Source organism: Escherichia sp. WS1368 (genome assembly GCF_046487485.1).
In the GTDB taxonomy this organism is placed as follows: domain Bacteria; phylum Pseudomonadota; class Gammaproteobacteria; order Enterobacterales; family Enterobacteriaceae; genus Escherichia; species Escherichia coli.
Genome location: NZ_JBJQJI010000020.1, coordinates 1 through 55,520 on the forward strand (window position 1 = coordinate 1; position 55,520 = coordinate 55,520).

General features: G+C 50.4%; 44 protein-coding genes, 1 pseudogene and 1 riboswitch. Of the genes and pseudogenes, 15 read left to right on the forward strand and 30 right to left on the reverse strand.

The window, feature by feature from the left end:
* Positions 1-124: 124 nt before the first annotated feature.
* Together murI and btuB are read right to left on the reverse strand one after the other, a co-directional pair.
* Positions 125-982 (reverse strand): glutamate racemase, encoded by an 858-nt coding sequence (gene murI / locus ACJHYD_RS21690; protein WP_001445912.1) that lies wholly within the window; start codon positions 980-982, stop codon positions 125-127.
* A complete protein-coding gene (gene btuB / locus ACJHYD_RS21695) occupies positions 927-2,771 on the reverse strand; it encodes a TonB-dependent vitamin B12 receptor BtuB (protein ID WP_001366808.1) in 1,845 nt (614 codons plus the stop codon). Before btuB ends, murI begins: the two co-directional genes overlap by 56 nt.
* Before the next feature lie 64 nt (positions 2,772-2,835).
* A riboswitch (cobalamin riboswitch) is annotated at positions 2,836-3,026 on the reverse strand.
* 113 nt (positions 3,027-3,139) lie between these two features.
* Between btuB and trmA the strand changes: the two genes are divergently transcribed.
* Positions 3,140-4,240, forward strand: a complete 1,101-nt coding sequence (gene trmA, locus ACJHYD_RS21700) for a tRNA (uridine(54)-C5)-methyltransferase TrmA (protein WP_001550402.1) — start codon at positions 3,140-3,142, stop codon at positions 4,238-4,240.
* A gap of 39 nt (positions 4,241-4,279) precedes the next feature.
* On the opposite strand, the gene ACJHYD_RS21705 is transcribed toward trmA, so the two are convergent.
* Both ACJHYD_RS21705 and fabR read right to left on the reverse strand, forming a co-directional pair.
* Positions 4,280-4,639: a YijD family membrane protein gene (locus tag ACJHYD_RS21705; RefSeq protein ID WP_000806411.1), complete on the reverse strand. Its 360-nt coding sequence runs from the start codon at positions 4,637-4,639 to the stop codon at positions 4,280-4,282.
* On the reverse strand, positions 4,639-5,289 hold the full coding sequence (gene fabR / locus ACJHYD_RS21710; RefSeq protein WP_001309117.1) for an HTH-type transcriptional repressor FabR: 651 nt from the start codon (positions 5,287-5,289) through the stop codon (positions 4,639-4,641). Before fabR ends, ACJHYD_RS21705 begins: the two co-directional genes overlap by 1 nt.
* 331 nt (positions 5,290-5,620) lie before the next feature.
* Here fabR and sthA point away from each other — a divergent pair, with 331 nt between their 5' ends.
* Positions 5,621-7,021 (forward strand): Si-specific NAD(P)(+) transhydrogenase, encoded by a 1,401-nt coding sequence (gene sthA, locus ACJHYD_RS21715; protein WP_001120810.1) that lies wholly within the window; start codon positions 5,621-5,623, stop codon positions 7,019-7,021.
* Here sthA and oxyR read toward each other — a convergent pair.
* From oxyR to ACJHYD_RS21765, 10 genes are all read right to left on the reverse strand, one after another.
* The gene (gene oxyR, locus ACJHYD_RS21720) at positions 7,004-7,921 is read right to left on the reverse strand and encodes a DNA-binding transcriptional regulator OxyR (RefSeq protein WP_001025942.1); all 918 of its coding nucleotides are present in this window, start codon (positions 7,919-7,921) and stop codon (positions 7,004-7,006) included. The genes sthA and oxyR overlap by 18 nt on opposite strands.
* A 252-nt stretch (positions 7,922-8,173) precedes the next feature.
* Entirely contained in the window at positions 8,174-9,457 is a 1,284-nt protein-coding gene (locus tag ACJHYD_RS21725; RefSeq protein ID WP_001550401.1) for an MFS transporter, read from the reverse strand.
* A 66-nt stretch (positions 9,458-9,523) separates the two neighbouring features.
* A complete protein-coding gene (gene manD, locus ACJHYD_RS21730) occupies positions 9,524-10,738 on the reverse strand; it encodes a D-mannonate dehydratase ManD (RefSeq protein ID WP_001550400.1) in 1,215 nt (404 codons plus the stop codon).
* 488 nt (positions 10,739-11,226) lie between these two features.
* Positions 11,227-12,705, reverse strand: coding sequence for an FGGY-family carbohydrate kinase (locus ACJHYD_RS21735; protein ID WP_001550399.1), 1,479 nt, complete (start codon positions 12,703-12,705; stop codon positions 11,227-11,229).
* 16 nt (positions 12,706-12,721) lie between these two features.
* Positions 12,722-13,585, reverse strand: a complete 864-nt coding sequence (locus ACJHYD_RS21740) for an L-ribulose-5-phosphate 3-epimerase (RefSeq protein WP_001550398.1) — start codon at positions 13,583-13,585, stop codon at positions 12,722-12,724.
* Positions 13,585-14,631, reverse strand: a complete 1,047-nt coding sequence (locus ACJHYD_RS21745) for an ABC transporter permease (RefSeq protein ID WP_001550397.1) — start codon at positions 14,629-14,631, stop codon at positions 13,585-13,587. Before ACJHYD_RS21745 ends, ACJHYD_RS21740 begins: the two co-directional genes overlap by 1 nt.
* A 13-nt stretch (positions 14,632-14,644) precedes the next feature.
* Entirely contained in the window at positions 14,645-15,637 is a 993-nt protein-coding gene (locus ACJHYD_RS21750; RefSeq protein WP_001550396.1) for an ABC transporter permease, read from the reverse strand.
* Positions 15,630-17,147 carry a sugar ABC transporter ATP-binding protein gene (locus ACJHYD_RS21755; protein ID WP_001550395.1) on the reverse strand — a complete coding sequence of 506 codons (1,518 nt, stop codon included), beginning with the start codon at positions 17,145-17,147 and terminating at the stop codon, positions 15,630-15,632. Before ACJHYD_RS21755 ends, ACJHYD_RS21750 begins: the two co-directional genes overlap by 8 nt.
* 63 nt (positions 17,148-17,210) lie before the next feature.
* Positions 17,211-18,215 (reverse strand): substrate-binding domain-containing protein, encoded by a 1,005-nt coding sequence (locus tag ACJHYD_RS21760; protein WP_001550394.1) that lies wholly within the window; start codon positions 18,213-18,215, stop codon positions 17,211-17,213.
* A gap of 122 nt (positions 18,216-18,337) precedes the next feature.
* The gene (locus ACJHYD_RS21765; protein ID WP_001550393.1) at positions 18,338-19,147 is read right to left on the reverse strand and encodes a DeoR/GlpR family DNA-binding transcription regulator; all 810 of its coding nucleotides are present in this window, start codon (positions 19,145-19,147) and stop codon (positions 18,338-18,340) included.
* Positions 19,148-19,600: 453 nt separating this feature from the next.
* Here ACJHYD_RS21765 and araD point away from each other — a divergent pair, with 453 nt between their 5' ends.
* Complete coding sequence (gene araD / locus ACJHYD_RS21770; protein WP_001550392.1) at positions 19,601-20,293, forward strand: L-ribulose-5-phosphate 4-epimerase; 693 nt, start codon at positions 19,601-19,603, stop codon at positions 20,291-20,293.
* A 49-nt stretch (positions 20,294-20,342) separates the two neighbouring features.
* Here araD and argH read toward each other — a convergent pair whose 3' ends face one another.
* The 3 genes from argH to argC are packed head-to-tail and all read right to left on the reverse strand — an operon-like array spanning position 20,343 to position 23,565.
* The gene (argH, locus tag ACJHYD_RS21775; protein ID WP_001550390.1) at positions 20,343-21,716 is read right to left on the reverse strand and encodes an argininosuccinate lyase; all 1,374 of its coding nucleotides are present in this window, start codon (positions 21,714-21,716) and stop codon (positions 20,343-20,345) included.
* 60 nt (positions 21,717-21,776) lie between these two features.
* Entirely contained in the window at positions 21,777-22,553 is a 777-nt protein-coding gene (gene argB / locus ACJHYD_RS21780; protein ID WP_001362445.1) for an acetylglutamate kinase, read from the reverse strand.
* Positions 22,554-22,560: 7 nt separating this feature from the next.
* Positions 22,561-23,565 (reverse strand): N-acetyl-gamma-glutamyl-phosphate reductase, encoded by a 1,005-nt coding sequence (gene argC, locus ACJHYD_RS21785; RefSeq protein WP_000935372.1) that lies wholly within the window; start codon positions 23,563-23,565, stop codon positions 22,561-22,563.
* Between the two features lie 153 nt (positions 23,566-23,718).
* On the opposite strand from argC, the gene argE reads away from it, so the two are divergent.
* The 4 genes from argE (at position 23,719) to ACJHYD_RS21805 (ending at position 30,739) form a co-directional block, all read left to right on the forward strand.
* A complete protein-coding gene (argE, locus tag ACJHYD_RS21790) occupies positions 23,719-24,870 on the forward strand; it encodes an acetylornithine deacetylase (RefSeq protein WP_001550389.1) in 1,152 nt (383 codons plus the stop codon).
* 301 nt (positions 24,871-25,171) lie between these two features.
* The gene (gene ppc, locus ACJHYD_RS21795) at positions 25,172-27,823 is read left to right on the forward strand and encodes a phosphoenolpyruvate carboxylase (RefSeq protein ID WP_001005579.1); all 2,652 of its coding nucleotides are present in this window, start codon (positions 25,172-25,174) and stop codon (positions 27,821-27,823) included.
* Between the two features lie 182 nt (positions 27,824-28,005).
* Positions 28,006-29,739 (forward strand): phosphoethanolamine transferase CptA, encoded by a 1,734-nt coding sequence (locus ACJHYD_RS21800; RefSeq protein WP_000556304.1) that lies wholly within the window; start codon positions 28,006-28,008, stop codon positions 29,737-29,739.
* A 148-nt stretch (positions 29,740-29,887) separates the two neighbouring features.
* The gene (locus tag ACJHYD_RS21805) at positions 29,888-30,739 is read left to right on the forward strand and encodes an AraC family transcriptional regulator (RefSeq protein WP_000274636.1); all 852 of its coding nucleotides are present in this window, start codon (positions 29,888-29,890) and stop codon (positions 30,737-30,739) included.
* On the opposite strand, the gene ACJHYD_RS21810 is transcribed toward ACJHYD_RS21805, so the two are convergent.
* The 5 genes from ACJHYD_RS21810 to ACJHYD_RS21830 are packed head-to-tail and all read right to left on the reverse strand — an operon-like array spanning position 30,726 to position 35,675.
* Positions 30,726-31,067 carry a PTS fructose-like transporter subunit IIB gene (locus tag ACJHYD_RS21810; protein WP_000323849.1) on the reverse strand — a complete coding sequence of 114 codons (342 nt, stop codon included), beginning with the start codon at positions 31,065-31,067 and terminating at the stop codon, positions 30,726-30,728. The genes ACJHYD_RS21805 and ACJHYD_RS21810 overlap by 14 nt on opposite strands.
* A 1-nt stretch (position 31,068) precedes the next feature.
* Positions 31,069-31,947 carry a [formate-C-acetyltransferase]-activating enzyme gene (locus ACJHYD_RS21815; RefSeq protein ID WP_001550386.1) on the reverse strand — a complete coding sequence of 293 codons (879 nt, stop codon included), beginning with the start codon at positions 31,945-31,947 and terminating at the stop codon, positions 31,069-31,071.
* Entirely contained in the window at positions 31,913-34,210 is a 2,298-nt protein-coding gene (locus tag ACJHYD_RS21820; protein WP_001550385.1) for a formate C-acetyltransferase, read from the reverse strand. The genes ACJHYD_RS21815 and ACJHYD_RS21820 overlap by 35 nt, the downstream gene beginning before the upstream one ends.
* A 50-nt stretch (positions 34,211-34,260) precedes the next feature.
* Positions 34,261-34,581 (reverse strand): PTS fructose-like transporter subunit IIB, encoded by a 321-nt coding sequence (locus tag ACJHYD_RS21825; protein ID WP_000161265.1) that lies wholly within the window; start codon positions 34,579-34,581, stop codon positions 34,261-34,263.
* A 14-nt stretch (positions 34,582-34,595) separates the two neighbouring features.
* A complete protein-coding gene (locus ACJHYD_RS21830) occupies positions 34,596-35,675 on the reverse strand; it encodes a PTS fructose transporter subunit EIIC (RefSeq protein WP_001004446.1) in 1,080 nt (359 codons plus the stop codon).
* Positions 35,676-35,983: 308 nt separating this feature from the next.
* Between ACJHYD_RS21830 and ptsP the strand changes: the two genes are divergently transcribed.
* The 4 genes from ptsP to ACJHYD_RS21850 all read left to right on the forward strand — a co-directional run bounded on the left by ptsP (position 35,984) and on the right by ACJHYD_RS21850 (position 41,221).
* Positions 35,984-38,485 (forward strand): phosphoenolpyruvate--protein phosphotransferase, encoded by a 2,502-nt coding sequence (gene ptsP, locus ACJHYD_RS21835; RefSeq protein WP_001185146.1) that lies wholly within the window; start codon positions 35,984-35,986, stop codon positions 38,483-38,485.
* Positions 38,486-38,496: 11 nt separating this feature from the next.
* A complete protein-coding gene (fsa, locus tag ACJHYD_RS21840; protein WP_001550384.1) occupies positions 38,497-39,159 on the forward strand; it encodes a fructose-6-phosphate aldolase in 663 nt (220 codons plus the stop codon).
* Positions 39,160-39,169: 10 nt separating this feature from the next.
* Positions 39,170-40,273 carry a bifunctional L-1,2-propanediol dehydrogenase/glycerol dehydrogenase gene (gene gldA / locus ACJHYD_RS21845; RefSeq protein WP_000373992.1) on the forward strand — a complete coding sequence of 368 codons (1,104 nt, stop codon included), beginning with the start codon at positions 39,170-39,172 and terminating at the stop codon, positions 40,271-40,273.
* 330 nt (positions 40,274-40,603) lie between these two features.
* Positions 40,604-41,221, forward strand: coding sequence for a DUF1287 domain-containing protein (locus tag ACJHYD_RS21850; RefSeq protein WP_000647907.1), 618 nt, complete (start codon positions 40,604-40,606; stop codon positions 41,219-41,221).
* A gap of 26 nt (positions 41,222-41,247) precedes the next feature.
* Here the strand turns inward: ACJHYD_RS21850 and yijE are convergent, their stop codons facing one another.
* The 4 genes from yijE to ACJHYD_RS21870 form a co-directional block, all read right to left on the reverse strand.
* Complete coding sequence (yijE, locus tag ACJHYD_RS21855; protein ID WP_001306638.1) at positions 41,248-42,153, reverse strand: cystine transporter YijE; 906 nt, start codon at positions 42,151-42,153, stop codon at positions 41,248-41,250.
* Between the two features lie 92 nt (positions 42,154-42,245).
* Positions 42,246-44,426: a catalase/peroxidase HPI gene (katG, locus tag ACJHYD_RS21860; RefSeq protein WP_001296626.1), complete on the reverse strand. Its 2,181-nt coding sequence runs from the start codon at positions 44,424-44,426 to the stop codon at positions 42,246-42,248.
* Between the two features lie 328 nt (positions 44,427-44,754).
* Positions 44,755-45,645, reverse strand: coding sequence for a methylenetetrahydrofolate reductase (gene metF / locus ACJHYD_RS21865; protein ID WP_000007523.1), 891 nt, complete (start codon positions 45,643-45,645; stop codon positions 44,755-44,757).
* A gap of 381 nt (positions 45,646-46,026) precedes the next feature.
* On the reverse strand, positions 46,027-47,580 hold the full coding sequence (locus ACJHYD_RS21870) for a bifunctional metallophosphatase/5'-nucleotidase (RefSeq protein WP_000694075.1): 1,554 nt from the start codon (positions 47,578-47,580) through the stop codon (positions 46,027-46,029).
* A 132-nt stretch (positions 47,581-47,712) separates the two neighbouring features.
* On the opposite strand from ACJHYD_RS21870, the gene ACJHYD_RS21875 reads away from it, so the two are divergent.
* Positions 47,713-48,843 (forward strand): hypothetical protein, encoded by a 1,131-nt coding sequence (locus ACJHYD_RS21875; protein WP_001521840.1) that lies wholly within the window; start codon positions 47,713-47,715, stop codon positions 48,841-48,843.
* On the opposite strand, the gene metL is transcribed toward ACJHYD_RS21875, so the two are convergent.
* The gene (metL, locus tag ACJHYD_RS21880) at positions 48,807-51,239 is read right to left on the reverse strand and encodes a bifunctional aspartate kinase/homoserine dehydrogenase II (RefSeq protein WP_001596381.1); all 2,433 of its coding nucleotides are present in this window, start codon (positions 51,237-51,239) and stop codon (positions 48,807-48,809) included. The two genes, ACJHYD_RS21875 and metL, sit on opposite strands and share 37 nt — an antisense overlap.
* Positions 51,240-51,241: 2 nt before the next feature.
* Complete coding sequence (gene metB, locus ACJHYD_RS21885; RefSeq protein ID WP_000197201.1) at positions 51,242-52,402, reverse strand: cystathionine gamma-synthase; 1,161 nt, start codon at positions 52,400-52,402, stop codon at positions 51,242-51,244.
* Between the two features lie 276 nt (positions 52,403-52,678).
* Here metB and metJ point away from each other — a divergent pair, with 276 nt between their 5' ends.
* From metJ to ACJHYD_RS21900, 3 genes and pseudogenes are all read left to right on the forward strand, one after another.
* Positions 52,679-52,996 (forward strand): met regulon transcriptional regulator MetJ, encoded by a 318-nt coding sequence (gene metJ, locus ACJHYD_RS21890; RefSeq protein WP_000852812.1) that lies wholly within the window; start codon positions 52,679-52,681, stop codon positions 52,994-52,996.
* 59 nt (positions 52,997-53,055) lie between these two features.
* Positions 53,056-53,664 carry a YiiX family permuted papain-like enzyme gene (locus ACJHYD_RS21895; RefSeq protein WP_001550378.1) on the forward strand — a complete coding sequence of 203 codons (609 nt, stop codon included), beginning with the start codon at positions 53,056-53,058 and terminating at the stop codon, positions 53,662-53,664.
* 144 nt (positions 53,665-53,808) lie between these two features.
* A pseudogene (locus ACJHYD_RS21900) lies at positions 53,809-54,501 on the forward strand (IS1-like element IS1H family transposase).
* 69 nt (positions 54,502-54,570) lie between these two features.
* Here the strand turns inward: ACJHYD_RS21900 and ACJHYD_RS21905 are convergent.
* Positions 54,571-54,894: an RHS element protein dsORF-f3 gene (locus tag ACJHYD_RS21905; RefSeq protein ID WP_001521836.1), complete on the reverse strand. Its 324-nt coding sequence runs from the start codon at positions 54,892-54,894 to the stop codon at positions 54,571-54,573.
* Position 54,895: 1 nt separating this feature from the next.
* Positions 54,896-55,520, reverse strand: a 625-nt coding sequence (locus ACJHYD_RS21910; RefSeq protein WP_160377218.1) for an RHS repeat-associated core domain-containing protein, incomplete at its 5' end; no start/stop codon positions are given.

The window sequence follows — 55,520 nt, forward strand, 5'->3', positions numbered from 1 at the left end:
CCCCGCTGACCCGGCGGCGTGTTTGCCGTTGTTCCGTGTCAGTGGTGGCGCATTATAGGGAGTTATTCCGGCCTGACAAGAGGAAATTTAAAATAATTTTCTGACCGCGCAACATTCAACCAAATCAGTCTAAAACTGCCAGTTTTTCGAGCGTTTCGAAGCCGTAACGCTGTAAAACGGGCAATAATTGTTCAGCTTCTGGCGTCATTGCCATACAAAAGGCAATATTCGCATCGGCAGATTTTGCATCCGGGGCTTCATGCTCTAGCAACCAGGCCGTTCGGCGAGCAATCGCTGCGCCAGAATCCACCAGCCGGGTTCCCTCTGGCAGCACCTGTAACAGTTCTTCTTGTAGTAGAGGGAAATGGGTACACCCCAGTACAACGGTATCTGGCGGCTCTTTCATTCTTAACCACGGACGCAAGATACGTTTTAGCGCATCCAGAGAAACATCTTCGCCATGCAGCTTCGCTTCAGCCAACTCAACCATCTCTGCCGAGCCCAGCATTTCTATCTGGCATTCATTAGCGAAACGCGCGATCAGCTCATGAGTATAAGAACGTTTAACTGTTCCGCGGGTTGCCAGTAATCCGACAATGCCATTTGCCGTCAGACGTGCAGCAGGTTTAATCGCCGGCACGACACCAACAACCGGGAAGTCGAACTTTTCGCGTAATGCAGGAAGTGAAACGGTACTGGCAGTGTTGCAAGCGACCACAGCCAGCGCAAGGGGATAACGTTTTTGCACTGCGGTGATAATTGCCACCACTCGCTCAACAATAAACGCTTCGCTTTTTTCGCCATACGGGAAAGCGACGTTATCGAAAGCATAAATGTAATGGAGATCCGGTAAGAGATGCCGGATCTCGTCATAGACCGACAACCCACCGACGCCGGAGTCAAACACCAGCACGGTGGGACGTGGTTCAGAAGGTGTAGCTGCCAGACAAGGTGTATTCCCGTCCTGCAGTTTGGTAGCCATAGACTGTCTCATAATCTTTGTCGAACAGGTTGGCTATTTTACCACGAACTGTCAGGTGAGAGGTGACCGGATACGCAACCGCAAGATCCCACAAGCTCACACCACCCATTTTAACGGTTTGATAAGGATAAGATGAGTAATCCTTATCATAGCGAGTGCCTAAATACTGATAAGTAATACCCCAGTCGAAGTCATACAACTGCCAGTCGAGCTGGTATTTCACCTGCTGTTTAGCACGGCGTAACAACGGCGTGTCAGTAATCGCATTGCGCGCATCGACATAATCATAACTCACAGTATGCGTCAGTGGTCCGGTATCAAAATTGGCGGTCGCCTCGACGCCCTTAATCCGCGCTTTCCCTTCGTTGTAATATTTCAGGGTGTGATCATCATAATCGATCAAATCACTGACATCGTTACGATATCCGGAAATACGCCAGTTCACCCCAGCGGTTAAGCCTTCAAACGCGCCTTCCCACTGTTTGCTTTTCTCAGGATTCAGATTCGGATTTCCGTAGAAACCATACAGTTGCCCAAGATTAGGTGCCTTGTACGACGTGCCATAAGAAGCGATAAAACGATAGCCTTCGATGAATTCCCAACCGGCACTCGTTTGCCAGGTTCCATGACGACCAAACTGTGAGTTATCGTCGCTGCGGGCTGCGCCTTCAAACGTAAAATCGCCGACTTGTTGCAATCCGGTCAGATAGATACCAGTGTTACGTTGATCATACCCATCCTCAACATAACCAGTACCCGGCGTCGTAGTCTGTTTCTGCCAGTCAACGCCCGCACCAATATTACCGTGGCCAACGGTAACGTTATTTGCCCACTGGACGGTGTACTGCTTCATCTCATCCAGCGTCGCGGACGAATCATAACGACCATAATGGGGATCGTAGTTGTAATCTTTGCTATGGCTATAGCTGGTAATGAGTTGTGATTTAATCATTTCGCCGTTATAGCGCAGCCCGGCGTCCCAACTTTGGCTATAGAGTTTACGGGTATCGAGCAACGGTGAGCCGGGAGAATAATACGCGTCATAATTGGTACGGTTATCATAGCCATAGCCGCGCACAAAGCCGCTCCAGGCATCAGTAAAGTTATGCTCCAGCGCGCCATAAAGCGTTTTACTTAAAAAACCATCGTTATCTGTCTGCGCTTGCGTTCCGGTATTCCCATAGGCAACAACATCATAACCATGAGTATGGGCATAATCGCCCAACAGCGTTACCCGTGTCTTATCCCCCAGTTGTTGCTGCGTGGAGACATCATAGTTCTGATAACTATTGCTTCCCCACCCTGCTGAAATTTCCGTTCCGGGTTCATCGCGCGTCGTGATGATATTCACCACCCCACCTATCGCATCGGAACCATAAACGGCGGAGCGCGGCCCACGGATATATTCAACACGCTGGACAAGCGCAATAGGGAACTGGCTAAGGTCGGCAGAACCACTCACCCCTGCCAGATTCAGGCGTACGCCATCAATTAACACCAACACATGACTGGCATTTGTACCGCGAATAAAAATAGATGAGAGCTGACCTGAACCGCCGTTTTGGGTGATATCGACGCCCGGAAGACGGCGCAGCACATCATTGACCGAGGTCGACTGCCAGCGGTCGATATCCTGACGGGTCACAACGGTGGTTGGTGCAAGCACAGTGCTGCGCGGCTGTTCAAAACGGTTAGCAGTAACGACGAGAGTATCCGGGCTGGTATCCTGTGCCCAAGCAGAAAAGGCTGTGACGGAACACGCCGTCAGCAGCGAAGCTTTTTTAATCATTGTAAAGCATCCACAATAGAAGAAGGATGCCGCAGGTTTCATCAATATTACGCGATGATGAGAACCAGATGCGACGTTGGCCGGCAGGTCTTCGGGCTTGGAGGGGTATCTAAGATACTAAGAGATGATGACTTCCCACCGGATGGCAGTGTCCGCATAACGCAATCATCGCACCTTTCCTTACCGCTGCGCGTCAGCTCCAGATTCGCACTGGATTCCCTATTAACTCACAGGACCGGCAAGTGGATGCTACAGGTTGTAACAAGTTACTGTCCAGACGTAGCTCACAAATAGGAATACATCAAGATCTGGACATCTGATGAGCAATCCCTACAATCGCCGCGTACTTTAATTTTTCAGGATACATCATGACCCCCGAACACCTTCCAACAGAACAGTATGAAGCGCAGTTAGCCGAAAAAGTGGTACGTTTGCAAAGTATGATGGCACCGTTTTCTGACCTGGTTCCGGAAGTGTTTCGCTCGCCGGTCAGTCATTACCGGATGCGTGCGGAGTTCCGCATCTGGCACGATGGCGATGACCTGTATCACATCATTTTCGATCAACAAACCAAAAGCCGCATCCGCGTGGATAGCTTCCCCGCCGCCAGTGAACTTATCAACCAGTTGATGACGGCGATGATTGCGGGTGTGCGTAATAATCCCGTTCTGCGCCACAAGTTGTTCCAGATTGATTACCTCACCACGCTGAGTAATCAGGCGGTGGTTTCCCTGCTGTACCATAAGAAGCTGGATGATGAGTGGCGTCAGGAAGCGGAAGCCCTGCGCGATGCACTGCGAGCGCAGAATCTGAATGTGCATCTGATTGGTCGGGCAACGAAAACCAAAATCGCGCTGGACCAGGATTACATCGATGAACGTCTGCCAGTCGCAGGGAAAGAGATGATCTACCGTCAGGTAGAAAACAGCTTTACCCAGCCGAACGCGGCGATGAATATTCAGATGCTGGAATGGGCGCTGGACGTCACCAAAGGCTCAAAAGGCGATTTACTGGAGCTGTACTGCGGCAACGGTAACTTTTCATTAGCACTGGCGCGCAATTTTGATCGGGTATTAGCCACCGAAATCGCTAAGCCGTCGGTCGCTGCCGCGCAATACAACATTGCCGCTAACCATATTGATAACGTACAAATTATTCGTATGGCGGCAGAAGAATTTACTCAGGCGATGAATGGCGTACGCGAGTTTAACCGCCTGCAAGGGATCGATTTAAAGAGTTATCAGTGCGAAACCATTTTTGTCGACCCACCACGCAGCGGTCTGGACGGTGAAACCGAGAAAATGGTGCAGGCGTATCCACGTATTCTGTATATCTCCTGCAATCCGGAAACGTTATGCAAGAATCTGGAAACATTAAGCCAGACGCACAAGGTTGAACGTCTGGCTCTGTTTGATCAGTTCCCCTACACGCACCATATGGAGTGCGGCGTATTACTGACCGCGAAGTAAAATCCATGCCGGGTGCGCCAGCATCCGGCATGATACCGATTACTCAGCAACTTCCTGCTTACGGTTACGCATCTTCGCGCCAATCCAGAACACCATAATGACGGACAGTACTGCCGGGAAGAAGTTAGAGCCGATATCCGGATATTCCGCACGAACTACCGTGCTGTACAGCAGTACGCCAAGAATAAAACAGGCAGCAGCCAGACCCGGCAAGCCTACCGGCATGGTGCGATTAAGATAACGTTGATGCAGGCAATAAACCGTCAGCACCAGGGAAATAATCGGGAATACAGAAAATGGCACAATGGAGCTAAACAGCGCTGCGAAAGTACCATTAATCGATAAGCCAGCAACTAACGCCAGCAGCAGCGTACCTCTATCTTGATTTGCTTGTTTCATTACTCGTCCTTCACATTTCCCGGAATAATTGCGGTTTTCTCTTGTTCACGGCGATACCAGTAATAAGCCCCTTTCGAAATCATTCGCAGTTGCAGTACCAGTCGCTCTTCTAATTGCCGACGTTGTTCGACGCCGACGTCCAACGCCTCGGCACCCGCACTGAAGACAATTGTCACCATTGCTTCGGCTTGCGCTTCAGTAAACGCACGCGGCATATGGTTTTCGAGTTCCAGATAGTCCGCAAGTTCCGCAATGAAGTGCTGAATTTCACGCGCAACGGCAGCACGAAACGCAGCGGAGGTGCCGGAGCGTTCCCGCAATAATAACCGGAAGGCGTTAGGATTATTACCGATGAACTCCATAAATGTGGAGACCGAGGTGCGGATCACACTCCCGCCTTTGGCGATACGCTGACGCGCCTGGCGCATGAGTTGGCGTAGCATTAAACCGCTCTCATCAACCATGGTCAGACCCAGTTCGTCTACGTCGCGGAAATGCCGATAAAAAGAGGTGGGAGCAATGCCCGCTTCACGCGCCACTTCACGCAAACTCAGGCTGGCGAAGCTGCGTTCAGCACTTAATTGGCTAAATGCGGCTTCCACCAGCGAACGGCGGGTTTTTTCTTTTTGTTGCGCTCTTACGCCCATCACGATGTCTGAATCCTTGCCAAAAGTACTGCTGGCACTATACCAGAGAATGAACATACTGGATTGCTCCAGTGTTGTGAATGAACGGTAACGCAATAAAACATATTTACTGCAATTCTTTGGCCGGTTCTTTTACGTACATCGGAAACCTGCCGCTTAAACGGAGAGTATCGTCGATAAAAATCCAATAAAACGTTCAGGTCAAAAGTAAGAAACAGACAAAGCAAAGGCCGCTCACGATATAGCCAGATAAATGACGGGGATCAATTGGCTTACCCGCGATAAAATGTTACCATTCTGTTGCTTTTATGTATAAGAACAGGTAAGCCCTACCATGCCACATTCCTACGATTACGATGCCATAGTGATAGGTTCCGGCCCCGGCGGCGAAGGCGCTGCAATGGGCCTGGTTAAGCAAGGTGCGCGCGTCGCAGTTATCGAGCGTTATCAAAATGTTGGCGGCGGTTGCACCCACTGGGGCACCATCCCGTCGAAAGCTCTCCGTCACGCCGTCAGCCGCATTATAGAATTCAATCAAAACCCACTTTACAGCGACCATTCGCGACTGCTCCGCTCTTCTTTTGCCGATATCCTTAACCATGCCGATAACGTGATTAATCAACAAACGCGCATGCGTCAGGGATTTTACGAACGTAATCACTGTGAAATATTGCAGGGAAACGCTCGCTTTGTTGACGAGCACACGCTGGCGCTGGATTGCCCGGACGGCAGCGTCGAGACACTAACCGCTGAAAAATTTGTTATTGCTTGCGGCTCTCGTCCATATCATCCAACAGATGTTGATTTCACCCATCCACGCATTTACGACAGCGACTCAATTCTTAGCATGCACCACGAACCGCGCCATGTACTTATCTATGGTGCTGGAGTGATCGGCTGTGAATATGCGTCGATCTTCCGCGGTATGGATGTAAAAGTGGATCTGATCAACACCCGCGATCGCCTGCTGGCATTTCTCGATCAAGAGATGTCAGATTCTCTCTCCTATCACTTCTGGAACAGTGGCGTAGTGATTCGTCACAACGAAGAGTACGAGAAGATCGAAGGCTGTGACGACGGTGTGATCATGCATCTGAAGTCGGGAAAAAAACTGAAAGCTGACTGTCTGCTCTATGCCAACGGTCGCACGGGTAATACCGATTCGCTGGCGTTACAGAACATTGGGCTGGAAACTGACAGTCGCGGACAGCTGAAGGTCAACAGCATGTATCAGACCGCGCAGCCGCACGTTTACGCGGTGGGCGACGTGATTGGCTATCCGAGCCTGGCGTCGGCGGCCTATGACCAGGGGCGCATTGCCGCGCAGGCGCTGGTGAAAGGTGAAGCCACCGCACATCTGATTGAAGATATCCCTACCGGCATTTACACCATCCCGGAAATCAGCTCTGTGGGCAAAACCGAACAGCAGCTGACCGCGATGAAAGTGCCATATGAAGTGGGCCGCGCCCAGTTTAAACATCTGGCACGTGCACAAATCGTCGGCATGAACGTGGGCACGCTGAAAATTTTGTTCCATCGGGAAACGAAAGAGATTCTGGGCATTCACTGCTTTGGCGAGCGCGCTGCCGAAATTATTCATATCGGTCAGGCGATTATGGAACAGAAAGGTGGCGGCAACACTATTGAGTACTTCGTCAACACCACCTTTAACTACCCGACGATGGCGGAAGCCTATCGGGTAGCTGCGTTAAACGGTTTAAACCGCCTGTTTTAACACTTTATCGAAATGGCCATCCATTCTTGCGCGGATGGCCTCTGCCAGCTGCTCATAGCGGCTGCGCAGCGGTGAGCCAGGACGATAAACCAGGCCAATAGTGCGGCGTGGTTCCGGCTTAATGCACGGCAGATAAACAACCCCATCGCGTTTGCGCTCCGACGGCACAGCCAGCGCAGGCAATAAAGTGATCCCGCTACCTGCCGCTACCATGTTGCGCAGTGTTTCCAGGCTGGTCGCGCGGAAGTGTGTATCTTCATCCGCCCCGGCTTCAAAGCAGAAACCCATTGCCTGATCGCGCAAACAGTGACCGTCTTCCAGCATCAGCAGTTTTTCCCCTGCCAGATCGGCCATCGGTACGCATTCGCGGTTCGCCCACGGGTGATCTTCATAGATAGCCAGCAGCATTGGTTCATCAAACAATGGCACTTCAATGAATGCTTCGCTCTCTTTCACCAGCGCGAGGATCACGCAATCGAGCTTGCCGCTGTCCAGTTGCGCCAGTAACTGGTGGGTCTGTGCTTCATGCAGATACATTTCCAGCTTTGGAAAGGTCTGGTGCAGCATCGGGATAATATGCGGTAGCAGGTACGGTCCAACCGTGGGAATCAAACCAATATGCAGCGGTCCGGACATCGTCTCGCCCTGCTGGCTTGCCATCTCTTTAAGGACTTTCACCTCACGCAGTACGGTACGCGCCTGATCCACCAGCAGCATTCCCGCCTGGGTGAACAACACTTTACGGCTGGTCCGCTCCAGCAACATCACGCCCAACTCATCTTCCAGCTTACGAATTTGCCCGCTAAGCGTCGGCTGGCTAACGTGGCAGGAATCTGCCGCACGCCGAAAATGGCGGTGTTCGGCCAATGCCACCAGGTACTCAAGATCACGAATATTCATTATCCATCCTCCATTGCCACGATAGTTCGCGGCGATAGGTAGCATAGCAACGAACGATTATCCCTATCAAGCATTCTGACTGATAATTACTCACAGAAACGGAGCGGCACCTCTTTTAACCCTTGAAGTCACTGCCCGTTTCGAGAGTTTCTCAACTCGAATAACTAAAGCCAACGTGAACTTTTGCGGATCTCCAGGATCCGCTTTTTTTTTATTCTACAGGCCCACAACAAGAGAGCCTGATAGTAACGGTTACTCAATGCGATCTTTGACAATAAAGAAGTAACACAACGCCCCGGTGAACGTCACACAGGCCGCGATAACCAACGCCAGATTAAACGAGTGTGTGGTATCCACTACCCAACCGGTTACGATCGGAGCAAAGGAAGCAAAAACAAAACTGCCAAAGTTTTGAATCCCGGCGATGGAAGCCACTTTTGTTTCTGACACCATCACCTGCACCAGTCCCCATGCAGACGTTCCCGCGAAATGCACGCAGAATAGCGCCATTGAGATAAACGCTACAGCCTGAGCTGGCGAGGAAGATTGCACGACCAGCAACGTGCCTAATGCCGACATCATCAAACCGCAGACAATAGCCGTTTTACGCGTCTTAGCCAGGTCGTAGCCTTTTTTCGCCAGTCGATCGACAACAATACCGTTTACCCACATCCCGACTGCCGCCGCGAGGAAAGGAATCGCCGCCACCCAACCGGTTTTCGCCAGACTGAAACCTTGCTCGGCCTGCAAATAACCGGGTAACCACGCGATGTAGAGCCAACCGGTATAATTGACGCCAGAGAAACCTAAAATCATCCCCCAGGTTGTCCGATGCTTAAACAGCGCCAGCCACTCGCTAAATTGCAGCTGTGGACGCGGTTTAACCGGCGCGGAGAGATACGTCCGTTCTTCGTCAGTCAGGACAAACTGCGCCCGGTTGCGATACCACGCGTACCAACAGATCCCAACCAGAATCCCCGCCACGCCGATGATGACGAACATTGCCCGCCAGCCCCATGCCAGTTGCATCAACACAAGAGCAGGAGGCGCGATAGCCTGACCGATAACGGTAGATGAGTTAAAAATCCCCAGCGCCGTGCCGCGTTCTTTTTGTGCATACCAGTCGGTGATCGACTTTACTCCCGCAGGCATAAATGGCGCTTCGCCAATACCCAGACCGATACGCATTAAAATAAAGTGGCTAAAAGAATTAACCATTCCTGTTAATGCCTGCATTAATGACCAGAATATTAAGCCTGCGCCTAAAACTATTCGTGGGCCAAAGCGGTCTAGCAAAATACCGGAAGGAAGTTGTGAAAAACCATAAGACAGAGAAAATGCAGAAAGCAAAAAACCAAACTCTGTCGCCGATAATCCTAACTCGCTACGAATCGCTTCGCCTGCCACGCTCAATGACGAACGGTCGAGAAAATTAACGATCCCCGCCATAAATAATAAAACCAGGGTCACTGTCTGAATACGACGAATCCGTTGCGGTTTATTACCCGCAACACTGGTTGACACATCAACGTCCATTTTTAGCTCCTTGAGCGGAATTAATCGATTTGATGACTATTCAGAAAATAATTAAGCGAACCGTTATTACCAGTTCCACAATGTGCCATCTTCCAGTCGTGCGACGGGAAGATACGCCGGGTCATACGGATATTTCGCCGCCAGTTTCTCATCGAAAGAAATACCCAGCCCCGGTTCATCGCCTGGGTGCATATAACCTTCATCGAAGCGCCAGCTATGCGGGAAGACTTCAAGCATTTGTTCGGAATAGCCCATGTACTCCTGAACGCCAAAGTTTGGCACCCAGAGGTCAAAATGCAGCGCCGCCGCATGGCAAACAGGCGATAAATCTGAAGGGCCATGCGAACCGGTACGTACCTGATAAAGCGATGCAAAATCAGCAATCCGTCGCATCCCGGTAATGCCGCCTGCATGGGTAATCGTCGTGCGAATATAGTCAATCAGCTGCTCTTCGATTAACTGCTTGCAGTCCCAGATACTGTTAAACACTTCACCGACCGCAATCGGCGTCACGGTATGCTGACGAATCAGACGAAAACATTCCTGATTCTCGGCAGGCGTCGGATCTTCCATCCAGAACAGGCGGTAATCTTCAATGCTCTTCCCAAAGCGCGCCGCTTCGATGGGGGTCAGGCGATGGTGCATGTCATGCAACAGATGTTCGTTAAAACCGAACTTATTACGCACCGCTTCGAATAACTTCGGCGTAAAATCGAGATACTTTTCTGAAGACCACAACTGCTCTTCTGGCCACAGGCCTTTGGTTGCCGGTTCATACGCCAGTCCTTTGCCCTTCGCCAGGCCATAAGTGGTTTGCATACCCGGTACACCGCACTGCACACGAATCGCCTTAAAGCCCATCTGCTGGTGCTTTGCATAGTCTTCAAGGACTTCATCAATCGTACGCCCGGTGGTGTGGCAATAAACCATCACGCCTTCACGAGAAGCACCACCAAGCAGTTGATACAATGGCATATTTGCCGCTTTAGCTTTGATATCCCATAACGCCATATCAATGGCAGAAATGGCTGACATCGTGACGGGGCCACGTCGCCAGTAAGCACCTTTATAAAAGAATTGCCAGATATCTTCGATACGGTTGGCATCGCGGCCAATTAATTGTGGACAAAGATGATCTTTCAGATAAGAAGCGACCGACAATTCGCGACCATTTAATGTGGCATCTCCCAATCCACAAAGTCCGCTTTCAGTGGTTATTTTAAGCGTAACGAAATTACGCCCTGGGCAAGTAACAAAAACATCTGCAGCAATAATTTTCATTATTGCAATCTCCTGTGTTGTAAATAGACGCTTCAAACTTAATTTTACGCCTACTACCATACAAGAGAGAAAGGGCGATTATTCAACCGTGATCACATTAAAAATAAAAATTTCCGCCGAGGAACAAGAATATCCTCAAATTTCATCCACACTATTAATTACTATTGTTAAAACAACACGTTAAATAATCACATAACAAATTCCTCTAAGGAAGAGAGTCATAACAATAACAAATGATAATCATATTTTACTTAATTCAATACGTATCGATATGTTTATTTTAAAAAGATTTTTCGGAATGAGAGATGAAAAGAAGATACACAAACAGGAAGAAATACGATTAATATTGGTCGCGGTAAGGGTAGCCGTTCCTCCCTTCCGCAACCCATTAACCCTTGAAGTCACAGTCTATTTCAGGCATTTCTCAACTCAAAATAACGAAGGCCAATGTGAACTTTGTGGCTCTCCAGAATCCGCTTTGTTTTCCATCAAACAACGGAACTCAGCGCACTGGCAACCTGTTTAAAGCGAGCAAACCGTCGCCTGAGCATGTGTGCTTTTTCTACATTCGGTTCAAGACGAATCACGTTGAGATGCGTGGCCTTCATGGCCTGTTTGAATCCAGAATAAGCCCCTCCTCCTACTGCCGCACACATTGCAGCCGCTCTACAACCTGACTGTTCAATATCGACAATTTCAAGAGGCATGTTGCTGGCATCACAAAACATCTGCATCCAGATTCTGGAATGCGTTGGCCCGCCAGAGAAACGAATCGTTTGCAATGACTTATCAATCTCAATAAGACGGTCCTGATGCAACAAATGAGAAAAGACAATGCCCTGATAAATCGCGTACACCAAATCTTCTCTTTTATGATGCCCACACAGCCCCAAAAATCCCCCGCTTAATGCCTCATGGTAATTCGAGCCAAACAACCACGGGAAAAAGAGAATATCATTCTGCTTCTCATACCCTCGTTCCACCCACTCATTAATCACCCGATAGCTGTCAGGAAGATCCGGTAAAAATTGCTGCAAGAACCATGTCAAATTACTGGCTGATGTAGGGCTTCCCTCATGGGCGAAAAATGTACCTGGAATGCTAAATTTCCCCCATACATAGGGATAATCAGAAGGAATAATGCGATCAAAGATTCGCGTTGCAATTGACCAGGTGCCAGCAACCGCACTTAACGTTGTACTGTCATAGATGCCAGAAGTGAGCGCCGCACCAACGACATCAAAAACACCACCAAAAACAGGCGTTCCGGCGAGAAGCCCACATTGGCTGGCTGCTTCAGATGTCACAACCCCTGCTAAATCAGCGGAGCCAATAATATCGGGAACCTTACCCGCAACTTCCTTAATCTCAAATAGGCGAAAAAGTTCAGCATCATAAGCACTGGTATATTGATTATAAAAATTACTGCCTGAAATATTGGTTTCTTCACAAGCCAGTTTGCCAGTAAGCCGTGAACGTATGTAATCATGAACCATCAAAATGGTTCCGATGCGGCCATAATTGTCAGTCTCATGTTTTTTCAACCAATGCAATAGTGCTACAGGGTGCGATGGCCAGAGCTGTTGCAGACTACGGTGATAGCTTTCGCGGTCAATTCCTTGTTCTTTCCAGCTTGCAACCAGTTGTTGTGCGCGAGAATCAGAGGAAACAATGCCGTGTCGTAAGGGCTTACCTTGCCGGTCGAGCAGGTACAAACCTTTACCATGAGCAGAAAAACTGATGCCATCAATCTGACTCGCAGTAATATTGTTCTCTGACATCGACAGTGAAATGACCTGGCACGTTACCTTCCATAACGCCTCCATGTCGCGTTCGCAAAAACCAGGACATGGGCTTAACAGAGGTAACACTTGCGAAGAGACACCTATTTCACGTCCTTCTGCCGTATAAATTCCCGCTTTGGTTTCTGTACCACCTAAATCGACACCAATAAAATACCGCTCCATGACCCCTCCTTAGTTTCTAAATATTATCCCAGCCGGCAAGGCGCATTTTCTCTTCAATCCATTGACGTGCATGAATAATTTCTAATAGAGGTTCCGTCGCTTTTTCTGTCCACATTTCTATCAGAAACGTTCCGCGATAATTAAGATTACGCAGAATCTTAAATAATTTAATAAAATCTACACACCCTTCACCAAAAGGAACGTCACGAAATTGCCCTGGAGAATCAGGCGTTACTGGGTACGTATCTTTAAGATGGATTGCGGCAATTCGATCAATCCCCTTTACCAGCTCACTTTCCAGTTCATTACCCCATGCGGTCAGATTGCCAACATCCGGATAAACGGTAAACCAAGGGGAATTAATTTTTGTATCCAGGACTTTCCATTTACTAATAGAATTAATAAATGGCGTATCCATGATTTCTACAGCACACATAACTTGTGCCGCTGCGGCCTGTTCAGCTGTCCAGGCCATCGCATCTTCAAACCAGGCGATAGTTTCTTCATTCTGCGGCTCATAATAAACGTCATAGCCTGCCAGTTGGATTGTTCGAATCCCCAAATCCTGCGCCAGGCGTAACGCCTTCAACATAATCGTACGCGCCTGCTGACGAGTATCTCTATCATGGCTACCAAATGGAAAACGCCGGTGAGCAGACAGGCACATTGTCGGAATACGGATCCCCGTTTGCTGAATGGCGCTAATAAGCTCCATACGCTCGGTGAGCGACCAGTCCAGGCGGGCGAGTCGTTCATCATTCTCATCTACCGACATCTCAACAAAATCAAAACCGCAAGATTTAGCCAGGGCTAGTTTCTCTACCCAACTGGTATTCCTGGGTAGCGCTTTTTCATAAATACCTAACGGGTGGCGTCGCATTATTTTCCCTCACGAGTGATCAATTGTTGTTGAAAGATTTTCCGGCTCTTATTCATGTCACGCTGCAACTGCCATTTTTGTTTGATGAATTTAAATGCCAATGCGGCGATCAATGTGATCCCCCATACCGCCAGATTGAAATGCAAACTAAGTCCCAACAGACTAAGGCCGGTAGCAATAACCTGAAGCACAAGTAAGGCACAAAAAACATGACTGACTTTACCCGCCCCACCGAATGGATCTGTGCCTCCCAATACAATTGCAAGAACCGTCAAGAGCAAATAGGAATCGCCATAGCCCATACGCGCCGAATTAAATCGCGCGAGCATAATAAGACCTGCTAATACACACAACATGCTGGATATAGCATATATAGCAATTAATACGCGGTCGGTGCGAATACCGCTAAACCATGTGGCGTTAATATTACTGCCACACATATAAATCGTTTTTCCCGTACGGGTTTTGCCGAGGAACAGAGCTAAAGCAACGGTGGTGACGATAAAAATCATCATCGGTACTGGGATCCCCATGATAACTTCAGACCCAATACTGCGGACTACTGGTGGCATACCACTTAAAGCTGCCCCCTTAGTCAGGTAAATACCGATACCACTAATAATGGTCATGCTACCCAATGTGACCAAAATAGGGTGAGCGCCTATATGAGAAATAATTAACCCAGTAATAGCTCCAATGATGATGGCAATAAGCATCGCCCCGACAATAGCCAGGAAGAGCCAAAACAACTGACTACCTGTAGATGCATCTGCGGGTACATATTGAATCAATACCCAGGCCATAAACAGGCTGGTCAGATTCGCAGTACCGATGATTGCCAGATTAAGCCCCCCGCTCAACATCGGTATAAACATCGCAAACGTGAGCAACCCAAGCTCTGGCAATTGAAATGCAATGCTCAGAAAAGTATTGTCGGTGAAAAAACGCCCCGGCATTGCCAGACTAAATAACACCACCACAATAAAACATATTGATAATAAGCCTGAACGGGTACCATCTAGTGGAAAAAATATCCGCTTGTTCATTTCGATCCTCCCGTTAGACGAAACCAACATCAGTTTCTTTACGCTTTTTGTAATGGGTCACACAAATCGCCGAGACAATAACCACCCCAATAACGATATTGACGAAATAACTCGAGACACCAATCAAATTAAGGCCGTTTTTAAGAATACCGATAAGAAATACGCCCATAAGCGTACCAATGACCGTACCACGTCCGCCTGATAAACTGGCACCGCCCAATACCGCTGCAGCCAGCACATCCAACTCTCCGCCAACCAATGCATTCGGCACAACTTCACTCATACGGTAAGCTTGCAGCATTCCACCAATTGCTGCAGCGGCACCAAGATAACCGTAAGCAAACAGATAAATTAGCGACACCCGAATCCCAATACGTCTTGCTGATTCGGTATTCCCTCCCACGGCATAAAGCTGACGCCCAATATGGGTTTTGTTCATTATCACCCACGTCAGAAATGCCATTCCCAGCATAACCACTAACGGTAATCCGATCTGGTAATCTTCTCCGCCAAATTCAAAACTCAGGAAAGAACGCTGCGTAATCCACCAATCCGGTAAATCGTAAATACTGTGACCATTAGTCAACCACATCAACATACCGAACAGTAACGACTGCATACTAATCGTAATGATGATGGAAACGACATTAAGGTAATAAATAAGAATAGCGTTTATCAAACCAAAAATGATGCCAAAAAAAACAGCAAACACCAGGCAGAAAAATGGATTTGATAGCGTTTCATTAAGCAGTAACGACGCCACAACATATTGTACAACCGAAGCTACTGCTGCAAAAGAGATATCAATTCCGCCAGTAACCAATACGACAAATAATCCGAGGGCGAAAATACCCGTTACGGCATAACTTTCCGAGAGATCGAGCAAGTTCTGTATTGATAAAAACTCATCGCTCATGATGGAAAAAAATACCAGCATGAGAACAATGACCCATCCTAACCAAGCTTCGACTGAACGAGGAAACCGCAGCCGCATAAAGCTAACCATTAATCACCTCCGCCAACTGCTGCTCGGTATAATTCGAAGGCAACAGCTCATGAATAATCTTTCCGCGCTTCATATGAAAAATACGATCGCAGTTATAATAAGCTTCTGGTGCTTCATCAGTAATTAATATCACTGAAATACCCACACCTGAAAGCCGATGAATAAGCTGGTAAATACTATCTTTTGCGCCAATATCTACACCTACCGTTGGCGCATCCAGAATTAAAACCTTAGGTCGTGTTAAAATCCATTTAGCCAGGACAACCTTTTGTTGATTGCCACCAGATAGCGTTGAAAGTGGATTATTTGGATCGGTGACCTTAATATCCAAATCCTGGATCCACTCCTTGACTAAGGTTTCTTTTCGATTTTCATCAATAAACCCCGATGGCGTCTTTAAACGATCCAGAATCGAGAGCACCATATTATCGCTGATAGATTGGGGTAATACGGCCCCCAGTGTCAGGCGATCTTCTGAAACATATGCTATTCCCAGTTTTACCGCATGCGTGTTGTCTTTAATTGTAACGGGCTTACCTTCAAGATAAATATCACCACTATCTGCTCGAGTAATACCGAAAAGACTCAATGCTAATTCGGTTCTCCCCGCACCAAGTAAACCACACAATCCCAGAACCTCGCCCTGGTGTAGTTTTAGAGATACATCTTCAAATTGCCCTTTTCTGCATAATTTTTTTAGTTCAAGAACTACTTTACCTTCAACGCTATTTGGTAGTTTTTTCTGGTGGACTATAGTTTTTCCGGTCATTAACTCAGTAATATCGCCTGGAGAAAGTTGATTGGCAGCCCACGTTCCAATTATCTCTCCATCACGGATGACCGTAATTCGATCTGAGATTTCCTTAACTTCATCAAGGCGGTGGCTAACAAAAACTACGGTAATATTTTTATCGCGTAAGTAATTCACTGTGCGTAGTAATTGATTAACTTCAGTGCGCGTCAATGACGCCGTTGGCTCGTCCATGATGACTAACCGGGCATCGGCAATCAGAGCCCGGCAAATAGCGACCTGTTGGCGTTGTGCAATCGGCAAATGTTGTACTAACGCATCAGGATCGAGATTGAATTCCAGCTCCTGAATTATTTTCTGTGATACATCCCGAAGTTGTTTTTTTCTGTGCAGCCCTAAATATCCCTTCAGGTTGTATTCAAAAGCGATATTTTCAGCCACAGAAAGATTTGGGAATAAAGAAAGATCCTGATATATCACCTGAATACCCAGTTCCCGAGCTTTATCAGGAGAAAGACGAGTCCAGGACTTACCATCTATAATAATTTCACTTCCCGAATCAGGAACATAAACACCACACAGCGTTTTGATCAGAGTACTTTTACCACACCCATTCGCACCAGCAAGACAATGAACCTCACCTTTATTTAAGGTAAGATTGATATTTTTTAGAGCCCTATGGCCACCGAAACTTTTCGTTAGTGACCTTAGCGTCACTAATGGTTGCTCCGCATTCTTCTCTATAATATGAGGCATCATAATATTCCTGAATACGACTAAAGGAATTCCGGGTCAAATTTGACCCGGTGATTTACGGTAAAATTACAAGCCTAACTTCACTAAATGTCGTGTATTTTCAAGATCGAGCTTTTCTGGATTATCACTATAAATAGTGTTGTTATTAACCTTGATCTCGCCCATATCACCGATTTTTACACCGTCTTTAATAGGTTCACCGTTCATCATTGCCGTCGCAACCTGGACAAAAACCTTACCCGCAATCATAGGGTTTGAAATATATCCCCCATCAATAGCGCCTTTTTCGAGTAGCTTAATTCCCTGACCTGGAGTGAAGGTTCCAAAAACGCAAATTGCGTCATTTTTCTTCCGCTTATCAATAGCACGCCCCGCACCAATTGGTCCTTGTGAACCAAATGACATAATGCCTTTAAGATCTTTATATTTAGACATTAAATCGTTCGTCGTGCGCATTGAATCATCCACCGATTCAGCAACACCAAAACGATCTTCAACCAACGTCATATTTGGATAATGTTCTTTTTGATAAGCAATCGCGGCATTGGCCCAGTCATTTACCAAAGGCACGGTCAGACTGCCGACAAACATGGCGTATTTACCTTCTTCGCCCATGCACTTCGCCATATCTTTCATATGATTGGCACCCATTGTCTGGGTATTTAACAACTCAAAATCCCAATCTGCATTTTTTTGATCTGGTGATTCGTGGGTAATAACTTTAATACCGGCTTCTTGTGCACGCTTAAGTACAGGTTCAAGAACCTTTGCATCGTTAGGAACAACCCCAATAACATCCACTTTTCGTGCAATTAAATCTTCAATCGCCCGAACCTGTTCAGCTGGATCTGCCGTTGTAGGGCCGACCTGCCATGCATCAACCCCCAATAGTTTTCCTTCATCTTTAATGCCTTGTTCCATCACATTAAACCAGGGAATGCCACCGACTTTTACTACTACCCCCATCGTAAAAGGTTTATTCGCTTTTTGTGATGTTACAGTCTGATCAGCCCATGCAGCAGTGGAAGATAATACGGTAGCAATAAGGCAGGGTAAGATTAATTTTTTCATCGTAATTTCCTTAAGAAATAGTTCAGGTGTCAGGAAAACTCGATATAATATCGACCTGACTATTTATATAATTTATAATCCCTTAGGCATTGATTAATAATTTAGACAATAAATAATGCCTATTATTTATCAACCTCCACAATGTTTAATTGTGGAAATTGTGTTCGATACCGAGTATCTGTACAAACATTAGTCACCAGAATATCGATTTCATCCAGCGTGCATATTTTACTAAATGCATACTGTTCAAACTTACTGGAGTCGACCAGCAATATTTTTTGTCCTGACACCTGAAGCATCACCTGTTTAAGTCTGGCATTAATTTCACTGCCATCGCGGACACCATTCCCCAGATTCAACCCCTGGCATGAAAAGAAAAAACTGTTGATTTGAAAATTTCGGATCGCCCCCTCTGCAACCGGGCCATGAAAATCATCATGTCGCTCAGAATACTCACCACCGATACCAATAATTCGAACTCGATCACGGCAAGCCAACGCCTGAATTATCCGTAATGAATTTGTAACTACAGTAACATCTATATCGGGAATTTGACGAGCTAAAAACCAACAAGTACTACTGTTATCCATTAAAATACAATCACCAGGGTGAATAAATTGCAATGCGGCCTTCGCAATTCTGGCTTTTATATCAGGATTTTCTTCAGTCCGTTTACGGAATGATTCCGCACGATCGATACTATTATCTTGCCACGCATTATCGGCGAGCATAACCGGAGCGCTATCAGATGAATCCAGAGCGACCGCGCCACCAAAGCTACGGATTAACTTTTTGTTGCGCTCCAGTACCGTTAAATCCCGACGAATTGTCTCAGGAGACGCTTTAAATAATCGTGATAATTCTGTTACCCGTACAGCACCTTGTTTTTGTACATGTGCGCATATCATTTTATGGCGCTCTGCCTGCAACATAGTATCGGTCCGTTATTATCAAATTAGCATGCTTATATAATTAACTGTTCCCTCATAAAATAAAGTGATAGGAATCAAGATTCATTTTATAAATATAATCGCAAACAGAAATGGTGATATTTATCACAAATTAAATTGAGAATATTCTACTATTGGACATTTTTTTGAGATATACGTCACTAAATAAGCTTTATTCTGTCACCTAACGAAAAATTTAAATACAAAAACAAAAATAATCGGGCATAGCAATCTCTTCCATTCATGACCGAATACGCCCGAATAAAACCGTTTACGCCCACTTACCCTCTTTCATTGCCTTCTTACATGCCTTGAATATTTTACATTTCTTATATTCAGCGTAATTTAGGCAACATAACTTACGAGCAAAAATAGCCAAAACCCAAAAGTTAAAGTTTATTTATATAATACATACAGATTATCGTGGAGTTAAAAATGGATACGCTAAAGGAAAAAGTTCTTGCTGCGAATTTATCACTACCCCTTCATCAGTTAGTGACGTTTACCTGGGGAAATGTTAGCGGTATTGAGCGCGAAAAAGGTGTCATGGTTATTAAACCTTCTGGGGTCGAATACAGCCAAATGGGCATTGCAGATATGGTGGTAGTGGATTTACAAAGTGGTGAAGTTATTGATGGACACAGGAAACCCTCTTCAGACACAGATACTCATCTGGCGCTATACCGTGCTTTCCCGGATATTGGAGGTATCGTTCATACCCATTCCCGACACGCCACAATATGGGCTCAGGCCGGAAAAGATCTCACGGCCTTTGGGACAACCCATGCAGATTATTTCTACGGCATTATCCCCTGTACACGCCCCATGAAGGATGACGAAATTAATGGACAATATGAATATGAAACGGGGCGAGTGATTATTGAAACGTTCAGACAACGAGAAATATCTCCCGCTGACATTCCGGCTGTTTTAGTAAACAGTCATGGCCCCTTTGCCTGGGGAACTGATCCCGCGAACGCCGTGCATAACGCCGTTGTACTTGAAGAAATCGCCTATATGAATCTCTTTACACAACAGCTACACCCTCATCTTACGGCTATTCAACAGCCTCTACTGGATAAGCATTTTTTACGCAAGCATGGTGCCAATGCTTATTACGGGCAGTAACCCTCTAAGCATGGCCTGGCGTTTTGCCAGGCCACGAATCGCCCAGGACTTACCCCAACCGCGCCTGCGCAAAAGCAATCGCCTGCGCCACCTGCTGCGGTGAGACACCGCCTTTTGCCGCACGCTTGTCGAGGCACGATTGCAGCGACAGAATCGGATAGACATCTTCGCCAATCACCTGGCTGAATTTCTGCAACTCACTGAGCGGCAGATCTTCCAGCGGTTTGCCCTGACGAATGGCTTCCACCACCGCTTCACCCACAATATGATGCGCCTCGCGGAACGGCACGCCTTTCGCCACCAGGTAATCCGCCAGTTCAGTGGCGTTCGCATACCCCTGCTGCGCCGCTTCCTGGCAACGCGGACGCTTCACCTGAATGCCGTCCAGCACCAGCGCCGCCATATGCAGGCAGTCCAGCCAGGTATCGAGCGCGTCGAACAGACCTTCTTTGTCTTCCTGCATATCTTTGTTGTAAGCCAGCGGCAAACCTTTCAGCGTCATCATCATGCCGGTTAACGCGCCCTGCACACGACCGCATTTACCGCGAATCAGCTCCAGCGCATCCGGGTTTTTCTTCTGCGGCATCAATGATGAACCAGAAGTCACGCGGTCAGAAAGCTCGACAAACCCCGCTTCGCCGGTGTTAAAGAAAATCAGATCTTCAGCAAAACGCGACAGATGCACCATGCCGATAGCGGCAGCAGAAAGCAGTTCCAGCACGTGGTCACGGTCAGAAACGCTGTCGAGACTGTTACGGGTCGCTGAGGCAAATCCCAGCCAGCCTGCTAACTGTTCACGGTCGATTTCATAGGCCGTTCCCGCCAGTGCGCCACAGCCTAACGGGCTGACATCCAGACGCTTAAGCGCATCCTGCAAGCGGCTTTCATCACGCGCCAACATCTCAACATAGGCCAGGCACCAGTGCGCGAACGTCACCGGCTGGGCGCGTTGCAGGTGAGTGTAACCTGGCATCACCGCGTCCTGATTGTTTTGTGCGTTTTCCACCAGCGCCGATTGCAGCTGCCGGTTAGCCGTCAGCAACTCGCTAACGGTATCTTTGCACCACAGTTTCAGGTCAGTCGCTACCTGATCATTACGGCTACGCCCGGTGTGCAGTTTTTTGCCTAACTGACCCACTTTGTCGATCAGTTTGCCTTCCACCCAGCTATGGATATCTTCGGCGTCGCTTTCAAGGATTTGTTGTGGCCTGGCGCGAACATCTTCCAGCAGCACGTTCAGCGCCTCTTCCAGTTGCGCCTGTTCTTCTGCGGTCAGCACACCGACCGTTACCAGGGCTTTGGACCAGGCCACAGAGCCAACAATATCCTGCTCCGCCAGACGGTAATCAAAACGCAGTGAGTCGTTGAATTGTTTGAACCGTTGATCTGCTGCCTGGGTAAAACGCCCGCCCCAAAGTGCCATAACTCTGTTTCCTTATTTTGAAATTTAATGCCGGAAAGCTGCGCCTCCGGCTAACAAAACTTAAGCTAAAATCCGCGTACCCATCGGCATACCGTTAAACAGTGCCGGAAGCTGTTCCGCATGACGCCAGGAGGCGATATCCACCGGGCGGCCCAGCGTGCGCGCAGCATCCAGCGCCGCGTTCACTTTCACTATCATGCCGTCAGTAATAATGCCCTGCTCAATCAGTTGTTCTGCTTTCGCGGCAGTCATTTCGGCAATGCGTTGCCCTTTGCCGTCGAGAATGCCACTGACGTCGGAGAGCAAAATCAGATCCGCGCCCAGCGTTGCCGCCAGCGCCGTCGCTGCCTGGTCAGCATTGACGTTCATCAGTTGCCCTTCGTCTGTTACGCCAATGGAGCTGACCACCGGCAGATAACCGTTCTCCAGCAATGTGTTGATAAGCTTAGGCGAACCTGGCTGCGCCAGTCCAACATGGCCTAACTCTTCATCAAGCTGGGTCACTTTGACGCTGTCGCCGTCACCGAGAAACAAACCTACGGCCGCAATCTGATGTTTCTTCGCCCATGCCAGCAGGGTTTTATTTGCCGTTCCCGCCAGTGCTCCGGTGATAATGTCAATCTGATCAGCAGGCGTCACCCGCAGGCCGTTTTTCTTTTTCACCGGCAGATTCAGCCCTTTCATCAGCTCATCCACCACGCAACCGCCGCCGTGCACAATCACCAGCGGACGCTGATGCGACTCACGATAATTCACCAGTGCGCTAAACAGACGTTCCAGCGCCTCTTCACTATCCAGCAGTACGCCGCCCAGTTTGATAATTAATGGATTCATCATTGCACCCTTAAATAAGAGACTGCGTTTCCGCATAGCCGAAACGAATATTGGCGCACTGTACCGCTTGTGCCGCCGCGCCTTTCAGTAAGTTGTCTTCGGTCGCCACAATAATCAAATGCTCGCCCTGAACGGCAAACCCGATATCGCAAAATGGCAGCCCAACGACATTTTTCAGCGCCGGAACGCCTTTGTCATACAGCCGCACCAGCGGTTTATGGGCATACGCCTGCTGTAACGCTTGCGCGACTTGCGCCTGGGTCACACCCGATTTCAGGCGGCAGGTAATGGTTTCGAGAATGCCGCGCGGGAAATTGCCCAGATGTGGGGTGAAGATAACGTCAGCACCGAGGTGTGTGGCGATCTCTGGTTGATGGCGATGAGTAAAGACGCCATACGGTTGCAGGCTAACTTCACAAAAACTATTTGAAATCGCTGCCTTACGTCCCGCACCGCTCACGCCGCTGGTGGCGTTGATCACCGGCCACTGATTGAGGTTAAGAAGATCGGCATCAATCAACGGTTTCAGCGCCAGCTGTGCCGCCGTCGGATAACAGCCCGGCACCGCAATCAAGTTCGCTTCTTTTAATTTATTACCGCACCACTCCGCCAGACCGTAGGCTGCCTGTTCCAACAGTTCCGGGTATTGATGGGTAAAGCCGTAATATTTTTCATAGAAGGTGGCGTCGTTAACACGAAACGCGCCGGAAAGGTCGAACACCACGCAGCCCGCTTCAAGAAATTGCGGCGCTAAATCGTGGCTAACTTCATGGGCGGTGGCGAGAAACACCACGTCCACCCCTGGGCTAAACTCGCTGATATCCGACATCGGCTGCAACGGCAGATCAACGATGCCTTTTAGCTGCGGATGCAAATCGGAGATTAACTTTCCCGCATCATTGCTTTGCGCTGAAACAGTCAAAGCGGTTATGTTCATATGCGGATGGCGATTTACATAGGTCACTAGCTCTGCGCCAGCGTAGCCGCTGGCACCCACAATCAGCGTATTCAACATCGGGGCTATTCACCTTCTTATGTCTGGTTGCCAGGTTAAACGTAAAACATTCACCTTACGGCTGGTGGGTTTTATTACGCTCAACGTTAGTGTATTTTTATTCATAAATACTGCATGAATATTGATACTATCATGACCAGAGGTGTGTCAACAATGAAAAACAAATTACCGCCATTTATCGAGATTTACCGTGCTCTGATTGCCACACCTTCAATAAGCGCCACGGAAGAGGCACTCGATCAAAGCAATGCAGATTTAATCACTCTGCTGGCGGACTGGTTTAAAAATTTAGGCTTCAATGTGGAAGTGCAGCCTGTGCCAGGAACTCGCAACAAATTTAATATGCTGGCCAGTTGCGGACAGGGGGCTGGCGGCTTGTTGCTGGCGGGGCATACCGATACGGTGCCATTTGATGACGGACGCTGGACGCGCGATCCGTTTACACTGACGGAGCATGACGGCAAGCTTTACGGCTTAGGCACCGCCGACATGAAAGGCTTTTTTGCGTTTATCCTTGATGCGCTACGCGATGTCGACGTCACGAAACTGAAAAAACCGCTCTACATTCTGGCGACTGCCGATGAAGAAACCAGTATGGCCGGAGCGCGTTATTTTGCCGAAACTACTGCCCTGCGCCCGGATTGTGCCATCATTGGCGAACCGACGTCACTACAACCGGTACGCGCACATAAAGGTCATATCTCTAACGCCATCCGTATTCAGGGCCAGTCGGGGCACTCCAGCGATCCAGCACGCGGAGTTAACGCTATCGAACTAATGCACGACGCCATCGGGCATATTTTGCAATTGCGCGATAACCTGAAAGAACGTTATCACTACGAAGCGTTTACCGTGCCATACCCTACGCTCAACCTCGGGCATATCCACGGTGGCGACGCTTCTAACCGTATTTGCGCTTGCTGTGAGTTGCATATGGATATTCGTCCGCTGCCAGGCATGACACTCAATGAACTTAATGGTTTGCTCAACGATGCATTGGCTCCAGTGAGCGAACGCTGGCCGGGTCGTCTGACGGTCGACGAGCTGCATCCGCCGATCCCTGGCTATGAATGCCCACCGAATCATCAACTGGTTGAAGTGGTTGAGAAATTGCTCGGAGCAAAGACCGAAGTGGTGAATTACTGTACCGAAGCGCCGTTTATTCAAACGTTATGCCCGACGCTGGTTCTGGGGCCTGGCTCAATTAATCAGGCTCATCAGCCTGATGAATATCTGGAGACGAGGTTTATCAAGCCCACCCGCGAACTGATCACCCAGGTGATTCACCATTTTTGCTGGCATTAAAACGTAGGCCAAACAATGTCGGATGCGATGCTTGCACATCTTATCCGACCTACACCTTTGGTGTTAATTGAGACGATTTTTTAACATTCCCATAAGTTACGCTTATTTAAAGCGTCGTGAATTTAATGGCGTAAATTCCTGCTATTTATTCGTTTGCTGAAGCGATTTCGCAGCATTTGACGTCACCGCTTTTACGTGGCTTTATAAAAGACGACGAAAAGCAAAGCCCGAGCATATTCGCGCCAATGCGACGTGAAGGATACAGGGCTATCAAATGATAAGATGGGGTGTCTGGGGTAATATGAACGAACAATATTCCGCATTGCGTAGTAATGTCAGTATGCTCGGCAAAGTGCTGGGAGAAACCATCAAGGATGCGTTGGGAGAACACATTCTTGAACGCGTAGAAACTATCCGTAAGTTGTCGAAATCTTCACGCGCTGGCAATGATGCTAACCGCCAGGAGTTGCTCACCACCTTACAAAATTTGTCGAACGACGAGCTGCTGCCCGTTGCGCGTGCGTTTAGTCAGTTCCTGAACCTGGCCAACACCGCCGAGCAATACCACAGCATTTCGCCGAAAGGCGAAGCTGCCAGCAACCCGGAAGTGATCGCCCGCACCCTGCGTAAACTGAAAAACCAGCCGGAACTGAGCGAAGACACCATCAAAAAAGCAGTGGAATCGCTGTCGCTGGAACTGGTCCTCACGGCTCACCCAACCGAAATTACCCGTCGTACACTGATCCACAAAATGGTGGAAGTGAACGCCTGTTTAAAACAGCTCGATAACAAAGATATCGCTGACTACGAACACAACCAGCTGATGCGCCGCCTGCGCCAGTTGATCGCCCAGTCATGGCATACCGATGAAATCCGTAAGCTGCGTCCAAGCCCGGTAGATGAAGCCAAATGGGGCTTTGCCGTAGTAGAAAACAGCCTGTGGCAAGGCGTACCGAATTACCTGCGCGAACTGAACGAACAACTGGAAGAGAACCTCGGCTACAAACTGCCCGTCGAATTTGTTCCGGTGCGTTTTACCTCGTGGATGGGCGGTGACCGCGACGGCAACCCAAACGTCACTGCCGATATCACCCGCCACGTCCTGCTACTCAGCCGCTGGAAAGCCACCGATCTGTTCCTGAAAGATATTCAGGTTCTGGTTTCTGAACTGTCGATGGTTGAAGCGACCCCTGAACTGCTGGCGCTGGTTGGCGAAGAAGGTGCCGCAGAACCGTATCGCTATCTGATGAAAAACCTGCGTTCTCGCCTGATGGCGACACAGGCATGGCTGGAAGCGCGCCTGAAAGGCGAAGAACTGCCAAAACCAGAAGGCCTGCTGACACAAAACGAAGAACTGTGGGAACCGCTCTACGCTTGCTACCAGTCACTTCAGGCGTGTGGCATGGGTATTATCGCCAACGGCGATCTGCTCGACACCCTGCGCCGCGTGAAATGTTTCGGCGTACCGCTGGTCCGTATTGATATCCGTCAGGAGAGCACACGTCATACCGAAGCGCTGGGCGAGCTGACCCGCTACCTCGGTATCGGCGACTACGAAAGCTGGTCAGAGGCCGACAAACAGGCGTTCCTGATCCGCGAACTGAACTCCAAACGTCCGCTTCTGCCGCGCAACTGGCAACCAAGCGCCGAAACGCGCGAAGTGCTCGATACCTGCCAGGTGATTGCCGAAGCGCCGCAAGGCTCCATTGCCGCCTACGTGATCTCGATGGCGAAAACGCCGTCCGACGTGCTGGCTGTCCACCTGCTGCTGAAAGAAGCGGGTATCGGGTTTGCAATGCCGGTTGCTCCGCTGTTTGAAACCCTCGATGACCTGAACAACGCCAACGATGTCATGACCCAGCTGCTCAATATCGACTGGTATCGCGGCCTGATTCAGGGCAAACAGATGGTGATGATTGGCTATTCCGACTCAGCAAAAGATGCGGGCGTGATGGCAGCTTCCTGGGCGCAATATCAGGCACAGGATGCATTAATCAAAACCTGCGAAAAAGCGGGTATTGAGCTGACGTTGTTCCACGGTCGCGGCGGTTCCATTGGTCGTGGCGGCGCACCTGCTCATGCGGCGCTGCTGTCACAACCGCCAGGAAGCCTGAAAGGTGGCCTGCGCGTGACTGAACAGGGCGAGATGATCCGCTTTAAATATGGTCTGCCAGAAATCACCGTCAGCAGCCTGTCGCTGTACACCGGGGCGATTCTGGAAGCCAACCTGCTGCCACCACCTGAGCCGAAAGAGAGCTGGCGTCGCATTATGGATGAACTGTCAGTCATCTCCTGCGATCTCTACCGTGGCTACGTACGTGAAAACAAAGATTTTGTGCCTTACTTCCGCTCCGCTACGCCGGAACAGGAACTGGGCAAACTGCCGTTGGGTTCACGTCCGGCCAAACGTCGCCCGACCGGTGGCGTTGAGTCACTGCGCGCCATTCCGTGGATCTTCGCCTGGACGCAAAACCGCCTGATGCTCCCCGCCTGGCTGGGTGCAGGTACGGCGCTGCAAAAAGTGGTCGAAGATGGCAAACAGAGCGAGCTGGAGGCTATGTGCCGCGATTGGCCATTCTTCTCGACGCGTCTCGGCATGCTGGAGATGGTCTTCGCCAAAGCAGACCTGTGGCTGGCGGAATACTATGATCAACGTCTGGTAGACAAAGCACTGTGGCCGTTAGGTAAAGAGTTACGCAATCTGCAAGAAGAAGACATCAAAGTGGTGCTGGCGATTGCCAACGATTCCCATCTGATGGCCGATCTGCCGTGGATTGCAGAGTCTATTCAGCTACGGAATATTTACACCGACCCGCTGAACGTATTGCAGGCCGAGTTGCTGCACCGCTCCCGCCAGGCAGAAAAAGAAGGCCAGGAACCGGATCCTCGCGTCGAGCAGGCGTTAATGGTCACTATTGCCGGGATTGCGGCAGGCATGCGTAATACCGGCTAATCTTCCCCTCCTGCAAACCCTCGTGCTTTTGCGCGAGGGTTTTCTGAAATACTTCTGTTCTAACACCCTCGTTTTCAATATATTTCTGTCTGCATTTTATTCAAATTCTGGATATCCCTTCAGATATCCTTAAGGAATTGTCGGTACATTCGGCGATATTTTTTTCAAGACAGGTTCTTACTATGCATTCCACAGAAGTCCAGGCTAAACCTCTTTTTAGCTGGAAAGCCCTGGGTTGGGCACTGCTCTACTTTTGGTTTTTCTCTACTCTGCTACAGGCCATTATTTACATCAGTGGTTATAGTGGCACTAATGGCATTCGCGACTCGCTGTTATTCAGTTCGCTGTGGTTGATCCCGGTATTCCTCTTTCCGAAGCGGATTAAAATTATTGCCGCAGTAATCGGCGTGGTGCTATGGGCGGCCTCTCTGGCGGCGCTGTGCTACTACGTCATCTACGGTCAGGAGTTCTCGCAGAGCGTTCTGTTTGTGATGTTCGAAACCAACACCAACGAAGCCAGCGAGTATTTAAGCCAGTATTTCAGCCTGAAAATTGTGCTTATCGCGCTGGCCTATACGGCAGTGGCAGTTCTGCTGTGGACACGCCTGCGCCCGGTCTATATTCCAAAGCCGTGGCGTTATGTTGTCTCTTTTGCCCTACTTTATGGCTTGATTCTGCATCCGATCGCCATGAATACGTTTATCAAGAACAAGCCGTTTGAGAAAACGTTGGATAACCTGGCATCGCGTATGGAGCCTGCCGCACCGTGGCAATTCCTGACCGGCTATTATCAGTATCGTCAGCAACTAAACTCGCTAACAAAGCTACTGAATGAAAATAATGCCTTGCCGCCGCTGGCGAATTTCAAAGATGAATCGGGTAACGAACCGCGCACCTTAGTGCTGGTGATTGGCGAGTCGACCCAGCGTGGCCGCATGAGTCTGTACGGTTATCCGCGTGAAACCACGCCGGAGCTGGATGCGCTGCATAAAACCGATCCGAATCTGACCGTGTTTAATAACGTGGTGACGTCTCGTCCGTACACCATTGAAATCCTGCAACAGGCGCTGACCTTTGCCAATGAAAAGAACCCGGACCTGTACCTGACACAGCCGTCGCTGATGAACATGATGAAACAGGCGGGTTATAAAACCTTCTGGATCACCAACCAGCAGACGATGACCGCCCGCAATACCATGCTGACGGTATTTTCGCGCCAGACCGACAAGCAGTACTACATGAACCAGCAACGTACGCAGAGTGCGCGTGAATACGACACCAACGTGCTGAAGCCGTTCCAGGAAGTGCTGAATGACCCTGCGCCGAAGAAACTGATCATCGTTCATCTGCTGGGTACGCATATCAAATACAAATACCGCTACCCGGAAAATCAGGGCAAGTTTGATGGCAATACCGATCATGTTCCGCCGGGATTAAACGCGGAAGAGCTGGAGTCATATAACGATTATGACAACGCTAACCTGTATAACGATCATGTGGTTGCCAGCCTGATTAAAGACTTTAAAGCAGCAGACCCGAACGGTTTCCTGGTTTACTTCTCTGACCACGGTGAAGAGGTTTACGACACGCCGCCGCACAAAACTCAGGGGCGTAACGAAGACAACCCGACGCGTCATATGTACACCATTCCGTTCCTGCTGTGGACGTCGGAAAAATGGCAAGCGACTCATCCGCGTGATTTCTCGCAGGATGTTGATCGTAAATACAGCCTTGCGGAACTGATCCACACCTGGTCAGATTTGGCGGGCTTATCTTACGACGGTTACGATCCAACCCGTTCAGTGGTGAATCCGCAGTTCAAAGAAACTACCCGCTGGATTGGTAACCCGTACAAGAAAAACGCGCTGATCGATTACGACACGCTGCCATATGGCGACCAGGTAGGTAATCAGTAAATGACCTTTGTATCGCGTCTGGCGCTATTTGCCGGATGCGATACTGCCGCAATGTTTACATCGAACTCCCCTCAGGCCACACTTTTCAGGTGGCCTTTTTTCATAATGCCAGTTACTGTTTTCCCGTCTACATAGCTAAGGGAATAACATGTATCACGACGTCAGCTATCTGCTCTCCCGCCTGATCAACGGCCCGCTGTCCCTGCGCCAGATTTACTTTGCCAGCAGCAACGGTCCGGTCCCCGATCTCGCGTATCAGGTCGATTTTCCACGGCTGGAAATTGTGCTGGAAGGTGAGTTTGTTGATACCGGCGCTGGAGCAACGTTAGTTCCCGGCGATGTGCTGTACGTTCCTGCTGGTGGCTGGAATTTTCCACAATGGCAAGCCCCCGCCACTACCTTTAGCGTGCTGTTTGGCAAACAGCAACTCGGCTTCAGCGTCGTGCAATGGGATGGCAAACAATATCAAAATCTGGCGAAGCAACACGTCGCCCGGCGCGGCCCACGCATAGGTTCTTTTCTGCTACAAACGCTCAATGAAATGCAAATGCAGCCGCAGGAGCAGCAAACGGCAAGGCTTATCGTCGCCAGCCTGCTTAGCCACTGCCGCGATTTGCTTGGCAGCCAAATCCAGACCGCCTCACGCAGTCAGGCACTATTTGAAGCTATTCGTGATTATATCGACGAACGCTATGCCTCCGCGCTTACCCGCGAATCTGTCGCACAGGCATTCTATATTTCGCCAAATTACCTCTCGCACCTGTTTCAAAAAACGGGGGCCATTGGTTTTAACGAATACCTCAATCACACGCGACTGGAGCACGCTAAGACGTTATTGAAAGGCTATGACCTGAAGGTAAAAGAAGTGGCGCACGCCTGCGGCTTTGTCGACAGCAACTACTTCTGCCGTCTGTTTCGTAAAAATACCGAACGCTCACCGTCGGAATATCGTCGGCAGTACCACAGCCAACTGACAGAAAAACCGACTACTCCAGAATGAGATGGGTTTGCTGCGGCGCAGAAAGCACTTTGCGTACCGCGCTCATCACCCGCTGCGGCTCACGCAGGAAAGCGTAGATGCTGCATTGCACATAGCGGCAATGTTCAAATCGCTCAGCACCGGCAAGCTCGATATCCGTAATCAACAGCGCAACATCCGCCCGGCGGATATCCTCGTCCGCTAAACGATTCTCCGTTCCCAACGCGCCCTGGGTTTCAATGCTGACGCCCCACTTCTCTAACTGGCACAACTTTTCCAGCCGTTCCGCCGCCATATATGTATGCGCCACGCCGCTTACGCAGGCGGTTACTGCCACCAGGTATGCCATTTTAACCTCCCACGGTAACCTGAAATCCGGCCCGTTCTGCCATTTCACGCATCGTTGCCACATCGGCTGACGACGGCGCAGCAACCTCTTTCATCGACCATGTTTTCCCCAGCAGGCGGTATTTCGGCTCGCCGTACTGATGAAACGGTAACAGATGGATCTGCTTGATATTCAGCGGGATCAGCACGTCCAGCGCCTGCTGCATATTCTCCCGGCTGAGCGTGAAACCAGGGATCAACGGTAAACGCGGGATCACGTTGACGCCCTCACTCACCAGCAAACGCAGATTCTCCAGCACGCGTGGCAGGTTCATCTTCACCACATCCCGCGCCTGAGTCGCGTCCATAATTTTTAAATCGAACAACACTTCATCGCACAATTTCGCCAGCGGTAACAGCTTGCTGGCTGGCGCGTCTCCGGCAGTTTCAATGGCACATGACACACCCCACAGCCGCAGTCGCTGTAAAAAACGGGTAGCAAATTCCGCCTGCATTAACACTTCGCCGCCAGAAAGCGTGACGCCGCCGCCGGACGTGCGAAAGAAAATGTCATCTTTCATCACTTCCCGTTCCAGCGCGTCAAGGCTGATATCGCGACCAATCCGTTCAAACGCCCCGGAGGGGCATTCATCCGCATCACGCAAACATTTCGCACAGTGCAGACATTTCGCCTCTCTGCGTACAGTCTGGATTTTGCCGGAGATCGATTCCGGATTAGCACACCACGGGCAAAGATGTGGACAGCCTTTAAAAAAGACCACCGTACGAATGCCCTCGCCGTCATTCAGTGAATAACGCTGAATGTTGAAAATGCGCGCCACATCATTGCGGCGCGTTTCCACAACGTTACAGCTGATGCGCTGTCCGGCGGATGATGTCATCCTGGATCTCCTTCGACAGTTCGACAAAGAAGGCGCTGTATCCGGCAACGCGCACCACCAGCCCGGCATAATCTTGTGGGCGCTGTTGCGCTTCCCGCAACGTGTCGGCGTTCACCACGTTAAACTGAATATGTTGTAACTTAAGCTGGGTAAACGCCCGTAAGAAGTCGGCCAGTTTGCGTAATCCCGCTTCACCTTCCAGGGTCGCCGGAGTGAATTTCACGTTCAGCAACGTACCGTTAGACAGCAGCGTATTATCGAGCTTACTGACTGACTTCAGTACCGCCGTTGGCCCTTGTGCGTCCTGACCCAGCATAGGTGACAAGCCGCCGTCTGCCAGCTGTTCCCCGGCAAAACGACCGTCTGGCGTCGCGCCAACCACCGATCCCAACGGGACGTGAGCCGAAACGGTATACGATCCCGGCGTGAAGTAGCCGCCGCGCGGGTTCTGGTATTTTTCCACTTCTTTGCAGTAGTGGCGTAACAGTTCGGCGCTGATGTTATCCACCTCGTCGATATCGTTACCGTATTTCTCGAAGCGGTTAATTAAGCGAGCACGGACTTTTTCGCCTTCTGGCGTTGCGAAGTTGGCTTTTAATACCGACAGCAATTCGTCAAAACTTAAACGCTGTTGCTCAAAAACCATACCTTTCAACGCATGGAGAGAATCGCTCAGGTTGGCGATACCGATCCCCTGTACGCCGGAGAAGTTATAACGCGCACCGCCATCGGTAATATCGCGGCCTTTTTCCAGACAATCGCTGATAAACGATGAGAGCAGCGGTACAGGTGCCCAGTCGCGATGGCCGATATCACAAATATTGCTGCCCTCTACCATCAGGGTGATGTAGTGGCTGATCTTGGCGCGGATCTGTTCCAGTAAACCTTCATAAGTCAGCGCAGCGTTGCCTTCATTTTCATGCAGGCAGATTTCCATCACTTTCAGCAGGTTAAACATCGCGATGTCATGCAAGCCGTAGGTTCTGCCGGGAATAGATAATTCCACGCAGCCCACTACGGAATAGTCGCGCGCATCTTCCAGCGAAACGCCACGGTTGAGGAACGCTGGCACCACCACTTCATCGTTAAAGATTTGCGGAATACCGGTACCGAGGCGAATAGTTTCTGCGGTTTTCATCAGGAACGGCGTGTCGATCAAGGCGTTAGTGCGCACCCCCAGGTTCGGTTGCGGTAATTGCACACTTTGATAGGCGTCGAGACAGAGGAACGAAAGTACGTTCACCGCGCTACGTCCGTTCTCGGTTAACCCGCCGAGCAGTGCGGTATAGCCGGTCGGGAAACCGGCGAAATAACGCGCGCTACTGGTGGAGCGCAACAGCACGATGTCGTTGCATTTCACCCATAAAGATTCGAGCAGTTCTTTCAGGAACGCCGGATCTTCGCCCTGGGTTAATGATGCCTGATAGAACGGCAACATATACTGGTCGAAGCGCCCTAAAGACAGAGAACTGGCGTTGGATTCGTATTGCAGAATGATGTTCATGTACCAGAATAACTGGCACGCCTGCCAGAACGTCTGCGGCTTATGTTCGGCGTTATGGCGGGAGATCTCCGCAATAGTCAGCAGTTCTTCGCGACGCTGGGCATCTGTGCAGTTTGCCGCCATCGTTTCCGCCAGTTCAGCGTAACGCAGAATGTGTTTCCGCGAGGCTTCCAGCAGTAACAGCGCTGCCTGATAAAAGTGATTCTCCGGCTGTTGCTGACAATGTTGCTGCATCTGTGCCACCAGCTCACCCAGCCCGTGATTCAGCAGGCGCGGGTAATCAATAATAATGTGCCCCTGGCCTTTATCCGTCTGGTTGATGCTGAAAATCTGCGTGCTGGTCGCGGCTTTTACTTCATCCGTCATCTGCCCGTTAATGAAATCTTTCATCGAACGTTTTTCCCAGTACGGGAACAACTCTTCGCGGTAGATACGTTTATCTTCTTCGCTGATAGCAAAGCGGTCCTGCGGACGCGTCGGGAATTGATCCAGCTCTTTCAGCAGCCAGTAAGGGTCCATTTCCGGCGACATAATTCCGGCGCGCGGTTTCACCGTACGGTTACCGGCAATCAGTTCTTCATCACGAATCGAAATTTCAACATGTTCAAGGATATGCGCTGTTGCTTTCGCCCGGCGCAATATCACCGGTTCGCCTTCGGTTTGCCGATGGCTGGCGGTATAAAGCAGCGCCCGCTCCAGCGAGATTTCACGGGTATTGGCAAACAGTGCAGTTTTGAGGCGAGAGATACGATTCGTCATGAGGAACTCCTGTGGGAAAGCGAACCCGCCCTTACGGGCGGGATAAGAACTTAAGCGGTTTGTGCCAGGTGAGCTTCAATTTTGCTCATAATGGCATCAGCGCGTTTTACCGCGTCGCTGATGTTGACGCGCACGATGGTCTTGCCAGCAAAACGCTCTTCAAACTTGATGCCGATATCTTTGGTCAGAATCACCATATCGGCGCTCGCCACGTCTTCCGCAGTCAGTTCATTTTCCAGACCAATCGAGCCCTGGGTTTCTACTTTCACTTCCCAGCCTTTCGCTTTCGCGGCACTTTCCAGCGCCTCTGCCGCCATATAGGTATGGGCAACACCAGATGGACACGCGGTTACTGCAATAATTTTCGTCATGGCTCGTTCCTCAATTAATTAATTTCAAAATCCAAATCCAGGTCGTCTTCTTTTTCATCAGTCGAAGACCCATTTTTACGCGCCAGACTTTTCAGCACGTTCACACAAACAGCCGTCACCACTGCTCCGACAGCTACTGCTGCGATATAACCCAGCTTGCCTTCAACCACCGGCAGCACAATCAGACCGCCCCAGCCTGCATAGCACTGCGCACCGACCAGCGCCGCAGTTACTGCACCACAAACTGAACCGACCATGATGGAAGGAATAACACGCAGCGGATCGGCAGCGGCGAAAGGAATCGCCCCTTCAGTAACCCCAACGCACCCCATCACCAACGCCGCCTTGCCGGTTTCGCGCTCTTCTGCGGAGAAATTTTTACGACCAATCAGCGTCGCCAGCCCCATCCCCAGCGGCGGGATACAAATACCCACGGCAGCAATGGCCACCACGGTATATACACCCTGAGCAACGCAAATCAGCATGAAGGCATAGGCCACTTTGTTAACCGGACCGCCCATATCGAACGCCAGCATCAGACCCATGATCACCGCCAGCATAACAATGCTGCCCTGCTGCATCCCCTGAAGCCACTGAGTCAGGCTGTTGGTCAATGCCCCCACAGGCTCGCCCAGCCCCCACATCATGATGCCTGCGGTAATCAGTGTGCCGACGATCGGAATGATGAAGATTGGCATCACCGAGCGCAGAACTTTATGCACCGGAATTTTCTTCAGGTAATGCACCACGATGCCGCCAATAATCCCGGCGATCAGCGCACCAAAGAAGCCCGCACCAAAGCTGTTGCCGACCCAGGCACCGATAGCGCACGGGGCCAGCGCAGAGCGTTCTGCAATGGAATAACCAATGTAAGCAGCGAGGAAAGGCACCATCAGCGTCAAACCTGCAACGCCGATATCAAACAGTTTTTTCAGATTCGGATCGGCTACGGCATCCGGCACTGCGCCTTTGCCATACAACATGACGGAAACCGCCAGCAAAATACCGCCCGATACCACGAAGGGAATCATGTGTGAAACGCCCGTCATTAAGTGCTGACGGGTATTTTTCAGGATCTGCACCAACTCATTCATAAGCTGCTCCCGGGCTTGCAAAAGCCCATGTCCATATTTTTGATGGAGGAAACAATAGGCAATCGCAGGCGGAGCAAACAGTGGATAAAAAGGCCATTTACTGGACTTTTGTAATATCAGTACAAAAATGCGATCCGCCTCATAACTTGCGGCAACCCGGAAGCATGCCGCAAAACGGCGTCTTGTGAGACGCGTCGCAAATTGACGGTTACATTACATTTGTCCAGCTTTTGGCAGATTTGTCACATGGCAGGCCGTTGCCGTGCGCTCTTATCCTGTAAACAGAAAACCGTACCAGGAGAGAGGCAATGGCCCTGATTGTGGAATTTATTTGTGAGCTACCTAACGGCGTACATGCGCGCCCGGCAAGCCACGTTGAAACGCTGTGTAATACTTTTTCATCACAAATTGAGTGGCATAACCTGCGCACTGACCGCAAGGGCAACGCCAAAAGCGCCCTTGCGCTGATTGGCACCGATACGCTGGTGGGCGATAACTGCCAGTTACTGATTTCCGGGGCCGACGAACAGGAAGCGCACCAGCGTTTAAGCCAATGGCTGCGCGATGAATTCCCCCACTGCGACGCACCGCTGGCGGAAGTAAAATCTGACGAACTGGAACCACTGCCGGTTTCACTGACCAATCTGAATCCGCGAATTATCCGCGCCCGCACCGTGTGCAGCGGTAGCGCAGGCGGCATTCTGACGCCGATCTCTTCTTTAGATCTCAATGCGCTGGGTAATCTTCCCGCTGCCAAAGGCGTTGATGCCGAACAATCCGCACTGGAAAACGGCCTGACGCTGGTACTGAAAAACATAGAGTTTCGTCTGCTGGATAGCGACGGTGCTACCAGCGCGATTCTGGAAGCGCACCGATCCCTGGCTGGCGATACTTCCCTGCGCGAACATTTACTGGCAGGCGTCAGCGAGGGATTAAGCTGTGCCGAAGCGATTGTCGCCAGTGCACACCACTTCTGCGAAGAGTTCGCCCGTTCCAGCAGCAGCTACCTGCAAGAACGCGCCCTGGACGTACGCGACGTCTGCTTCCAGTTACTCCAGCAAATCTACGGTGAGCAACGCTTCCCGGCACCGGGCAAACTGACGCAGCCCGCCATTTGTATGGCTGATGAACTAACCCCCAGCCAGTTCCTCGAACTGGATAAAAATCACCTCAAAGGATTGTTGCTCAAAAGCGGCGGCACCACCTCACATACCGTAATTCTTGCCCGTTCGTTCAACATTCCGACGCTGGTTGGTGTGGATATTGATGCCCTTACCCCGTGGCAACATCAAACGATTTATATCGACGGCAACGCCGGAGCGATTGTGGTTGAGCCAGGGGAAGCCGTAGCCCGTTATTATCAGCAAGAAGCCCGCGTACAGGATGCCCTGCGTGAGCAACAGCGTGTCTGGCTGACCCAACAAGCCCGTACCGCTGATGGTATCCGCATTGAAATTGCTGCTAACATCGCTCACTCCGTGGAAGCGCAGGCCGCATTCGGCAATGGTGCGGAAGGAGTTGGTTTGTTCCGCACTGAAATGCTCTATATGGATCGCACCAGCGCACCGGGCGAAAGCGAGCTGTACAACATTTTTTGTCAGGCGCTGGAGTCCGCCAACGGACGCAGCATTATTGTGCGCACTATGGATATTGGCGGTGACAAACCCGTTGATTATCTGAACATTCCCGCAGAGGCAAACCCGTTCCTCGGTTATCGCGCCGTGCGTATTTATGAAGAGTACGCGTCGTTATTTACCACACAACTACGGTCGATTCTCCGTGCCTCCGCTCACGGCAGCCTGAAAATCATGATCCCGATGATCTCTTCAATGGAAGAGATCTTATGGGTGAAAGAAAAACTGGCGGAAGCCAAACAGCAACTGCGCAATGAACATATTCCGTTTGATGAGAAGATCCAGCTTGGCATCATGCTTGAAGTGCCGTCGGTGATGTTCATCATCGATCAATGCTGTGAAGAGATTGATTTCTTTAGTATTGGTAGTAATGACCTGACGCAATATCTGCTGGCAGTAGATCGCGATAACGCTAAGGTTACTCGTCACTACAACAGCCTGAATCCGGCATTCTTACGGGCGCTCGATTACGCCGTGCAGGCGGTGCATCGCCAGGGCAAATGGATTGGTCTGTGCGGTGAACTGGGAGCGAAAGGTTCCGTGCTGCCGTTGCTGGTCGGTTTAGGGCTGGATGAGCTGAGCATGAGCGCACCATCAATTCCGGCGGCGAAAGCGCGGATGGCGCAACTTGATAGCCGCGAATGCCGCCAGTTGCTCAACCAGGCAATGGCCTGCCGTACTTCGCTGGAAGTGGAACACCTGCTGGCGCAATTCCGCATGACCCAACAGGACGCGCCGCTGGTCACCGCCGAGTGCATCACGCTGGAAAGCGACTGGCGCAGCAAAGAAGAAGTGCTGAAAGGCATGACCGATAACCTGCTACTGGCGGGCCGCTGCCGCTATCCGCGTAAACTGGAAGCCGACTTGTGGGCACGCGAGGCCGTTTTCTCTACCGGTCTGGGCTTTAGTTTTGCCATTCCCCACAGCAAATCGGAACATATTGAGCAATCCACCATCAGCGTAGCGCGTCTGCAAGCGCCGGTGCGCTGGGGCGATGATGAAGCACAATTCATCATTATGTTAACCCTGAACAAACATGCTGCGGGCGATCAGCACATGCGCATTTTCTCGCGCCTCGCTCGCCGCATCATGCACGAAGAATTCCGTAACGCGCTGGTTAACGCCGCCTCTGCCGACGCTATCGCCAGCCTGCTGCAACATGAACTGGAACTGTAAAAGGAAACATCATGGAACTGTATCTGGACACCGCTAACGTCGCAGAAGTCGAACGTCTGGCACGTATATTCCCGATTGCCGGGGTGACAACTAACCCGAGCATTATCGCTGCCAGCAAGGAGTCCATCTGGGAAGTGCTGCCGCGCCTGCAAAAAGCGATCGGTGATGAGGGCATTCTGTTTGCTCAGACCATGAGCCGTGATGCGCAGGGAATGGTGGAAGAAGCGAAGCGCCTGCGCGACACCATTCCGGGCATTGTGGTTAAAATCCCGGTGACTTCCGAAGGTCTGGCAGCAATTAAAATACTGAAAAAAGAGGGTATTACTATACTTGGCACCGCTGTATATAGCGCCGCACAAGGGTTATTAGCCGCACTGGCAGGGGCAAAATACGTTGCTCCGTATGTTAACCGCGTAGATGCCCAGGGCGGAGACGGCATTCGTACGGTTCAGGAGCTGCAAGCGCTGTTAGAAATGCACGCACCAGAAAGCATGGTGCTGGCGGCCAGCTTTAAAACGCCGCGTCAGGCGCTGGACTGTTTACTGGCAGGATGTGAATCCATCACCCTGCCCTTAGATGTAGCGCAACAAATGCTCAACACCCCTGCGGTAGAGTCAGCTATAGAGAAGTTCGAACACGACTGGAATGCCGCATTTGGCACTACTCATCTCTAAAGGAGCAATTATGGACCGCATTATTCAATCACCGGGTAAATACATCCAGGGCGCTGATGTGATTAATCGTCTGGGCGAATACCTGAAGCCGCTGGCAGAACGCTGGTTAGTGGTGGGTGACAAATTTGTTTTAGGTTTTGCTCAATCCACTGTCGAGAAAAGCTTTAAAGATGCTGGACTGGTAGTAGAAATTGCGCCGTTTGGCGGTGAATGTTCGCAAAATGAGATCGACCGTCTGCGTGGCATCGCGGAGACTGCGCAGTGTGGCGCAATTCTCGGTATCGGTGGCGGAAAAACTCTCGATACTGCCAAAGCACTGGCACATTTCATGGGTGTTCCGGTAGCGATCGCACCGACTATCGCCTCTACCGACGCACCGTGCAGCGCATTGTCTGTTATCTACACCGATGATGGTGAATTTGACCGCTATCTGATGTTGCCAAATAACCCGAATATGGTCATTGTCGACACCAAAATCGTCGCTGGCGCACCTGCACGTCTGTTAGCGGCGGGTATCGGCGATGCGCTGGCAACCTGGTTTGAAGCACGCGCCTGTTCCCGTAGCGGCGCGACCACTATGGCGGGCGGCAAGTGTACCCAGGCGGCGCTGGCACTGGCAGAACTGTGCTACAACACTCTGCTGGAAGAAGGCGAAAAAGCGATGCTTGCCGCCGAACAGCATGTAGTGACTCCGGCGCTGGAGCGCGTGATTGAAGCGAACACCTATTTGAGCGGCGTTGGTTTTGAAAGCGGCGGGCTGGCGGCGGCTCACGCGGTGCATAACGGCCTGACCGCTATCCCGGACGCGCATCACTATTACCACGGTGAAAAAGTGGCATTTGGTACGCTGACGCAGCTGGTTCTGGAAAATGCGCCGGTGGAGGAAATCGAAACCGTAGCTGCACTTAGCCATGCGGTAGGTTTGCCAATAACTCTCGCTCAACTGGATATTAAAGAAGATGTCCCGGCGAAAATGCGAATTGTGGCAGAAGCGGCATGTGCAGAAGGTGAAACCATCCACAACATGCCTGGCGGCGCGACGCCAGATCAGGTTTACGCTGCACTGCTGGTAGCCGACCAGTACGGTCAGCGTTTCCTGCAAGAGTGGGAATAACCTACTCCAAACTCCCGGATTGTCCGGGAGTTTGAGAGTGCAGGCAAAGTGGCTCACTCGTCACTGCGGGCATGTTTTTCCCCCTCGCCCTTTCAGGGAGAGGGTCGGGATGAGGGTAAATATTCGCCCCGGAGCTGGCCTGTTCCCCTCACCCTAACCCTCTCCCCAAAGGGGAGAGGGGACTGTTCGAGCACTTTTTATACGTTATCACCCGTCTGAAACTCACACGTTGTTCAGGAATTTTTTATCCGCTTCTGGACATTTTCTCTACAGAACAATCGTTAGCCCGGAAGGTCGAATCTGTGACTCTTATTTTCACGGACGAACCAGATGAAAGCTTCACTGGCGCTGGTCAGCCTGCTAACGGCGTTTACCAGCAACTCCTTAAAATCTCCGGCCGTTCCACCAACCGTGGTACAAATCCAGGCCAACACCAACCTTGCCATCGCAGACGGTGCCAGACAGCAAATCGGCAGCACGCTATTTTACGATCCGGCGTATGTGCAGCTTACCTATCCTGGCGGTGATGTCCCGCAAGAACGCGGCGTATGTTCCGATGTGGTGATCCGCGCCTTGCGCAGCCAGAAGGTCGATTTGCAGAAACTGGTTCACGAAGATATGGCGAAGAATTTTGCTGAGTACCCGCAAAAATGGCAGTTAAAGCGCCCGGACAGCAACATCGATCACCGTCGGGTGCCTAATCTGGAAACCTGGTTTAGCCGCCATGATAAAACACGCCCCACCAGCAAGAACCCCAGTGACTATCAAGCGGGCGATATTGTCTCCTGGCGACTGGATAACGGGCTGGCGCATATTGGGGTGGTGTCAGATGGCTTTGCCCGCGACGGTACGCCGCTGGTGATACATAACATTGGCGCAGGCGCGCAGGAAGAAGACGTGCTGTTTAGCTGGCGGATGGTGGGGCACTATCGGTATTTTGTTAAATAAGCGATCGCCCCACATGAAGAAAAAATTCAGATGTTTTTTACACTGACAGCTTCTTTTTTCTTACGGCTCACCAGCGCCAGTGCCAGCACAATCAGCACAATACCGCTACCTTCAACGGCCCCCGGATTCTCACCGAGCAACCACCAGGAAAAGAGTACGCCGCAAACGGGAACGGCCAGTGTGCTTAAGCTGGCAATACTGGCAGGCAAGTTTTTCAATACAAACAACCATAAGCTCCACGCCAGCGCCGTCGCCAGAATCGCACTGTAGGCCAGAGCCCAGAACACGGTGGGCTGCCAGTCAATTTCACGTTGTGGCACCAGTAAAGCGACCGCACTCATCACCAGCGCCGCATAAAGCATCTGCCAGGATGTTAACGACAATAAATCCACGCGTGGATGGCGGGCGTATAGGCGTTTCGCGACAATCGCGCTCGCCCCCCAACTAACACCGGAGAGGATTGCCAGCAGGGCACTTTTCATCGAAGAGAAATCGAGTTGCCACGGCTGCAACACCAAAAATAAGCCGAAAGCGGCAATCAGTATCGCGAAATATTGCCCACGTCGCAGGCGTTCACCGAGAAACAACGCGGCGAAAATCACCACCCAGAACGGCATGGTATAGCTCAGGATCGCCACCTTCCCCGCTCCTCCGCTAACCAGCGCCCACTGCGCCAGGCCAACCATCCCACAGGTTTGTAACAGGGCAATGGCTAAGGTGTATTTAAACGGTGTCGGGCGCATTCCGCGACCACGTAATAAAAGGACAATGAATAAAACGAGAGCGCCGAAAATGCAGCGTAAGGCGGTGAAGTCGAAGGCACCGATGTAGCTGGTGACTTGCTTCATGAAAATCCAGCTATAACTCCAGATAAGTGTGAGCACAACCAGGCCACTGATTGCCAGTGGGTTGCTCTTTCCTGCGGCAGACATGAGAGATCCAGTGTGTAGTTTTCCTGTGGACACTATACGCCGGTAAAGAAACTTCAGCGACTGCCATCAGGCAGTCGCTGAAGAAGGTCAGATTACAGCAGGTCGAAACGGTCGAGGTTCATCACTTTCACCCATGCCGCCACGAAGTCTTTAACAAACTTCTCGTGGGCATCGCTGCTGGCGTAAACTTCCGCCACCGCACGCAGGACAGAGTTAGAACCAAAGACCAGATCCGCACGGCTGGCAGTGTATTTCACTTCGCCGGTTTCGCGGTCACGGCCTTCGAACAGCTCTTTCGATTCGTCGGTCGCTTTCCACTCGTAACGCATATCCAGCAAGTTCACGAAGAAGTCATTACTCAATACACCAACGCGGTCAGTGAAGACGCCGTTTTTGCTGCCATCGAAGTTGGCACCCAGTACACGCATCCCGCCCACCAGCGCGGTCATTTCCGGCGCGGTCAGCGTCAGTTGCTGTGCTTTATCAATCAGCAGTGACTCGGTGGTAGAAACATCCAGACGAGCGCGGTAGTTACGGAAACCGTCAGCAATTGGCTCCAGCAGTTCGAACATTTCAATGTCAGTCTGATCCTGACGCGCATCAACGCGACCCGGCGCAAACGGTACATGAATGCTCAAACCTGCGGCGCTTGCGGCTTTCTCAACGCCAACCACACCTGCCAGCACGATGATATCCGCCAGCGAAGCTTTGCCAGACTCTTTCTGAATTTTCTCCAGAACTGGCAGAGCACGAACGGCTGCGGCGTTCACATCCCAGTCGCGCTGCGGCATTAATGCCAGACGTGCACCATTGGCACCACCACGTTTGTCGCCACCACGGAAGGTAGAAGCAGACGCCCAGGCCACCGATACCAGTTCGCTGACAGACAGACCAGAATCCGCAATCGCGAATTTCAGATCGATAATGTCCTGCTCGGTCGGGTTGTAGATCGGCTGCGGCAGCGGATCTTGCCAGATCAGATCTTCTTTCGGTACTTCCGGCCCGATGTAGCGAGATTTCGGCCCCATATCCCTGTGCGTCAGTTTGAACCAGGCACGGGCAAAGGCTTCGTTGAACGCCTGCGGATCGTTGAGGAAACGACGAGAAATCTTCTCGAACTCAGGATCAAAACGCAGCGTCAGGTCGGTCACCAGCATTGTCGGTTTACGTTTCTTCGACGGATCGAACGGATCCGGGATAATTTCCGGTGCGTCTACCGCTTCGAACTGGATTGCGCCAGCCGGACTGCGGGTCTGTACCCACTCATACTTGAACAGGTTCTCGAAGAAATAGTTGCTCCACTGGGTCGGCGTCTGGGTCCAGACTACTTCCAGACCAGAGGTAATGGCATCTGCGCCAACGCCGCTGCCGTAAGTGCTCGCCCAGCCTAAACCTTGTTCTTCAATCGGTGCAGCTTCTGGATCAGGACCTACATTTGATGTCGGACCGGCACCGTGGGTTTTACCCAGCGTATGACCACCCGCAATCAGCGCCACGGTTTCTTCGTCGTTCATGCCCATGTTGCCGAAGGTCGCGCGGATAGCTGCTGCCGCAGAAAGCGGTTCGCCGCTGTGATCCGGGCCTTCCGGGTTAACGTAAATCAGGCCCATCTCGGTTGCGCCCAGCGGTGCTTTCGCCAGTGCTTCCGGATGACGGTGGGTCAGCCAGGCTTTTTCATCACCCCAGTTAACATCCAGATCCGGTTCCCAGACGTCTTCACGACCGGCACCAAAACCGAAGGTACGGAAGCCGGAGTTTTCCAGCGCCACGTTACCCGCGAGGATAAACAGGTCGGCCCAGGAGATTTTCTGACCATATTTCTGTTTGATTGGCCACAACAGGCGACGCGCTTTATCGAGGCTTACGTTATCCGGCCAGGAGTTCAGCGGTGCAAAACGTTGCTGACCACGACCCGCGCCGCCGCGTCCGTCGATGGAACGGTAAGTACCCGCGCCGTGCCAGGCCATACGAATAAACAGACCGGCGTAGCTGCCCCAGTCGGCAGGCCACCACGGCTGAGATTCTGTCAGCAGGGCTTTCAGATCTTTTTTCAGACCGTAGTAATCTAATTTGCTGAATTCTTTGCGGTAGTCAAAGTCCTCACCCAGCGGGTTAGAACGATTAGAATGTTGGTTTAACAGGTCAACACGGAGTTGATTTGGCCACCAGTCGCGCGTGGTTGTGCCCCCACCTGCGCTCTGGTCGTGACCGCCCTGATGGAACGGGCATTTGCCGGTGGCTGTCGTGTTATGGATATCGTCTGACGTGCTCATCAATGTGCTCCCCTCTACAGTGTTACCGTTACGATACACAGCGTTAGAGAGAAGTTATAATTGAATTAATCCACGGATGCGATAGTTGAGATCTTACATATTGTTGGTTAAAGAGATGTAGATCAAATTGATCGTAATTAAGACTTTTTGATTATGTCCGAATTCGGACAAATGCTTTATAAAAAAGGGTTTTAGCTTCATATCCTTCAAGTAATGAGGGAGAAAACAAGGCTGACAACCTTATTTTCCCGCCCTCATTTCGAGGCAGCATTTTGTGCTCTGTTTAAAATTTGTGATCACTGTGTGATTTTCACAAAAGCCACACTATTTATAAACCAGGTCGAACACCCAGCGTATGGCAAATCGCGTAACTCATTTCAGCACGGTTAAGCGTATAGAAGTGGAAATCTTTCACTCCTTCACGGCTTAAAATCTTCACCATATCCATCGCAATATTCGCGCCCACCAGTTTGCGGGTTTCGGCATCGTCATCCAGCCCGTCAAACATTTGCGCCATCCACGCCGGAATACGCACGTTGGTCATGTCGGCAAATTTCTTCGCTTGTTTAAAGTTCGAGACCGGCAAAATTCCCGGAATGATTTCCACATCAATGCCCGCCGATACGCAGCGGTCACGAAAACGCAGGTAGCTTTCGACATCAAAGAAGAACTGAGTAATCGCGCGGTTGGCTCCGGCATCCACTTTGCGTTTCAGATTAAGCAAATCCGCCTGAGCGCTTTTTGCTTCCGGGTGAACTTCCGGATACGCCGCCACGGATATATCGAAATCTGCCACTTCTTTTAACAGCGTCACCAGGTCAGAAGCATACATTTCTGGCTTACCGCTTCCCGGCGGCAGATCGCCACGCAGCGCCACGATATGACGAATACCGTTATTCCAGTAGTCACGTGCAATGGTGCGCAGCTCGTCGGGCGTCGCATCAATGCAAGTAAGATGCGGTGCCGCTTCCAGACCAGTGCGATCTTTAATGCCTTTAATAATGCTGTGCGTACGGTCGCGCTCGCCGGAGTTCGCGCCATAGGTCACCGATACAAACTTCGGTTTCAGGCTGCTAAGGCGATCGATGGAGTTCCACAGGGTCTGCTCCATTTCACTGGTGCGCGGCGGGAAAAACTCGAACGAAACGTTAATCTGCCCCTGGACTTCTGCCAGACTCTGATTCAGGGCATCCCGCTGGCTGGCGTGAAAAAAGCTCATACCTTACCTCATCAATCGCTTGTAGTTATATGTTGTGTTGTGAACATCTATCCATTTAGACGTCCAGATGTAAAGATGAAGGAAAAGCCGAGGGGCGTCAACCGAAAAATGACCAATGATGGTGAGGAAAAATCAGGGAAGTTGAAAAAAACTCATCTTAATTAGAGGCGATAAAAGATTTCTCTATAGCGCAATCCACCTCGCACGTTTTGACTGATATTCTGACAACACAGCGACACCTGGGCTTATTCGAAAAACAACGTCCTGCCACCGGATGGTGATGCTAAGGCATCTGATTCGGCCTGCGCCCTCGCGTAGGCCGAATACTGGATCTGCAAAATCAACTGGTAACAAACAGATGAATCAACTCAATACGTACTTTTACTTGATATCTTTCACGCGCATACCGTTGATCTGTTCATCCGTGATGGTGTTACCCGCTTTGAAGTAATCAACCACGGCGTGATAAACGTAATAACCGCCCGTTGTGTTACGCGCTTTCCCTTCGGTAAAGGCGGTAAAACCATCTCCACCATCAGCAAGGAAACTCTGAGTAGCAATGTGGTAAATCGTCGCATCTTCAATGGGTTTGCCATTCAGAGTCAGCGTGATTACCCGCTGACCAACCGGCTTACTGCTGTCGTACTTCATTTCCAGGCCTTTCGATACCTGTAAAACGCCATTACTTAAACTTGCGCCGTGTTCCATCAAACTGCGTAATTGTTTACCCGTGAGATCCATCGTCACCAGTTCGTTGGGAAACGGGAAGGTACTGATGACGCCGCCCATCGTAATCGCCCCTGCGGGGATCTCATTGCGAATGCCGCCAGAGTTGGTTAACGCCAATTGGGTGTTTTTACCCGCCGCTACCAGTAAAGCATCAGCCGCCAGGTTCCCGAGGGAAGCCGATTCACCATAGGCACGTTTTAATTCAACCGGCGATTTCGCGACCGTTTGTTGCACCACTTCATCAAGCTTTTTATTCCAGCCGTCGATCACCTGTTTTGTTTGCGGATCGGGCTTCCACTCGTCGGCGTAAATGGTTTTAAGCTCGAAGTTTTTCACCGTAAAATCATGCGGCTTCTCTTTGTAGTCGAGAACCAGTTTGCCCACATCAATCCCGCCGCTGTCAGTGGAGAGGATGAGCGTATTGCCGACTTTAATCGGTTCCGGCGTACCCACATGCGCATGTCCGGTGATCAAAATATCCAGCCCTTTCACCTGACTTGCCGTCTGAATATCTTTATCCAGCGCGCGACGCACATCTGTGCCTCCCATACTGGACTGGCGGGCCGGAACACCTTCATGGATCAGGGCGACGGTCAAATCAACCTTGCCTTTAAGTTCATCGATATAACGTTGTAGCCATTTAATTTCATCACGCGCTTCAATCCCCACTCGCGTTGCCGCAGATACCGTGTCATTAAAGGCAAATACACCGTGCAAACCTATAACGCCTATTTTCACGCCGTCTTTTTCGATGATGGTATATGGCTTATCCCAGAATGATTTACTGCTGTTCTGATAAAAAACATTGCCCTGCACAATAGGGAATTTTGCCTGACTCAACTGTAATAATGTGTTGTCCCAGCCGTGGTCAAATTCATGGTTGCCTATCGTGACGGCATCAAACGGCATAGTATTCATAATATCGATAATAGCCTTACCTTTGGTCAGGCTGCTGATATATGGCCCGGTAAAATAATCACCCGCATCAAAAAACCATGTCGCTTTATTTTTTGCTTTTTCTTGCTTAACCAGCGTAGTGATATTTGCCCAGCCGCCAATATCCCGTTTACCATCAGCGATCCACGGCACTTTATAAGGCTCGACATGCGCATGGAGGTCGTTGGTATAAATGATGGTGACATCTTTGGCGCAAGCCCAGAACGGCAATGTTAATGCGATACCCGCAGCAAGTATTTTAATTTTCATAAATAGTCCCTTTCAGTGATTTAAAGGATTGCTACATTACGTTCTGAAAGAGTTATTTATGTGAGAGTAATCACATCCGCAGGGGATAGTTGCCGGACAAAATCAACGACCTTGTGAAATCGTTGGTGATATATGTCGACTCTGTTTACGATTAATGCCTGCAAGTCGTTTGGTTGTCGTAATTTAGGGCAACCAACATCGACAGATTACAGCTGGCCAGACTATCGACTGGGTTATCCGGCACTGCACTGTCGGGCATGTGGAAGTTACCCGCCGTTGTTTGACGAACAGCAATTTCGTGACTGGTTGTCAGTTCACTTATCTACTTTTGCAACTGAGAAAGGTCATTTCTGCCCGGTATGTTATGGCACAAAGACGATTTGTTATGGCCACAATCCACAGGGGTCGCAACGCATTCAATGTCGTAACTGCAAAAAAGTCTGGACACCTAAACAATATCAGAAAGAAATAACGCCTCCTGAAATAATCGAAACGGTTGCTCTTCTGGTGCCATTTCAGGGAGCCAGCGGCGGGCAGAAACTGTATGTTTTAATCAGTTTTGATGCTCTTCGCGGTAATATTCTTCATCTTTCTACTAATTACACGCAGCATCAGGCTGGAGAAAGTCTGCATTATCGATACAGAGGGAATGCAGAACCAGAGTTACACGAGAGTAATATTGTACAACGCGTTGATATGCGCGAAGCACAATTTCTACGCCGCAGTCAGTTTGATGAGATTCAATATGGCAGCGCAGCGCTCAAACGCAATGCTAAAGGTGTTATTCTGCGTCCGGTTATCACTGCACACGGGCATTTCAGAGTACTGAATATTTTATTCCCTACAGTAAAAACACATGTAATTTCACACGAGTGTTTTTTAAGAGGTGCCATTATTACGGCATGGGCTGATCTGTTTCGCCAACAGCAAGGTGAGATTTGGTTTATTGAAGAGGAAATAGCTGACGATACCGATAATATGCCCTGGCGTTTTCAGGGAACAACTTATCACGGCTGGTGGAAAAATCAGTGGCAACTCTGGGTTCAGGGCAAAAATCGTAAAATGGTATGTGCATTAACGGGCGGAAATAACAGCAAAGCAGAAATGCTCTCTTTAGCAACCAGCAGACATTTTATCGACTGGCTACATAAACAAGCAGTATTTACTCACAGCGCCCCGCTTTCCGCAGGGCGCGTTACGCAAATACTGCTTTCTCTGGCTCAGGATTACAACAACTGCGCCAGGCGGTTAATATCCGACTGAATCGCCCCTGCGGTGACGTCGCGCCCCGCGCCAGGCCCACGGATCACCAGAGGGTTATCGCGATACCAGCGGCTTTCGATGGCAAAGACGTTATCGCACGGCAGCAGTGATGCCAGCGGATGGTCTTCACGCACCGCTTCCACGCCCACACGCGCTTTGCCATTGGCATCGAAACGCGCCACATAGCGCAGCACCAGCCCCATTTCGCGGGCCGCTTCCAGTCGTTGCACCATCTGCTCGTTAAGTTCATCGCCGTTTTCAAAGAAATGGTCGATGCTACCGCCTTCGCAATGGGCAGGCACCAGCGATTCCACGCGCACCTGATCTGGTTCGATGTCGTAACCCGCTTCACGCGCCAGAATCACCAGCTTGCGCATCACGTCTTTGCCGGAAAGGTCATCACGCGGATCAGGCTCGGTTAAGCCCTGCTGCCACGCCTGATCCACCAGCTCGGTAAACGGCACGCTACCGTCGAATTGCAGGAACAGCCAGGAGAGCGTGCCGGAGAAGATCCCACTGATCGACAAAATAGTATCGCCGCTGTCGATCAGATCGCGCACGGTATGGTTGATCGGCAATCCCGCACCGACGGTGGCGTTGTACAGCCAGTGACGCCCGGTTTTTTCGAAGGCGTCGTGGATCTGGCGATATTTATTGCTGTCGCTGGCTCCCGCCAGTTTGTTGGCGCTGATGACGTGGAAACCGTGGCTGGCAAAATCGAGATACTGATCAGCAAGCTGCTGGCTGGCGGTAACGTCCAACACCACTAAATCATCATACGGATGGGCGCGCATCCACAGGAACAGCGACTCTTCATCCTGCTCGACCGCTTCATCGTTGAAGAAGGCTAACGCGCGGCTGGCGTCCAGCCCGTCATAGCTCAACAGGCTGCGGCGGCTGTCCACCACGCCTGCCAGCACAAATTCAAAGCCGGTACGCGCCGAAAGCGTGCTCTGCTCACGGGCGAACAGTTCCAGCCAGCGGGAACCGATATTGCCCTTGCCGAACAATACCAGGCCGATGCGTTTTTCTGCGCGGAAGACGGACTGATGCAGCCCCTGAATCAGGCTTTCGGTCGGTCCGGTGCGCAGTACTGCCACCAGGCTGATGCCGTCATCGGACTGCCAGGTAAACTCGACCGGTTGGCCTTTCAGTTGCTGCCAGAAGCGGTGACAATGCAGCGGGTTACGGGTGACGCCCGCCCCGACCATCGCCACCAGCGCCAGCCCCTGGCGCAGACGCAGTTCGCCAGGTAATCCCGCTTCGTCGAGGATTTTCAGCGCACTGTCGGCCACTTCTGAGGTGTAGCAAAATTGCAGCAACTGGCGATCGTTATGCACGCCAACTGCCAGTGGACGCACCTGCGCGCGTTTCAGGATCTGGTCGATCTCTTTATGCGCCAGTTTGAAATCCTGGCTGGCGGGCACCTGAAACTCAATCAAACAGACATCATCGTGGCTGGTGACAATACGCGCACCAGTACCGGAGGCCAGCACGCGTTCAATGCGCGTGGAGCCTTGATCCGGCGTGTAGCTACAGCGCAGCTGCAGGTCGATTTCGCTGCCAGAAACTGGCTGTAAAGTACGGGCGTGAAGAACGGGAGCCGCCAGACGCGCCAGTTCGCTAGCTTCATCCAGACGCAGCAATGGCAGCAGACAGGCATCTTTCACTTTACGCGGATCGGCACTGTATACCCCGGCGACGTCGCTCCAGATGGTTACACGAGAAACACCCGCCAGCGCACCGATTTGTGTCGCGGAATAGTCGGAACCGTTACGCCCCAGCAGCACCGTTTCACCAGCGTTGTTACGGCTGATAAACCCGGTCACCACCAGACGTTTACCCGGATGTTGTACCAGTAGCTGTTGCAGCAACGGGTAAGAAAGCCCTTCATCAACCTGCGGTTGCGCAGCGCGTTCAGCGCGTAAAAACTCGCGGGCATCAAGCCAGGCCGCTGGCAGCCCTTGTTGATTAAGTACCGCAGACATCAGGCGCGCCGACCACACTTCGCCGTGGCCCACCACTTCCGCATACACCGCGTCGTTAATACCGCTGTCGAGCAGCGCCGCCAGGCGTTCCAGATCGCTGACAAAAGCGCTAATGAGGCTATCGGCTTCTTCGGCGGGTAACAGGCCGCTAATCAGATCGCACTGATAGCGACGCAGCGTTTGTTGAACCTGATGCGCAGAGAGACGATCGGTCTGGCTTAGTTTCAACCAGTTAATCAACTGGTTAGTGGTGCTACCGGCGGCGGAAACCACCATCATATCGTCAGGCTGAGAGTACTCCGCCATAATGCCCGCGACACGCAAATAACACTTCACATCAGCCAGACTACTGCCACCAAATTTATGCAGTTGACGACCTTTCGCCCCTGCCTGCGCAATCACACTCATTTTTACCCCTTGTTTGCAGCCCGGAAGCCATTTTCCAGGTCGGCAATTAAATCTTCGCCATCTTCAATACCGGTGGAGATACGCAGCAGCGTCTCGGAGATCCCGGCGGCGGCACGCGCTTCTGGTGCCATGCCTGCATGTGTCATGGTTGCGGCGTGAGAGATTAAACTTTCCACTCCCCCTAATGATTCCGCCAGCGTAAACAACGACAGCCCGCCCAGGAAACGACGCAGCGTCTGCTCATCGCCATCCAGTTCAAAACTCAACATTGCGCCAAAGCCTTTTTGCTGGCGCGCGGCAATTTCATGCCCCTGATTTTCCGGCAGCGACGGGTGATACAGTTTTTTCACCAACGGCTGGGTTTGCAGATATTTCACAATCGCCTGCGCGTTGCGCTGGGCCAGCTCCATACGCGGCACCAGCGTTCGCAAACCACGTAGCAGCAGATAGCTGTCAAACGCGCCGCCCGTCACGCCAATATTGTTTGCCCACCAGGCCAGTTCGGTGACAACGTCCGGATCTTTAGCAATCACCACGCCGGCCACCACGTCTGAGTGACCGTTCAGATATTTCGTGCATGAATGCAACACCAGATCGGCACCTAATGCCAGCGGATTTTGTAATGCCGGGCTTAAGAAGGTGTTATCCACCACGCTCACCGCCCCGACTTCCCTTGCCAGATGGCAGATTTTCGCAATATCCACGACGCGTAACAATGGATTACTTGGGCTTTCTACCAGTACCAGTTTGGGGTTTTCTGCCAGCGCTGCCCGTAATGCCTGTTCATCGCCTTGATCAACAAACAACACGCGATAGCAACCGCGTTTCGCCAGGCTGTCGAACAGGCGATAGCTGCCTCCGTAGCAGTCGTGCGGCGCAACCAGCAGATCGCCAGGTTTCAAAAAGACGGTCGTTACCAGGTGAATCGCGGACATGCCGGTATTAGTAAGTACTGCACCAGCACCGCCTTCCAGTTCTGCCAGCGCACGCTGAACCACATCGCGCGTTGGGTTGCCGCGCCGCGAGTAATCATGCGCGCGCGGTTCATTAAATCCGGTAAAGTTATAGGTGCTGGAAAGATGGATGGGAGGGACAACGCAACCATACTGTTCGTCGTCATTTAACCCGCTACGCACTGCGATGGTGGCCTGTTTACGCGTCATGTGATGAAGTTCCCTGGGCTTTGTCGGTGAAATGTCAGGCACCAGAGTAAACATTGTGTTAATGGACGTCAATACATCTGGACATCTAAACTTCTTTGCGTATAGATTGAGCAAATCCCAAATAGCCGTTAAAATTATATGCATTATCACGCCGACAGGTGCATTACACGATGTCACGGTAGCGCCTGTACGGTAAACTATGCGGGTTTACGGTCAGTACCCACATAAATTGTGTGGTCTGGTCTCAATTTATTGACGAAGAGGATTAAGTATCTCATGGCTGAATGGAGCGGCGAATATATCAGCCCATACGCTGAGCACGGCAAGAAGAGTGAACAAGTCAAAAAGATTACGGTTTCCATTCCTCTTAAGGTGTTAAAAATCCTCACCGATGAACGCACGCGTCGTCAGGTGAACAACCTGCGTCACGCTACCAACAGCGAGCTGCTGTGCGAAGCGTTTCTGCATGCCTTTACCGGGCAACCTTTGCCGGATGATGCCGATCTGCGTAAAGAGCGCAGCGACGAAATCCCGGAAGCGGCAAAAGAGATCATGCGTGAGATGGGGATTAACCCGGAGACGTGGGAATACTAAAGCGGAAAAGAGCGGCGCGGAGTTAACCAGCCGCTTTTTTCATACATGGACGTTTAACGATGAAAATCAGGCTACTGATCCTCAGCCTGCTGGTTTCTGTGCCTGCATTTGCCTGGCAACCACAAACCGGCGACATCATCTTTCAGATCTCTCGCTCATCGCAAAGTAAAGCGATCCAACTGGCGACCCATTCCGATTACAGCCACACCGGTATGCTGGTGATACGCAACAAAAAGCCCTACGTTTTTGAAGCGGTCGGCCCGGTGAAATACACCCCGCTCAAGCAGTGGATTGCCCATGGTGAAAAGGGCAAATACGTTGTTCGCCGCGTTGAAGGCGGACTGAGTGTTAAACAACAGCAAAAACTGGCGCAAACGGCAAAACGTTATCTCGGCAAACCGTATGATTTCAGCTTCTCGTGGAGCGACGATCGCCAGTACTGTTCGGAAGTGGTGTGGAAGGTTTATCAGAATGCGCTGGGAATGCGCGTGGGCGAACAGCAGAAGTTGAAAGAGTTCGACCTGAGCAGCCCACAAGTTCAGGCAAAGCTCAAAGAACGTTACGGCAAGAATATTCCGCTTGAGGAAACGGTGGTCTCGCCACAAGCCGTTTTCGATGCGCCACAACTCACCACTGTTGCCAAAGAATGGCCGCTGTTTTCGTGGTAATGGATGATAAAAAAAATAATTCCCGCCGTAGTCTGTTTGTTGCTTTGTAGTTGCACGACCTTTCCGCAAGCTGTCGCTCCGGTAAACGGTGATGCCTCCAATTAGTTGAATTAAGGATATAATACTCGCTTTTAAGGTTGTTTCATGGTCACAGTTAACCTTCATTGTCCCCGTTGCCAGTCCGTTCAGGTTTACCGTCACGGGCAGAACCCCAAAAGACATGATCGATTCCGCGGCCGTGACTGTCACCGGGTATTTCAGCTCAGTTACTGTTACGAGCCCCGTAAACCAGGAGTTAAAGACCAAATCGCTGAAATGGCTTTCAACGGTGCCGGGGTTCGCTATACTGCCCGTACGCTGAAAATCGGCATTAATACAGTCATCCGAACTTTAAAAAACTCTCGCCACGAAAAATAACGTCATCCCCGGTCGCTCATGCTGATGTGGCACTCATCTGCGAACTTAGTCAGCAATGGAGCTTTGTCGGCAGTAAAGCGCGACAGCACTGGCTCTGGTACGTGTACAACACGAAAACTGGTGGTGTTCTGGCCTACACTTTTGGCCCCCGGACTGATGAAACCTGTCGTGAACTGCTGGCGCTGCTTACCCTTTTACCATCGGCATGTTGACCACTGACGAATGGGGTAGTTACGCTAGAGAGTTACCAAAGGAGAAGCATCTGACTGGTAAGATTTTTACTCAGCACATTGAGCGTAACAATCTGACCCTGAGAACCCGAATCAAACGTCTGGCCCGCAGAACCATCTGTTTCTCGCGTTCTGTAGAACTTCATGAAAAAGTCATCGGTGCTTTTATCGAAAATATATGTTCTACTAATTGGAGTCATCACCCTTCTGATGAGCTTTCCTTGGATGATTACCAGACTGAATACACAGCCAAAGATTTTTACCTCATTCTGCTCTTTTTTCTCAAATGACATATATTATATTTTACATCATATTCATAGGCATATGACATTCCCCCGCCCCCCATTATGTCATTGTGGGTTGATGTTGGGCTTTCATAAAAAAATACATCTTTTTTTGAACTAGCATTAATTATATTTACTTTATATATTAAAATATTTTCTCCATCTGGAAATATTTTAGCCACACAATATAAAGCAGCTAAATCCGAATTACTTAAAAATATATTGTCATCACTCATAACTCCAGCCATTAAATGACTGGAGACTAAAGCAAGGAAATAACAACATTGTATTACCTTCATTTTAATTACTCCCTTGCCTGATAATTGTAACTCCATTCCCTTTAGCTTTGAGATTATATTTTAGATAGGTGTTATTTGGTGTTCCCAAGTAACTACTGTATTCTTTTTTTCCCATTCCATTCATATAAGAATTCGTTAAATCTTTGCTTGAAAAATTTAGACTATCATAAACATCATTTTCTTTTGTTACTTTATTGCCTTTATCGTCAGAGTAAAAACCGTGAGTGTGATAATCGCCTACTCTCTCTGAACCTTCAGGGCATTTTATATTTCGCAAGTCTACACTATCATTATCATTTGAACTTATCGGATTCATAGGGAAATATTCACCTTGCTTCTTACATATTAGCCCACCATATTCTTTATTCTCGTTAATTGATTCTCCATTACACATTGCCAATGCAAATATTCCAATATCATCTATATTTTTTGATTTAAATTCATATAATCCTAATGGATCTATATTTGAGATCGGATTCAACGGATACTGATAAAAATTCCATCCCCCCTTCAGCCCAATCGGATCCTGAGTGATATACCGCCCCTGCAGCGGGTCATAATAGCGGTGGCGGTTGTAATACAGGCCGGACTCCTCATCATACTGCTGACCCGGCAGGCGGATGAGC

What these genes read in the sequence shown, in the direction of transcription:
- argE (WP_001550389.1), top strand. Translation starts at nt 23,719, where the DNA reads ATGAAAAACAAATTACCGCCATTTATCGAGATTTACCGTGCTCTGATT.
- metF (WP_000007523.1), bottom strand. Translation starts at nt 45,645, where the DNA reads ATGAGCTTTTTTCACGCCAGCCAGCGGGATGCCCTGAATCAGAGTCTG.
- ACJHYD_RS21745 (WP_001550397.1), bottom strand. Translation starts at nt 14,631, where the DNA reads ATGAACAAGCGGATATTTTTTCCACTAGATGGTACCCGTTCAGGCTTA.
- oxyR (WP_001025942.1), bottom strand. Translation starts at nt 7,921, where the DNA reads ATGAATATTCGTGATCTTGAGTACCTGGTGGCATTGGCCGAACACCGC.
- ACJHYD_RS21705 (WP_000806411.1), bottom strand. Translation starts at nt 4,639, where the DNA reads ATGAAACAAGCAAATCAAGATAGAGGTACGCTGCTGCTGGCGTTAGTT.
- trmA (WP_001550402.1), top strand. Translation starts at nt 3,140, where the DNA reads ATGACCCCCGAACACCTTCCAACAGAACAGTATGAAGCGCAGTTAGCC.
- ACJHYD_RS21735 (WP_001550399.1), bottom strand. Translation starts at nt 12,705, where the DNA reads ATGGAGCGGTATTTTATTGGTGTCGATTTAGGTGGTACAGAAACCAAA.
- ACJHYD_RS21810 (WP_000323849.1), bottom strand. Translation starts at nt 31,067, where the DNA reads ATGGCATACCTGGTGGCAGTAACCGCCTGCGTAAGCGGCGTGGCGCAT.
- metB (WP_000197201.1), bottom strand. Translation starts at nt 52,402, where the DNA reads ATGACGCGTAAACAGGCCACCATCGCAGTGCGTAGCGGGTTAAATGAC.
- ACJHYD_RS21725 (WP_001550401.1), bottom strand. Translation starts at nt 9,457, where the DNA reads ATGGACGTTGATGTGTCAACCAGTGTTGCGGGTAATAAACCGCAACGG.
- ACJHYD_RS21760 (WP_001550394.1), bottom strand. Translation starts at nt 18,215, where the DNA reads ATGAAAAAATTAATCTTACCCTGCCTTATTGCTACCGTATTATCTTCC.
- murI (WP_001445912.1), bottom strand. Translation starts at nt 982, where the DNA reads ATGGCTACCAAACTGCAGGACGGGAATACACCTTGTCTGGCAGCTACA.
- gldA (WP_000373992.1), top strand. Translation starts at nt 39,170, where the DNA reads ATGGACCGCATTATTCAATCACCGGGTAAATACATCCAGGGCGCTGAT.
- ACJHYD_RS21815 (WP_001550386.1), bottom strand. Translation starts at nt 31,947, where the DNA reads ATGACATCATCCGCCGGACAGCGCATCAGCTGTAACGTTGTGGAAACG.
- argC (WP_000935372.1), bottom strand. Translation starts at nt 23,565, where the DNA reads ATGTTGAATACGCTGATTGTGGGTGCCAGCGGCTACGCTGGCGCAGAG.
- ACJHYD_RS21820 (WP_001550385.1), bottom strand. Translation starts at nt 34,210, where the DNA reads ATGACGAATCGTATCTCTCGCCTCAAAACTGCACTGTTTGCCAATACC.
- ptsP (WP_001185146.1), top strand. Translation starts at nt 35,984, where the DNA reads ATGGCCCTGATTGTGGAATTTATTTGTGAGCTACCTAACGGCGTACAT.
- ACJHYD_RS21825 (WP_000161265.1), bottom strand. Translation starts at nt 34,581, where the DNA reads ATGACGAAAATTATTGCAGTAACCGCGTGTCCATCTGGTGTTGCCCAT.
- katG (WP_001296626.1), bottom strand. Translation starts at nt 44,426, where the DNA reads ATGAGCACGTCAGACGATATCCATAACACGACAGCCACCGGCAAATGC.
- ACJHYD_RS21895 (WP_001550378.1), top strand. Translation starts at nt 53,056, where the DNA reads ATGAAAATCAGGCTACTGATCCTCAGCCTGCTGGTTTCTGTGCCTGCA.
- btuB (WP_001366808.1), bottom strand. Translation starts at nt 2,771, where the DNA reads ATGATTAAAAAAGCTTCGCTGCTGACGGCGTGTTCCGTCACAGCCTTT.
- yijE (WP_001306638.1), bottom strand. Translation starts at nt 42,153, where the DNA reads ATGTCTGCCGCAGGAAAGAGCAACCCACTGGCAATCAGTGGCCTGGTT.
- ACJHYD_RS21805 (WP_000274636.1), top strand. Translation starts at nt 29,888, where the DNA reads ATGTATCACGACGTCAGCTATCTGCTCTCCCGCCTGATCAACGGCCCG.
- sthA (WP_001120810.1), top strand. Translation starts at nt 5,621, where the DNA reads ATGCCACATTCCTACGATTACGATGCCATAGTGATAGGTTCCGGCCCC.
- ppc (WP_001005579.1), top strand. Translation starts at nt 25,172, where the DNA reads ATGAACGAACAATATTCCGCATTGCGTAGTAATGTCAGTATGCTCGGC.
- metJ (WP_000852812.1), top strand. Translation starts at nt 52,679, where the DNA reads ATGGCTGAATGGAGCGGCGAATATATCAGCCCATACGCTGAGCACGGC.
- ACJHYD_RS21765 (WP_001550393.1), bottom strand. Translation starts at nt 19,147, where the DNA reads ATGTTGCAGGCAGAGCGCCATAAAATGATATGCGCACATGTACAAAAA.
- ACJHYD_RS21870 (WP_000694075.1), bottom strand. Translation starts at nt 47,580, where the DNA reads ATGAAAATTAAAATACTTGCTGCGGGTATCGCATTAACATTGCCGTTC.
- ACJHYD_RS21850 (WP_000647907.1), top strand. Translation starts at nt 40,604, where the DNA reads ATGAAAGCTTCACTGGCGCTGGTCAGCCTGCTAACGGCGTTTACCAGC.
- metL (WP_001596381.1), bottom strand. Translation starts at nt 51,239, where the DNA reads ATGAGTGTGATTGCGCAGGCAGGGGCGAAAGGTCGTCAACTGCATAAA.
- ACJHYD_RS21905 (WP_001521836.1), bottom strand. Translation starts at nt 54,894, where the DNA reads ATGAAGGTAATACAATGTTGTTATTTCCTTGCTTTAGTCTCCAGTCAT.
- ACJHYD_RS21755 (WP_001550395.1), bottom strand. Translation starts at nt 17,147, where the DNA reads ATGATGCCTCATATTATAGAGAAGAATGCGGAGCAACCATTAGTGACG.
- fsa (WP_001550384.1), top strand. Translation starts at nt 38,497, where the DNA reads ATGGAACTGTATCTGGACACCGCTAACGTCGCAGAAGTCGAACGTCTG.
- ACJHYD_RS21830 (WP_001004446.1), bottom strand. Translation starts at nt 35,675, where the DNA reads ATGAATGAGTTGGTGCAGATCCTGAAAAATACCCGTCAGCACTTAATG.
- ACJHYD_RS21800 (WP_000556304.1), top strand. Translation starts at nt 28,006, where the DNA reads ATGCATTCCACAGAAGTCCAGGCTAAACCTCTTTTTAGCTGGAAAGCC.
- argB (WP_001362445.1), bottom strand. Translation starts at nt 22,553, where the DNA reads ATGATGAATCCATTAATTATCAAACTGGGCGGCGTACTGCTGGATAGT.
- ACJHYD_RS21875 (WP_001521840.1), top strand. Translation starts at nt 47,713, where the DNA reads ATGTCGACTCTGTTTACGATTAATGCCTGCAAGTCGTTTGGTTGTCGT.
- manD (WP_001550400.1), bottom strand. Translation starts at nt 10,738, where the DNA reads ATGAAAATTATTGCTGCAGATGTTTTTGTTACTTGCCCAGGGCGTAAT.
- araD (WP_001550392.1), top strand. Translation starts at nt 19,601, where the DNA reads ATGGATACGCTAAAGGAAAAAGTTCTTGCTGCGAATTTATCACTACCC.
- ACJHYD_RS21740 (WP_001550398.1), bottom strand. Translation starts at nt 13,585, where the DNA reads ATGCGACGCCACCCGTTAGGTATTTATGAAAAAGCGCTACCCAGGAAT.
- argH (WP_001550390.1), bottom strand. Translation starts at nt 21,716, where the DNA reads ATGGCACTTTGGGGCGGGCGTTTTACCCAGGCAGCAGATCAACGGTTC.
- ACJHYD_RS21750 (WP_001550396.1), bottom strand. Translation starts at nt 15,637, where the DNA reads ATGGTTAGCTTTATGCGGCTGCGGTTTCCTCGTTCAGTCGAAGCTTGG.